Annotated in this window: 53 protein-coding genes (2 of these 53 running past the window's edge); 27 read left to right on the top strand and 26 right to left on the bottom strand. The window is 70.2% G+C overall.

The window, feature by feature from the left end:
* Together FED44_RS04200 and FED44_RS04195 are read left to right on the top strand one after the other, a co-directional pair.
* Positions 1-670: the 3' portion of a permease gene (locus FED44_RS04200; RefSeq protein WP_187405965.1), read on the top strand. 344 nt of this gene lie to the left of the window's left edge; the window shows 670 of its 1,014 coding nt (coding positions 345-1,014); the start codon falls outside the window, past its left edge; the stop codon is at positions 668-670.
* Positions 667-1,416 (top strand): TIGR03943 family putative permease subunit, encoded by a 750-nt coding sequence (locus FED44_RS04195; RefSeq protein WP_111700121.1) that lies wholly within the window; start codon positions 667-669, stop codon positions 1,414-1,416. Before FED44_RS04200 ends, FED44_RS04195 begins: the two co-directional genes overlap by 4 nt.
* A 363-nt stretch (positions 1,417-1,779) precedes the next feature.
* Here FED44_RS04195 and FED44_RS04190 read toward each other — a convergent pair whose 3' ends face one another.
* Positions 1,780-2,832 (bottom strand): NAD(P)-dependent alcohol dehydrogenase, encoded by a 1,053-nt coding sequence (locus tag FED44_RS04190; RefSeq protein WP_138459797.1) that lies wholly within the window; start codon positions 2,830-2,832, stop codon positions 1,780-1,782.
* A gap of 93 nt (positions 2,833-2,925) precedes the next feature.
* Here FED44_RS04190 and FED44_RS04185 point away from each other — a divergent pair, with 93 nt between their 5' ends.
* A complete protein-coding gene (locus FED44_RS04185; RefSeq protein ID WP_111700122.1) occupies positions 2,926-3,504 on the top strand; it encodes a TetR/AcrR family transcriptional regulator in 579 nt (192 codons plus the stop codon).
* A gap of 219 nt (positions 3,505-3,723) precedes the next feature.
* On the top strand, positions 3,724-4,941 hold the full coding sequence (locus FED44_RS04180; protein WP_138459796.1) for an ROK family transcriptional regulator: 1,218 nt from the start codon (positions 3,724-3,726) through the stop codon (positions 4,939-4,941).
* A gap of 14 nt (positions 4,942-4,955) precedes the next feature.
* Here the strand turns inward: FED44_RS04180 and FED44_RS04175 are convergent, their stop codons facing one another.
* The 6 genes from FED44_RS04175 to FED44_RS04150 form a co-directional block, all read right to left on the bottom strand.
* Positions 4,956-7,001, bottom strand: a complete 2,046-nt coding sequence (locus FED44_RS04175) for a beta-galactosidase (RefSeq protein WP_244301696.1) — start codon at positions 6,999-7,001, stop codon at positions 4,956-4,958.
* Between the two features lie 88 nt (positions 7,002-7,089).
* Positions 7,090-8,556, bottom strand: coding sequence for a cellulase family glycosylhydrolase (locus FED44_RS04170; RefSeq protein WP_244301695.1), 1,467 nt, complete (start codon positions 8,554-8,556; stop codon positions 7,090-7,092).
* A 146-nt stretch (positions 8,557-8,702) separates the two neighbouring features.
* Entirely contained in the window at positions 8,703-9,560 is an 858-nt protein-coding gene (locus FED44_RS04165; protein ID WP_138459795.1) for an ABC transporter ATP-binding protein, read from the bottom strand.
* The gene (locus FED44_RS04160; protein ID WP_138459794.1) at positions 9,557-11,320 is read right to left on the bottom strand and encodes a dipeptide/oligopeptide/nickel ABC transporter permease/ATP-binding protein; all 1,764 of its coding nucleotides are present in this window, start codon (positions 11,318-11,320) and stop codon (positions 9,557-9,559) included. Before FED44_RS04160 ends, FED44_RS04165 begins: the two co-directional genes overlap by 4 nt.
* Positions 11,317-12,312, bottom strand: coding sequence for an ABC transporter permease (locus FED44_RS04155; RefSeq protein ID WP_138459793.1), 996 nt, complete (start codon positions 12,310-12,312; stop codon positions 11,317-11,319). The genes FED44_RS04160 and FED44_RS04155 overlap by 4 nt, the downstream gene beginning before the upstream one ends.
* Positions 12,313-12,316: 4 nt before the next feature.
* On the bottom strand, positions 12,317-14,026 hold the full coding sequence (locus tag FED44_RS04150) for an ABC transporter substrate-binding protein (protein WP_138459792.1): 1,710 nt from the start codon (positions 14,024-14,026) through the stop codon (positions 12,317-12,319).
* Between the two features lie 177 nt (positions 14,027-14,203).
* Between FED44_RS04150 and FED44_RS04145 the strand changes: the two genes are divergently transcribed.
* From FED44_RS04145 to FED44_RS04125, 5 genes are all read left to right on the top strand, one after another.
* Entirely contained in the window at positions 14,204-15,493 is a 1,290-nt protein-coding gene (locus tag FED44_RS04145; RefSeq protein ID WP_138459791.1) for an ROK family transcriptional regulator, read from the top strand.
* A 65-nt stretch (positions 15,494-15,558) separates the two neighbouring features.
* Complete coding sequence (locus tag FED44_RS04140) at positions 15,559-18,006, top strand: glycoside hydrolase family 2 protein (RefSeq protein ID WP_138459790.1); 2,448 nt, start codon at positions 15,559-15,561, stop codon at positions 18,004-18,006.
* On the top strand, positions 18,003-18,842 hold the full coding sequence (locus tag FED44_RS04135) for a LacI family DNA-binding transcriptional regulator (protein ID WP_138459789.1): 840 nt from the start codon (positions 18,003-18,005) through the stop codon (positions 18,840-18,842). Before FED44_RS04140 ends, FED44_RS04135 begins: the two co-directional genes overlap by 4 nt.
* A 46-nt stretch (positions 18,843-18,888) precedes the next feature.
* Positions 18,889-20,976: an alpha-galactosidase gene (locus FED44_RS04130; RefSeq protein WP_138459788.1), complete on the top strand. Its 2,088-nt coding sequence runs from the start codon at positions 18,889-18,891 to the stop codon at positions 20,974-20,976.
* Positions 20,977-21,339: 363 nt separating this feature from the next.
* Positions 21,340-22,428, top strand: coding sequence for a lytic polysaccharide monooxygenase (locus tag FED44_RS04125; RefSeq protein ID WP_244301693.1), 1,089 nt, complete (start codon positions 21,340-21,342; stop codon positions 22,426-22,428).
* A gap of 188 nt (positions 22,429-22,616) precedes the next feature.
* Here the strand turns inward: FED44_RS04125 and FED44_RS04120 are convergent, their stop codons facing one another.
* From FED44_RS04120 to FED44_RS04100, 5 genes are all read right to left on the bottom strand, one after another.
* Positions 22,617-23,849: a sensor histidine kinase gene (locus tag FED44_RS04120; RefSeq protein ID WP_165900612.1), complete on the bottom strand. Its 1,233-nt coding sequence runs from the start codon at positions 23,847-23,849 to the stop codon at positions 22,617-22,619.
* A gap of 75 nt (positions 23,850-23,924) precedes the next feature.
* On the bottom strand, positions 23,925-24,584 hold the full coding sequence (locus FED44_RS04115) for a TetR/AcrR family transcriptional regulator (RefSeq protein ID WP_111700135.1): 660 nt from the start codon (positions 24,582-24,584) through the stop codon (positions 23,925-23,927).
* Positions 24,585-24,721: 137 nt separating this feature from the next.
* Positions 24,722-25,207, bottom strand: a complete 486-nt coding sequence (locus FED44_RS04110; RefSeq protein ID WP_138459786.1) for a copper resistance CopC family protein — start codon at positions 25,205-25,207, stop codon at positions 24,722-24,724.
* A gap of 90 nt (positions 25,208-25,297) precedes the next feature.
* Positions 25,298-25,651, bottom strand: a complete 354-nt coding sequence (locus FED44_RS04105; protein WP_138459785.1) for a copper resistance protein CopC — start codon at positions 25,649-25,651, stop codon at positions 25,298-25,300.
* Positions 25,652-25,812: 161 nt separating this feature from the next.
* Positions 25,813-26,382, bottom strand: coding sequence for an MFS transporter (locus FED44_RS04100; protein ID WP_138459784.1), 570 nt, complete (start codon positions 26,380-26,382; stop codon positions 25,813-25,815).
* A 227-nt stretch (positions 26,383-26,609) separates the two neighbouring features.
* On the opposite strand from FED44_RS04100, the gene FED44_RS04095 reads away from it, so the two are divergent.
* The 5 genes from FED44_RS04095 to FED44_RS04075 all read left to right on the top strand — a co-directional run bounded on the left by FED44_RS04095 (position 26,610) and on the right by FED44_RS04075 (position 30,806).
* On the top strand, positions 26,610-27,182 hold the full coding sequence (locus FED44_RS04095) for an MFS transporter (protein ID WP_138459783.1): 573 nt from the start codon (positions 26,610-26,612) through the stop codon (positions 27,180-27,182).
* A 141-nt stretch (positions 27,183-27,323) separates the two neighbouring features.
* Positions 27,324-27,872, top strand: coding sequence for a copper chaperone PCu(A)C (locus tag FED44_RS04090; protein ID WP_138459782.1), 549 nt, complete (start codon positions 27,324-27,326; stop codon positions 27,870-27,872).
* The gene (locus FED44_RS04085; protein ID WP_111700139.1) at positions 27,865-29,121 is read left to right on the top strand and encodes a Dyp-type peroxidase; all 1,257 of its coding nucleotides are present in this window, start codon (positions 27,865-27,867) and stop codon (positions 29,119-29,121) included. The genes FED44_RS04090 and FED44_RS04085 overlap by 8 nt, the downstream gene beginning before the upstream one ends.
* 257 nt (positions 29,122-29,378) lie before the next feature.
* Complete coding sequence (locus FED44_RS04080) at positions 29,379-29,738, top strand: hypothetical protein (protein ID WP_138459781.1); 360 nt, start codon at positions 29,379-29,381, stop codon at positions 29,736-29,738.
* A 150-nt stretch (positions 29,739-29,888) separates the two neighbouring features.
* Complete coding sequence (locus tag FED44_RS04075) at positions 29,889-30,806, top strand: Ig-like domain-containing protein (protein ID WP_138459780.1); 918 nt, start codon at positions 29,889-29,891, stop codon at positions 30,804-30,806.
* Between the two features lie 191 nt (positions 30,807-30,997).
* Here the strand turns inward: FED44_RS04075 and FED44_RS04070 are convergent, their stop codons facing one another.
* From FED44_RS04070 to FED44_RS04045, 7 genes are all read right to left on the bottom strand, one after another.
* Positions 30,998-31,891 (bottom strand): hypothetical protein, encoded by an 894-nt coding sequence (locus tag FED44_RS04070; protein WP_111700141.1) that lies wholly within the window; start codon positions 31,889-31,891, stop codon positions 30,998-31,000.
* Positions 31,892-32,290 carry a hypothetical protein gene (locus FED44_RS04065; protein WP_138459779.1) on the bottom strand — a complete coding sequence of 133 codons (399 nt, stop codon included), beginning with the start codon at positions 32,288-32,290 and terminating at the stop codon, positions 31,892-31,894.
* The gene (locus FED44_RS04060) at positions 32,290-35,823 is read right to left on the bottom strand and encodes a CHAT domain-containing protein (RefSeq protein WP_138459778.1); all 3,534 of its coding nucleotides are present in this window, start codon (positions 35,821-35,823) and stop codon (positions 32,290-32,292) included. The genes FED44_RS04065 and FED44_RS04060 overlap by 1 nt, the downstream gene beginning before the upstream one ends.
* A 376-nt stretch (positions 35,824-36,199) precedes the next feature.
* On the bottom strand, positions 36,200-36,928 hold the full coding sequence (locus FED44_RS04055; protein WP_138459777.1) for a hypothetical protein: 729 nt from the start codon (positions 36,926-36,928) through the stop codon (positions 36,200-36,202).
* 363 nt (positions 36,929-37,291) lie between these two features.
* Positions 37,292-37,765, bottom strand: coding sequence for a flavin reductase family protein (locus tag FED44_RS35640; RefSeq protein WP_165900614.1), 474 nt, complete (start codon positions 37,763-37,765; stop codon positions 37,292-37,294).
* Entirely contained in the window at positions 37,762-38,985 is a 1,224-nt protein-coding gene (locus FED44_RS04050) for a styrene monooxygenase/indole monooxygenase family protein (protein ID WP_167521385.1), read from the bottom strand. Before FED44_RS04050 ends, FED44_RS35640 begins: the two co-directional genes overlap by 4 nt.
* A gap of 135 nt (positions 38,986-39,120) precedes the next feature.
* Positions 39,121-40,095 (bottom strand): AraC family transcriptional regulator, encoded by a 975-nt coding sequence (locus FED44_RS04045; RefSeq protein ID WP_111700146.1) that lies wholly within the window; start codon positions 40,093-40,095, stop codon positions 39,121-39,123.
* Positions 40,096-40,400: 305 nt separating this feature from the next.
* Here FED44_RS04045 and FED44_RS04040 point away from each other — a divergent pair, with 305 nt between their 5' ends.
* The 10 genes from FED44_RS04040 (at position 40,401) to FED44_RS04000 (ending at position 47,987) form a co-directional block, all read left to right on the top strand.
* A complete protein-coding gene (locus FED44_RS04040) occupies positions 40,401-41,222 on the top strand; it encodes a CPBP family intramembrane glutamic endopeptidase (RefSeq protein WP_138459776.1) in 822 nt (273 codons plus the stop codon).
* Positions 41,219-42,370 (top strand): sensor histidine kinase, encoded by a 1,152-nt coding sequence (locus tag FED44_RS04035; protein ID WP_138459775.1) that lies wholly within the window; start codon positions 41,219-41,221, stop codon positions 42,368-42,370. Before FED44_RS04040 ends, FED44_RS04035 begins: the two co-directional genes overlap by 4 nt.
* A complete protein-coding gene (locus tag FED44_RS04030; RefSeq protein WP_138459774.1) occupies positions 42,367-43,026 on the top strand; it encodes a response regulator in 660 nt (219 codons plus the stop codon). The genes FED44_RS04035 and FED44_RS04030 overlap by 4 nt, the downstream gene beginning before the upstream one ends.
* Before the next feature lie 12 nt (positions 43,027-43,038).
* Entirely contained in the window at positions 43,039-43,578 is a 540-nt protein-coding gene (locus FED44_RS38380; protein WP_416360966.1) for an nSTAND1 domain-containing NTPase, read from the top strand.
* A gap of 210 nt (positions 43,579-43,788) precedes the next feature.
* On the top strand, positions 43,789-44,322 hold the full coding sequence (locus FED44_RS04025) for a toxin-antitoxin system HicB family antitoxin (protein ID WP_111700150.1): 534 nt from the start codon (positions 43,789-43,791) through the stop codon (positions 44,320-44,322).
* Complete coding sequence (locus FED44_RS04020) at positions 44,322-45,251, top strand: DUF4097 family beta strand repeat-containing protein (protein ID WP_138459773.1); 930 nt, start codon at positions 44,322-44,324, stop codon at positions 45,249-45,251. The genes FED44_RS04025 and FED44_RS04020 overlap by 1 nt, the downstream gene beginning before the upstream one ends.
* A 16-nt stretch (positions 45,252-45,267) precedes the next feature.
* Positions 45,268-46,242 (top strand): ATP-binding cassette domain-containing protein, encoded by a 975-nt coding sequence (locus tag FED44_RS04015; RefSeq protein WP_138459772.1) that lies wholly within the window; start codon positions 45,268-45,270, stop codon positions 46,240-46,242.
* Positions 46,242-47,045, top strand: a complete 804-nt coding sequence (locus tag FED44_RS04010) for an ABC transporter permease (RefSeq protein ID WP_111700153.1) — start codon at positions 46,242-46,244, stop codon at positions 47,043-47,045. Before FED44_RS04015 ends, FED44_RS04010 begins: the two co-directional genes overlap by 1 nt.
* Positions 47,046-47,053: 8 nt before the next feature.
* A complete protein-coding gene (locus FED44_RS04005) occupies positions 47,054-47,578 on the top strand; it encodes a DUF1707 SHOCT-like domain-containing protein (RefSeq protein ID WP_244301692.1) in 525 nt (174 codons plus the stop codon).
* A gap of 55 nt (positions 47,579-47,633) precedes the next feature.
* Complete coding sequence (locus FED44_RS04000) at positions 47,634-47,987, top strand: VOC family protein (protein WP_111700155.1); 354 nt, start codon at positions 47,634-47,636, stop codon at positions 47,985-47,987.
* 23 nt (positions 47,988-48,010) lie between these two features.
* Here the strand turns inward: FED44_RS04000 and FED44_RS03995 are convergent, their stop codons facing one another.
* Together FED44_RS03995 and FED44_RS03990 are read right to left on the bottom strand one after the other, a co-directional pair.
* Positions 48,011-50,047, bottom strand: coding sequence for a glycoside hydrolase family 65 protein (locus FED44_RS03995; RefSeq protein WP_138459770.1), 2,037 nt, complete (start codon positions 50,045-50,047; stop codon positions 48,011-48,013).
* A 68-nt stretch (positions 50,048-50,115) separates the two neighbouring features.
* Positions 50,116-50,490, bottom strand: a complete 375-nt coding sequence (locus FED44_RS03990; protein ID WP_111700157.1) for a CBS domain-containing protein — start codon at positions 50,488-50,490, stop codon at positions 50,116-50,118.
* Positions 50,491-50,688: 198 nt separating this feature from the next.
* Between FED44_RS03990 and FED44_RS03985 the strand changes: the two genes are divergently transcribed.
* Positions 50,689-52,182, top strand: coding sequence for a bifunctional aminoglycoside phosphotransferase/ATP-binding protein (locus tag FED44_RS03985; protein ID WP_244301691.1), 1,494 nt, complete (start codon positions 50,689-50,691; stop codon positions 52,180-52,182).
* 40 nt (positions 52,183-52,222) lie between these two features.
* On the opposite strand, the gene FED44_RS03980 is transcribed toward FED44_RS03985, so the two are convergent.
* Complete coding sequence (locus tag FED44_RS03980; protein WP_138459769.1) at positions 52,223-52,918, bottom strand: VOC family protein; 696 nt, start codon at positions 52,916-52,918, stop codon at positions 52,223-52,225.
* Positions 52,919-53,062: 144 nt separating this feature from the next.
* A complete protein-coding gene (locus FED44_RS03975) occupies positions 53,063-53,662 on the bottom strand; it encodes a TetR/AcrR family transcriptional regulator (RefSeq protein WP_208758815.1) in 600 nt (199 codons plus the stop codon).
* Positions 53,663-53,834: 172 nt separating this feature from the next.
* On the opposite strand from FED44_RS03975, the gene FED44_RS03970 reads away from it, so the two are divergent.
* The gene (locus FED44_RS03970) at positions 53,835-54,443 is read left to right on the top strand and encodes a class I SAM-dependent methyltransferase (protein ID WP_208758814.1); all 609 of its coding nucleotides are present in this window, start codon (positions 53,835-53,837) and stop codon (positions 54,441-54,443) included.
* A 74-nt stretch (positions 54,444-54,517) separates the two neighbouring features.
* A complete protein-coding gene (locus FED44_RS03965; protein ID WP_138459767.1) occupies positions 54,518-54,889 on the top strand; it encodes a helix-turn-helix domain-containing protein in 372 nt (123 codons plus the stop codon).
* A gap of 3 nt (positions 54,890-54,892) precedes the next feature.
* Here FED44_RS03965 and FED44_RS03960 read toward each other — a convergent pair whose 3' ends face one another.
* From FED44_RS03960 to FED44_RS03950, 3 genes are all read right to left on the bottom strand, one after another.
* The gene (locus tag FED44_RS03960; RefSeq protein WP_111700163.1) at positions 54,893-55,483 is read right to left on the bottom strand and encodes an ATP-dependent Clp protease proteolytic subunit; all 591 of its coding nucleotides are present in this window, start codon (positions 55,481-55,483) and stop codon (positions 54,893-54,895) included.
* Positions 55,480-56,088, bottom strand: a complete 609-nt coding sequence (locus FED44_RS03955; RefSeq protein ID WP_111700164.1) for a ClpP family protease — start codon at positions 56,086-56,088, stop codon at positions 55,480-55,482. Before FED44_RS03955 ends, FED44_RS03960 begins: the two co-directional genes overlap by 4 nt.
* Before the next feature lie 64 nt (positions 56,089-56,152).
* A protein-coding gene (locus tag FED44_RS03950; RefSeq protein WP_138459766.1) for a WD40 repeat domain-containing protein crosses the window boundary here: on the bottom strand, positions 56,153-56,676 show its 3' portion. It continues 655 nt past the right edge of the window; the window shows 524 of its 1,179 coding nt (coding positions 656-1,179); its start codon lies off the right edge, out of view; the stop codon is at positions 56,153-56,155.

The following is a 56,676-nucleotide window of genomic DNA, read 5'->3' as shown; positions in this document are numbered from 1 at the left end:
CGGCTGCGAGTGCGCCTCGGTCCCCGTGGCCTCGGGCCTGATCTCGCGCGGGGTCACCCCGGCGGCCGCGCTGGCGTTCCTGCTGTCGTCGCCCGCCATCAACCCCGTGGTCGTGGTCGCCACGGCCGTGGCGTTCCCCGGACAGCCGATGATGGCCGTGGCCCGGTTCGCCGCCTCGCTCCTGGTGGCGGTCGCGGCCGGCTGGCTGTGGCTGCGCTTCGGCCGGGCCTCGTGGCTGCGGGTGCCGTCCCGTACGGCCCCCGCCGGCTCGAAGTGGGCAGAGTTCCGCGACGCCATGCGGCACGACCTCCTCCACGCGGGCGGATTCCTGGTGATCGGCGGGATCACGGCGGCCACACTGAACGTGGTAGTGCCCCGCGCATGGCTGACCTCGGTGGCGGACGTCCCCGTGCTGTCGGCGGCCGTGCTCGCGCTTCTCGCGGTCGTCCTGTCGATCTGCTCGGAGGCCGACGCGTTCGTCGCCGCCTCACTCACCGCGTTCTCCCCTACGGCGAAGCTGGCCTTCCTGGTCGTCGGGCCGATGGTCGATCTGAAGCTCATCGCCTTGCAGGCGGGGACCTTCGGCCGGGCCTTCGCGATGCGGTTCGTTCCAATGACGTTCTTGCTCGCGGTCGTGGTCAGCTCGGCGATCGGAGGAGTCCTCCTGTGAGCCGCCTGTCCCAGAGTCTCGTGCTGACCCTGCTCGGCGGCGTCGTGCTCTGGATAACCGCCCTGACGACGTCATACCTCAACTACGTGAAACCCGGCTTCCGTCCTTTCCTGCTCGCCGCGGGGGTGGTCGTCCTCGCTCTCGGAGTCGTCGGCCTCGTCCAGGAGTGGCGGCGTCCGTACGCGAACGCTCACGACGAACACGTCCACGAAGGGACGGGGAAGCAGGCCGAGGGTCACGACCATTCACGGGCGCCGCAGGTGGGCTGGCTGCTGTCCCTGCCCGTCTTCGCGATCGTCCTGATCGCGCCCCCCGCGTTGGGTGCCTTCGCCGCTCGTGGTGAGGACGCGCCCATCCGGCCGCCGGCGACGACCGGCTCCTACGTCCCGCTCTCCGCGGAGAAGATCACTCCGATGGCGGTGGGCGAGTTCATCGGCCGGGCCTGGGACTTCCGCGAGCGCACCCTCACCGGCAAGAGGGTCCGGCTGACCGGCTTCGTCGTACGGTCGAGGAAGAAGGACCGCTGGTACGTCACCCGCATGCAGATGAGCTGCTGCGCGGCCGACGCCATCGCCCTCAAGGTGGCTGTGCGCGGCGCCGCTCCGCCGCCCGACGACACCTGGGTCGAGGTGACCGGCACCTGGGTCTCGCCAAGGTCCCGCAAGATCCCGAACGGAACCGTGCCACCGGAGATGACCGCCATCCAGGTGACGGAGATCCCAGAACCAAGCGAGCCGTACGAGTAAGCCGACACCACGCCCATGCCGAAATGCGGCCGGCCCTCATAGAGCAGCATGAGGGCCGGTCGACTTCCCCAGTGACGCAGTTCCGCGTCCGACCGAGGGTTCTCGTACCCGGTCGCGGTGACGAGCGCGTTTCGAAGGTGCCGAAGTGTGTTGTGCACGTCCTTGCCGGTGTCCTCGGGCCACAGGGCTGTGGTGAGCTGGTCGCGAGTGACTCCTGCGGGATGGAGAGCGAGGTACACGAGGGCGTTGAGCTGCAACCAGCCCAGCTCAAGGGGAGCGGACCGCCTGCGTACGTAGACGGTGGTGTGGCCGTCTCGGTGGCCGCGGGGGTGAGTCGCCGCCATGCTCTGAGGTGTCCACGGTTCATGAGTCGGCGGGCTCGTCGAGGTCGGACAGGTCGAGCACGAAGCGGTAGCGGACGTCGCCGCGGCCGAGGCGGTCGAGCGCCTCCTGGACGCGCGCCGAGGGCAGCACCTCGACGTCGGCCGTGATGGCGTGGTCGGCGCAGAAGTCCAGCAGTTCGGCGGTGTGGCGGCGGCCGCCGGTGCCCGAGGAGGTCAGCTTCTTGCGGCCCTGGACCAGGTCGAGGATCCGGACCGCCTGCTCCAGGGGGTAGCCGAGCAGGGCGAGGGTGCCGTCCAGGGCCGCCATGCGCAGCAGCGGGGACAGGTCGTGCGCGGCGGGGATGGTGTCCAGGATGAGGTCGAACCTGCCGCGTGCCCGCTGGGTCTGCTGGTCGTCGCCGATCATCAGGGTGTCGACCGCTCCGAGCTTGTGGGCGTCGCCGGCTTTGCCGGGTGTGCGGCTGAGGACGGTGACCTCGGCGCCCAGCTCGGCGGCCAGCTTCACCCCCAGGTGCCCCAGCCCGCCGAGGCCGGCCACGGCGACCCGGCTCCCGGGCCCGATCCCGGCCGTGCGCAGGGGCTCCCAGACGGTGACCCCGGCGCACATCAGCGGGGCGGCGGCGGCCTGGTCGAGCCCGTCCGGCAGGTGGTAGGCGAACCGGTCGCGCACCACGTACTCGCGGCTGTAGCCGCCCTGGGTCCTGGTGCCGTCGACGCGGTCGGTCCCGCCGTAGGTGGTGACGGGGCCCTCGTAGCAGAAGTTCTCCTGTCCGATCCGGCACATCTCGCAGACCCCGCACGAGTCGACGACGGTCCCGACCGCGACCCGGTCGCCCACCGAGAACGCGGTCACCGCGGCGCCGACGGCGGTGACCGTGCCGGTGAACTCGTGGCCGGGGACCAGAGCGCCCTCGCCGAGAAGGCCGCCGATCCGGTGCAGGTCGCTGTGGCACACGCCGCAGTAGTCGACGCGGACCGCAAGGTCGTCGTCGCGCAGGTCGCGGCGCTCGATGCGGACGCGCCGCAGCGCGGTGGTGCCCTCGGTGCTCATCCAGCCGATGGTGGTACGCATGAATCCTCGAAACAGACTATTCGGTCTGTTCTTGAGCGTAGGTCACACTCGGTCGAAAAGCAAACCAACCAGTCTGTCTGTTAAGCTGAGGTCATGCCCGAGCTGCCGACCACGCCGAAGGGCGCCGCGACCAGGCGCCGGATTCTGGACGCGGCCGCCGAGGAGTTCGCACAGCTAGGCATCGCCGGCGCCAGGATCGACCGCATCACCGCCACCGCGCGCACCAACAAAGCCCAGGTGTACGGCTACTTCGGCAGTAAGGACGGCTTGTTCGACGCGGTGATCGCCGACCACGCCGACCGGCTCATGAGCGCCGTCGCCTTCGATGCCGAGGACCTGCCCGGCTGGGCCGTGGGAATGTACGACGAGAACCTGCGGCATCCCGAACTGGTCCGCCTCATGGCCTGGCTGCGGCTGGAACGACGCCCGGCAGGACGCCTCACCGACACCCCCGACGACGAGCCGAAAGTCACCGCTATCGCCGCCGCCCAGGCCGCCGGACGGCTCCGCCAGGGTGACCCCCTCGACCTGATCGCCCTGGTCATCGCCATGGCCTGTGCCTGGTCCCCGGCCAGCGGCTTCTACACCGCCACCGCGGATGAGCCCGCCACCGACCACGACCGCCGCAGGGCCCTCCTGCGCGAGTGCGTCGCTCGCGCTATCGCCCCCTGACCGAGCATCCACCTGCCGTCCGGGACGGGCAGGCGCCGTCGGACATCGATTTCGGGGCGGTCGCCACTGTCGGTCACGTCGCCGGATACGACAACTCCATAGGACGGTGGGAAAATAGTTCATTGATTGATCAATGAACCGTTGTCGCTGAATCACGTGAGACACGTCCCCACCGAGCCTCGCACCCTGTGGTCGGTCGGTGGCTTCAAGGGAGGCCGAATGGCGACCAGCCCCATCGGGGCGGGGAGGCCGAAGACCCGCGGCATCGTGCTCAACAGGATCCGGAAGGCACGCACCATCAGCCGGGTCGAGCTCGCCGCCGACACCGGAGTCACGGCGGCGACCATCACCCAGGTCGTTCGTGAGCTCATGGACCTCGGGCTGGTCGTCGAGGTCGGGCGCGGCGCGTCGACCGGAGGCAAGCGTCCGACGCTGCTGCAGATCAACCAACACGCCCGGTACGCCGTGGGAGTGCTGTTCGAACGCAACATCTGCATCATCGTCATCGTCGATCTGACCGGCCGGCAGGTGGCCAGGACCGCGTTCCCCGGAACGGCGCTGCTGCCTCCCGAGCAGGCACTCTCGCTGGTGGCCTCGCGTGTGGACGCCCTGATCGAGACCGCCGGAGTCGATCGCGGCAAAGTGCTCGGCGTGGGGCTGGCGACCTACGGACCACAGGACCGGCAGGCGGGCGTGCTGCTGACCCACCAGCCGACCGCCGAGTGGTTCCGATATCCCGTCGCGCCGCGCCTGTCCGAACTCCTGGGCCTGCCGGTGCTGCTCGACAACGACGCGGCGGCCGCGGCGATCGGCGAGTACTGGCTGGGGGCGGTGGAGTCCGGTACATACGGGTGCCTCTACATGGCCAGTGGCCTCGGCGGGGGCGTCGTCATCGACGGCGAGGTGTACCGCGGCGTCTCTTCCAACGCCGTCGAGATCGGCCACATCACCATCGACCTCAATGGAGGACCGTGCGATTGCGGCAACTACGGCTGCCTTGGAAACTACGTGGAACCCGCCGCCGTGATAAGGCAGGCGCTGAAGGAATCAAGCCTCGGTCAACGGCTTGAACTCGACCCTGCGGATACCGACGTCATGACCGGGTTCGCCCGCATCGCGACCGCCGCCGTCGCCGGAGACCCAGCGGCACGGACCTTGATCGAGCGCTCCGCCCGCCATCTGGGTACCGCCGCCGTCACGATGACGAGCCTGTTCGACCTCGACCTGATCGTGCTCGCCGGCCCCAGTTTCACCACCGCAGCGTCGATCTACCAGTCGGTGATCGAGGAGGAGGTGCAACGGCGTACCTTCGCCCGGCGGGCGCACCCGGTCCGGGTGGTCACCTCGGTCAGCAGCTCGGACGCGGCGGCGATCGGCGGCGCCGTGCTTGTCCTGCAGGGCGAGCTGGCCCTCCTCGAGCTGGACGTACGAGCCTGACGTCCCCGGCGCCGTCACACGGCGGAGTCGGGCACACGTGTCGTCTGGATGACGGCGGCGCCGAGGGGAGCCAATGTGATCTCCTCGGTTGCCGCGGCGCCCGTCAGCAGGTCGACTCCCGAGCGGTCCAGGGGAACGGCGACGTCCACGTCGGGGCTGTGGTTGAGCAGGAAGAGGTACTCGTTCCGCCCGCCCTCCCGTACCGTGCACTCGACGTGAGCGGGCAGGCCCGGGAAGGGATCCGTGACCCCGGCCATCCGGATCTGGTCCAGAAGGACGGCATGGAAGGCGGCGTCGTCCAGGAGAGTCGAGAAGTAGACGACCCGGCCGGAGCCGTAGGCGTTCGCGACGATCGCGGCGCGCCCCGCCAGCGGCCCGTCAGCGTATCTCGCCAGCGCGGTGCCGGTTTCCAGATGAATGTCCTCCCGCCACCAGCTCGCGGTGGCGGTGCGCCCGTCGGCGAACCGGACCGCGAACCGCTCTCCGGGACGCGCCGGCCAGTACTCGTCGATCTTCGCCCCGATGAGGTGACGGAATGCCCCCGGATAGCCGTCGGGGCGGACGCGGTCGCACTCGTCCACGACGCCTGAGAAGAAGGACATGACGACGGTGCCACCGGCGCGGGCGAACTCGGTGACGGCCGCGACGCCCTCGTCGTCGATCAGGTACGCGTTGGGGATGATCAGGACCTTGTACGGCGCCAGGTCGCTTCTGGGAGACACCACGTCGATCGTGTGGTGGTGTTTCCACAGTGGCCGATGGTGGCGCAGCACGATTTCGCCATAGTCGAAGTCGTCACGGGGCAGCCATCCGGTGTCCTCCAGCCCCCACCGGCCATTCCAGTCGAACAGGATCGCGACGTCGGCGCACCGCATCGTCGTACCCGCCACCGGGGCGAGGAGGCTCAGCTCGTGTCCCAGGTCGGCGATCTCCCGGAAGGTCCGCGAGTCCGGCCCGGAGTGAGGAACCATCGCGGAGTGGAAGCGCTCCACCCCGCCCCGGGCGGCCCGCCACTGGAAGAACATCACCGAGTCGGATCCATGTGCCAGCGCCTGCAGCGAGCCGAGCCGCATTCGCCCAGGTTCCTTGGCCAGGTTGACGTCTCTCCAGTTGACGGCGCTCGCGGCCTGCTCCATGACCATCCACGGCTGACCGTTCTTCAGTGAGCGGAACATGTCGTAGTGGAATGCGGTCGATATGTGCGATTCGGAATCGCCGGGGTCGGGGTAGACGTCGAGGGCGGCGACGTCCTGTTCCGGCGCCCATCTCCAGTAGTCCGCGTGCGGGTAGAAGGACATCAGGTTGGTCATGACGGGGATGTCGTCGCGGAAGGAGCGGAGGATGTCACGCTCGGCGAGGTAGCACTCGAGCAGGGAGTCGGAGGTGAAGCGCCGGAAGTCGAGGCGGCGAGCGGGGTTCATCCAGACGCCCATGACGTTGGCCACCTCGATCTGGTTCCAGTCCGTGTAGACCTGGCCCCAGAAGCTAGTGGTCCAGGCGGCGTTGAGGGTGTCGAGGTCGCCGTACCTGCGCCGGAGCCAGCGGCGGAAGCCGTCGGCGGCGGCCTCACTGTACGACGTGGGGCCGTACTCGTTGTTGACATGCCACATCGCGAGAGCCGGGTGGAAGGAGTAGCGCTCGGCGAGCCGGGTGACGATGTTCGCGGCGTACTCACGGTAGACAGGGGAGGCATGGTCGAAGTGCTGACGGCTGCCCAAGCCGAGAGGCCGGCCGTCCTCCATGATGGGGAAGACCTCCGGGTGCAGTTGGGTGAGCCAGGCGGGCGGCACGGCGGTGGGGGTGGCCAGGTTGACGCTGACGCCGCCCTCGTGCAGGAGGTCCATGACCTCATCGAGCCAGCCGAACTCGTACTCCCCGGGCTCTGGTTCGATCGCGACCCAGGCGAAGATCCCCAGCGAGACCAGGTTCACCCCGGCCTCACGCATCAGCCGGACGTCCTCCCGCCAGGTGGCGCGGTCCCACTGCTCAGGGTTGTAGTCGCCTCCGTAGGCCAGGCCGCCCAGGCGGCTCCTGAAGGCGTGCATACGAGGGTTGGTCATGTGACGCTCCTTGGCGAGCCGTTACGGGCCCAGCCACCGCGGTCCGATGGCTGGGCCCGGCACTGTCACCTGCGGTCAGGACAGGTGATCACGCGTACGGGTTCTGGGTGAGCAGGTGCGCCTTGTAGCCCTCGCCGATGCCGGGCTCGGGCGTGCCGGCGTAGTCCTTGATGAGCACCGCGCCCGTGCTGCAGCCCCACGGGCTCCAGGTCCAGGCGAGGTACGACACGCCGTTCTTGTCCGCCCACTTCGTGAGCTGGTCCATGTAGTCGTAGCCGCAGTTGTCCGCGCCGAACTCACCGGTCACCACGGGGACCTTCGCGGCGAGCGGAGCGATCTGGCTGTCCCAGCAGGACGCCGTGGCGCAGGCGTTGAAGCTGTAGGAGTGCCAGGATGCGGCGATGTTGTTCAGCGGGTCGTTCGGCTTGTACGCCAGCCACTCCCGCATGTCGTTGGCCCACTCCAGGCCGCCCACCATGAGGAGGTTGGTCGCGCCGGTCGCCCGGACCGCGTCGACGAGGTCCTGCATGCCGGCCACCTCATAGGGAATGCCGGTGCAGGTGCCGCCGTCACGCAGGCACTGCCAGCCCAAGGTCTTGTTCCAGTCGCTGCCGACCTCCGGGTACGGCTCGTTGAACAGATCGAAGACCACCGCGTCGTTGCCCTTGAAGGTCTTCGCGACGCCGGTCCAGAACTGGGGAGCGTACTGCGCGTCCGGCATCGGCTTCTGGCACGTCGCGGTGGCGTCCTTGCAGTGCCAGTCCGGTCCGTTGCTGTAGGCGCCCGAGGTCCAGTGCAGGTCGAGGATCGGCGTGATGCCGTTGGCGACCAGCAGGTCCGCGTACTTCTTGACCTCCTGCTGGTAGGCGGCGCCGCTGGGCGAGCCGTTGAGGCCGAGCCAGCACTCCTCGTTGAGCGGGATGCGGACGGCGTGGATGTTCCAGCTCTTCATCGCGTCGACCGACGCCTGGTCCACCGGGCCGGAGTCCCACATCCCCTTGCCCTGGACGCAGGCGAACTCGCCGCTGGAACGGGAGACGCCCAGCAGCCGGTACGGCTTCCCGGCCGCCGTCACGATCTTGTTGCCGGAGACGTGCAGCTGCGGTGCGGGGCCACCGGGATCAGTGCTGGGACTCGCGCTGGGACTCGCGCTGGGACTTGAGCTGGGGCTCGCGCTGGGGCTCGCGCTGGGACTTGAGCTGGGGCTCGCGCTGGGACTTGAGCTGGGACTTGCGCTGGGGCTGGGGGACTGGCCGGTGCAGGCGACACCATTGACCTTGAACGCGGTGGGAACCGGGTTGCTCCCGCTCCATTTGCCGATGAAGCCGATCGACACCGAGGCGCCGGTGGCCACCTTGGCGTTCCAGCTCAAGCTCTTGGCGGTGACGTGGGCGCCGGTCTGCGACCAGTCGGCGCTCCAGCCGTTGTTCACACCCTGACCGGCACTGGGGAAATCGAACTCCAGCGTCCAGCTGGTCAGCGGGTCGCCCAGATTGGTGATCGAGACGTCACCCTGGAAGCCGCCCGACCACTCACCTGCGACCTTGTATTTCACTGAGCAGCCGCCGGCGGCGGCCGAGGCCGGTGCATTCACGAGCGCGGCGCCCGCGGCCACGAGGCCGACGGCCGCCGTCACTAACGCGACGCGGTGTTTCATTGGGCTTTCCTCTTTCTCCTTTGCGGATCCGGAGATCTGCCGCCTCACGACTGGATCCGATGGTCGTAGGCGGGAGCCTCGCCGGCGGCCACGACAGCCGCCGCATCGATGTCGAACGAACGGCCACGCGCCTCCGGGTCCGGCGAGGCGGCGGCCAGGAGCCGGGTATAGGGGTGCCGCGGGGCGAGGATGACCTCGTCGGCCGGGCCGCGCTCCACGACCCGGCCTCGGTAGAGCACGAGGATGTCGTCGGAGAAGTGCCGTGCGGTGGCCAGGTCGTGGGTGATGTAGAGGACGGCGAGGTTCTCCTCGCGCTGCAGGCGCGCCAGCAGGTTCAGCACGCCCAGCCGGATGGAGACGTCCAGCATGGACACGGGCTCGTCGGCCACGATCACCTTCGCCCCCGGCGCGAGCGCGCGGGCGATGGCGACCCGCTGCCGCTGGCCGCCGGACAGCTCGTGCGGGCGGCGGTGGACGATGTCGCGTGCCGGTAGGTTGACCCGTTCCAGCAGGTAACCGGCCTTCTCCCGGGCCTCGGCCCCGGTACGGGCCTGCCCGTGCAGCAGCAGCGGGCGGATCAGATGGTGCTCCACGGTGTGGAAGGGGTTCAGTGAGGAGAACGGGTCCTGGAACACCATCTGCACGTGGTCGCGGTACGCCCGATCGGACACCCGGCCGCCGTCGTCGTCCTTCAGGACGACCTGTCCGGCGGTGGGCCGTTCCAGCCGGGCGATGATCCTGGCGATCGTGGACTTGCCCGAACCCGACTCCCCGACCAGGGCGACCGTACGGCCGGGCGAAAGCGTGAACGAGACGTGGTCCACGGCCCGCAGCCGCCGTCCGCGCAGACCGGTCCGGATGCGGAAGTCCTTGACGAGGTCCTGCACGTCGAGCGTGGTCACCGTGCACCTCCGGTGGCCTCACCGGTGCGGACGAACGCGCCGCGCTCACCCGTGAGGCTGGGGAACGATTCGAGCAGGCGCCGGGTATAGGGATGGCGGGGTCTGGCGAGGATTTCCTCAGCCGCCGCGCACTCGACGATCTCCCCGCCCAGCATCACGGCGATGCGGTCGCTCACCTCGAGCAGAAGGGGAAGGTCGTGGGTGATGAGCACGATCCCGAATCCCAGCTCGTCGCGCAGGCGCAGGATCTCGCGGAGGATGCCTCGTTGCACCACCACGTCCAGGGCGCTGGTCGGCTCGTCCATGATCATGACTTGCGGGTCGAGCAGCATGGCCATCGCGATCATGACGCGCTGTCGCATGCCTCCGGACAGCTCGTGGGGGTAGGAGCGCAGCCGCGCGGGGTCCACGCCCACCAGCTCCAACGCCCTGGCGCAGCGCGCCCGGCGATCGCTCCGCGAGAGCTGGGGGCGATGCGTGGTGAGTACGTCCTCCAGTTGCGCCCGGATCGTCATGACAGGGTTCAGCGAGTTCATCGCTCCCTGGAACACCACCGACATCTGCGACCACCGGAAGGCCCGCAGCTCGCCGGACGGCAGGGCGAGCATGTCGGTGTCCCCGCCGTCCCGGTGATGAAAGGTGACCGATCCGGCGGTGACCTCCGCCGGCGGCCGGTGCAGGCGGTTGATCGCGTACGCGAGCGTCGTCTTCCCGCTGCCCGACTCGCCGGCCAGGCCCAGAATCTCGCCCCGCCGTACCTCCAGCGACACGTCCTTGACTGCCCGTACCGTGTTTCCGTAGGTCACCGACAGGTTCCGCACACTCACCACGACATCCTGCGAGGGCCGCCCGACCGGCGCCGGCTCGCGCCGCGGGCGCCGGATCCGGCGTGGTACGGCGCGCAGCTTGGGGTTGGTGATCTCGTCGATGCTGAAGTTGATCAGTGCGAGGCCGCATCCGAACAGCGCGATGATCAGGCCCGGTGGCGCGAACCACCACCACGCGCCGCGTTGCAGCGCGAAGCCGTTCTGGGCGTAGTAGAGCATCGTGCCGAGGGTGGAGGAGTTCGAAGCACCAAGCCCGAGGAACGACAGACCGGCCTCTGACAGGATCGCCGCGATCACCGAGAAGACGAACTGGGAGGCCAGCAGCGGCAGGAGGTTCGGCAGGATCTCGACGGTGATGATCCGCCATGCCGGCTCCCCCGCCACGCGGGCGGCCAGGACGTACTCCCGGTTGCGCAACGTCAGCGTCTGCGCGCGAAGCACCCGGGCCGACCCGGCCCAGCCGGTGATCGCGAGCACCACCGCGATGGTCCACGCCCCCCGCTGCTCGGGCGGTACGAACGCGGAGATGACGATGACCAGTGGGAGGCCGGGTATCACCAGCATCACGTTGGAGAACAGGGAGAACGCCTCGTCCACAACGCCGCCGGCATAGCTGCCCACGATGCCGAACAGCGCCGACAGGACCGTGGCCATCACGCCGACTAGCACGCCGATGTAAAGCGATCCCCTGGTCGCGTACGCGATCTGGGCCAGCACGTCCTGGCCCAGCTGCGTGGTGCCGAGGACGTGGCCTCCGCCGGGTGAAGTGAGTCCGATGTCGTTGATCGCGTCCGGATCGCCGGCGAAGAGCGGGCCGGTGACGCCGAACAGGATGATCGCGGTGATCAGGGCGAGCCCGGTGACCAGTTTGGGCGACGACCAGGGCAGCACGGCGCGCCGGGGCGCCGGGGAATCCGGACCGGGATCGGTCATACGTTCCCTCCCGCGCGGGTTCGGGGGTCGATGACGCCGTAGAGCAGGTCGACCACCAGATTGGCTCCGAGCACCGCCACGGTCGTGACCAGGAAGATGCCCTGCATGAGCGCGTAGTCGTTGTTCTGCACGGCCTCGAGCAGCTTGGAGCCGATGCCGGGGTAGGAGAACACCTGTTCGGTGACGATGGAGCCGGCCACCACGAACCCGAGGGAGATGGCGAACCCGGCGATCGACGGCAGTGCCGCGTTGCGTGCGGCGTACCAGATCATCACGCGCCTGTTCGGCAGCCCCTTCGCGGTGGCGGTGAGCACGTAGTCCTCGGACAACGTGGACACCATCATGTTGCGTAGTCCCAGCAGCCAGCCGCCCACCGAAGAGATCACGATCGTCAGCGCGGGCAGGATGCCGTGGTGGACGGCCGAGCCGAGGAAGTCGAGGTTCCACCCGGGGGTGAAGTCGACGTCGTAGCCGCCGATGAGCGGGAACCAGCCCAGCGCGGACCCGAAGACGGCGACGAGGACGAGCGCCAGCCAGAAGTACGGCACCGCCGCCAGCACCGTGGTCGCGGGCACCAGCGAGTCGAGCCAGGTGCCCCGCCGCCAACCCACCACCATTCCCAGCCCGGCGCCGACCAGGACCGACAGCACCGTCGCGATGCCCACCAGGACGACCGTCCAGGGCAGGGAGGTCGCGATGACCTCCGAGACGGGCACCGGGTAGGCGCTGACCGAGATTCCGAAGTCGCCGTGCAGCATGTTGCCGAGATAGGACAGATACTGCTTGGTCAACGGCTCGCCCGTGTCGGTGCCGAGCAGCAGTTCGTAGGCTCTGCGAGCCTCGGGGTTCACCGAGCCGCCCCGCTGCTGCAGCTTCGCCATCAGGATGCTCACGGGGTCGCCCGGCATCATCCGGGGGATGAAGAAGTTCAGTGTGACCGCCGCCCACAGGGCGGCCAGGTAGAAACCGAACTTGCGGAGGTAGTACCGCATCGGCTCACTTGCCCGTGGGCCTGAGCCGTAGATAGATCTCCGAGGCGTCCGGGGCCTGCCAGGCCGCCGGGAAGGCGTACAGGTCCTCCTTGGTCGGCCAGCCGGTGAACTTCCTGGCGTTGTAGATGTTGATCGTCCCCTGGGTGAGCAGCGGGACATAGGGCATCGACTGCTCGACGCGGGTCTGGATCGTGTCGAAGTACGGCTGCCGCGCCGCGGTGTCCGAGACGTTGATCTTCTTCAGTTCGGCGATGGCCCTGTCCACGTCAGGATCGGAGAAGCGGCTGATGTTCGCGCCGGGCGTCCCGCCGACCTTGTCGGTACTGTCGGTGCTGTAGAAGTAGCTGTAGACGTAGAACGGGTCGGCGGCCGGGCCCTGGTACAACGAGTCGAGCATCAGCTCGAAGTCGCCACGCCCCCGCGCGTCGGCCCATTCGTTGTACGACAGCTGTTGCACGGTCACCTTGATGCCGGCCTTCGCCAGCTGCTGACCCAGTGTGTCGGCCGCGGTGATGTAGTCGGTCCATCCTGCGACCGTCTTGAGTGTCAGCTTGACGGGCTTGCCGTCCTTGACGTAGATCCCGTCGGCGCCCTTCGCGTAGCCCGCGCTCTCGAGGATCTGCTGCGCCCTCGCCGCGTCCGGTTGCATCGGCGCGACCTTGTTCTGCAGCCGGCCGGAGATGACCGCCTGGTCCCGCTGCAGCAGGGCCATGCTCGGCGAGATCTCGGCGCTGGTGTTCTCGAAGGCCAGCGCGTTCAACTGGGTCCGGTTGACGGCATGGTAGATCGCCTGGCGGACGGCAGGGTCGGTCTGCGGGCCCTTGCACCCCAGCTCGGCATTGGCGCAGGTGTCCAGCACCATCTGGTTCACCGGAGTGGTGATCAGCTTGTACCCGGGATAGCTCTGCTCCACGTTCGCGATGTCCGGCACCGGTCCGGTCTGCCAGTCGATCTGGCCGGCCTTGAGCGCGGTGGCGCCGGACTGGTTGCCCGAAAGCGAGGGGAAACGGATCTTCTTCACGGCGGGCTCGCCACCCCAGTAGTCCGGGTTCGCCTTCAACGTGAACGCCTGGGGCTTGAGCTCATCCACCACGTAGGGCCCGGTGCCGACGGGCTCGCGCAGCTGTTCCTTCGTGGGGTCGGGAATGTCCTTCCACTTGTGCTCGGGCACGATCCAGATCCGGCCGAGCACCTGCGGGCCGTCCACGAAGGCCGGCTCGTCGAACTTGATCACAACGTGGGTGGCGTCGGTGGCGGTCGCCTTACCCTGGTAGCCCGTGCCGTTCATGGCCTTGTGCTCCGTGATCATTTTCAACGTGAACACGACATCGTCAGCGGTGAACGGCCGGCCGTCGGACCACTTGACGCCGCTGCGCAGCGAGATCGACAGCTCCGTACCGTCGTCGTTCCAGGAGAAGCTCTCGCCGAGCCGGGGCCTGGGTGCGCCCTCGCTGCGCACGGTGTTGTAGAAGAACAACGGCTCGAAGATCGTTCCCCCGCCGCCGAGGGCCCCCGGCAGGTACGGGTTGAAGATGGGCTGGATGTCACCTGATCCGCCGGTGTACACGACCAGAGGCTCGGAGGAGGCCGCCGAGCCGCCTGCCCCGGACGTCGCTCCGGCCGCCTGCCCCGGCGAGCCTCCGGACGAGGAGCATCCGGCGACCAGTATCAACGCAGCGAGTCCAGCCGCCGCGCGGGGTGTCTTGATGGACATAGCGCGAAGTCCTCTCGAACGATGCTGAGCATTGTTAATTTGCCGACTTAAGTAAGTCAACGGGTCGTGAAAATTTCAGAGCAGGCGGCTCCGGCGTAGTGTGCGGCTCTATGGGGTCTCGGAGCGGGCTTGCAGCTCGCCGCAGGCCGACGGGATTCAGGCCAAGGCGGGGTGGCAGTGAGCGCAGGAGCAAGGGCGAAGCCGCACGCGAGCAGCAAGGCCGCCGTCCTGGACGCGATCAGGGCCGCGGGCACGATCAGCCGCGTCGGGCTGGCCACCGCCACCGGCTTCACCGGGCCCACGATCTCGGCGCTGGTCCGCCGGCTCATCGAGGAGGGCCTGGTGGTGGAGACCGGCCGCGCCGAGTCGACGGGTGGCAAGCGGCGGATCCTGCTCCAGCTCAACCACACCGCCCGCTACGCGGTGGGCGTGCATCTCGACCACGGCGCCATGACGTACGTCCTGACCGATCTCGCCGGAACCGTGGTGGCCCGAATTGTGCGGCGCGGCGCCGGCGCGGAGGAGCCGGACACCGTCGTGTCGCGGACGGCCGAGGAGATCTCCAGGCTGATCGAGAGCATCGGCGTGCAGCGCGGACGCGTGCTCGGCGTCGGCCTGGTCTCTCCTGGTCCGCGCAGCTCCGCTCCTGGGGTGGGCCTCGCTCCGCCGACCATGCGGCACTGGGAGGGGTTCCCGCTGGGCGAAGCGCTGGAGCGAGCGACGGGCCTGCCGGTGGTGCTCGACAACGACGCCACCGCCGCGGCGCTGGGTGAGCACTGGTCGGGCGGCTTCGGCGGCGCCACATCGGCGGCGGTCGTCCATCTCGGTACGGGGATCGGCGCCGGCCTGGTCATCAACGGCATCACCTACCGCGGCCCTAATGGCAACGCGGGCGAATTCGGGCACATCTGCGTCGACATGGACGGCCCTGAGTGCTGGTGCGGAGCCCGGGGTTGCGCGGAGGTGATGGCCGGCACAGCCGCGGTGGTGACGGCCGTGCAGGCGGACGCCGCGCTGGCCGAGGCGGTCGGCCTGGGGACCCGCCGGAGGCGCGTCTCGACCGTCGCCGACTTCGCCGCGATCAGCCGGGCGGCCTCCAGGGGCGAGCCGGGAGCCCTGGCGCTGCTGGAGAGGTCGGCCCGCTACATCGCGGCGGCGGCCCGCAGCCTGGCCAACATCATGGACCTCGAAGTCCTCGTGCTGACCGGGCCGGGCTTCGCGATCGCGGGCTCGGTCTACCTCCCCGTCGTCCAGCAGGAGCTTCAGCGGACGGCCTTCTCGCGCGCCGCGCAGCCTGTGGACGTACGGCTCTCACGCTCGGCCGCCACCGCTTCCGCCGTCGGCGCCGCCGCGCTGGTGCTGGAGTCGGAACTGGTGCCCCTCAGCCAGGCCGCCCGTCTGCCGGAGAGGCTGGACGCCGAGCCCGTCGCGCTTCCCTATTCCCTCGTCGCTTCAGAGGTTGACTAACTTCAATAGATTAAGTAAGCAAGTACTCGCAGATGCGCTACTCGGCACCCGAGGGAAGAGGGCACATGATCCGCGAGATGTTGCACGACGGGTGGCGTCTGCGGGTGGCCGGAGGACCCGTCCCGGAGGCGGTCGCCGACTGCGACATCCCGGCGCGGGTGCCGGGCGGCTCTCACCTCGATCTCATGGCGGCGGGTCTCATCCCGGACCCGTACCTGGACCGGAACGAAGCGGAACTGGTGTGGATGCACCGCGCCGACTGGAGGTACGCGACGACCTTCCAGACGTCGGCCGCGCGGCCTGGCGAGCGAGTGGACCTGGTGTTCGACGGCATCGACACGGTCGCGATGGTGCACCTCAACGGACGGCTTCTGGGCCATACCGCGAACATGCACCGCGGATATCGCTTCGACGTGGGCGAGATCCTGCAGGACGGCGCGAACGAACTCGTGGTGACGATCCGCTCCGCCCTGAACCACGCCGAGGAGTTCGAGGAGAAACTGGGCTCGCGCATGCGCGCCTACCCTCATCCCTACAACGCCGTCCGCAAGATGGCCTGTTCATTCGGCTGGGACTGGGGCCCCGACCTGCAGACAGCCGGCATCTGGAAGCCGGTGGGGCTGGAGCGTTGGGACAGCGCCCGGCTCTCCCGCGTACGCCCGCTGGTGACTGTGGACGCCGATGGCACCGGCCGCGTCGAGGTACACGTGGAACTCGACCGCGTCCGCGACGGCCGTTACGGCATCAGGGCCGATGTGGGAGGCCGTTCCGAGCAGGTGCCCGTGTCCGGAGGCGCGGCGACAGTCACCGTGCTGGTACCGCAGGTGAGACTGTGGTGGCCGGTCGGCTACGGCGACCAGCCGTTGTACGACCTGACGGTCACGCTGCTGGAGGACGACCAGCCGGTGGACATCGCCCAGCGACGTGTCGGCTTCCGCACGATCGCCCTCGACACCGAACCCGACTCGACAGGCAGCCCGTTCACCTTCGTCGTCAACGGCAGGCCCGTCTTCGCCAAGGGCGCCAACTGGATTCCCGACGACCACTTCCTCACCCGAGTCGATCGTGAGCGGATCGCCCGGAGAGTCGACCAGGCCGTAGCCGCGAACATGAACATGCTGCGGGTCTGGGGCGGCGGCATCTACGAGAGCGACGACTTCTACGACGTCTGCGACGAGCGGGGGGTGCTCGTATGGCAGGACTTCCCCTTCGCCTGCGCCTTCTACGCCGAGGAGGAGCCGCTGCGGAGCGAGGTCGAGGCCGAGGCGCGGGAGAACGTCACCCGCCTGGTCTCCCGCCCCTCGCTGGCACTGTGGAACGGCAACAACGAGAACCTGGAGGCTTTCGCGGAGTGGCCCGGCTGGCGCGACACACTTCAGGGACGCACCTGGGGCCTCGGCTACTACACGGAACTGCTGCCGAGGATCGTGGCGGAGCTCGACCCCACCCGGCCCTACACGCCCGGTAGCCCCTACAGCCCCGGCAACTCACGGCCGAACGAGGACGACCACGGCACCCGGCACGAATGGGCCGTCTGGAACAAGGTCGACTACACCCACTACCGTGACCACATCCCGCGCTTCTGCGCCGAGTTCGGCTTCCAGGCACCGCCTACCTGGCGCACCTTGACCAGGTGGATCCACGACGAGCCGATGACGCCGAACTCACCGGGGTTCCTGCTCCATCAGAAGGCCGAGAACGGCGACGTCAAGCTCGACCGGGGGATGGAGCCGCACCTTTCCGTGCCCGCCGCCTTCGAGGACTGGCACTGGGCGGCACAGCTCAACCAGGCCCGCGCCGTCGCGTTCGGCGTCGAGCACTTCCGCTCCTGGTGGCCGCGCACGGCCGGGGCGCTGGTGTGGCAGCTCAACGACTGCTGGCCGGTCACATCCTGGGCGGCGGTGGACGGCGACGGACGGCCCAAGCCCCTCTACTACGCACTCAAGCACGCCTTCGCGCCTCGGCTGCTCACCGTTCAGCCGAGGGACGGCCGGACGGTCCTGATCGCCGTCAACGACCACGACGAGGCCTGGACGGGGACGGTTGCCGCGCTCCGGCAGACGCTCGCCGGCAACGTACTGGCCGGCGCCGACCTTACCCTCGTTGTGCCGCCCCGGTCGGTGGGTACCGTCGAACTGCCCGGCGACCTGCTCGAGCCTGCCGACGTGAAGCGGGAGGTGCTGGTGATGACCGTCGGTGACGTCCGCGTCTGTCACGTGTTCGCGGAGGATCGGGACCTGGTGTACGAGCCCGCGCCGCTCGTCACGGCCGTCAACAGGCTGCCCGGCGGCTACGAGGTCGAGGTGCGAGCCGTCTCCTTCACCCGCGACATCGCGCTGCTGGCCGACAAGGTCGCCGCCGACGCCTTGGTGGACGACATGCTGGTTTCACTGCCTGCCGGACAGTCGCACACCTTTCTCGTGCGAACCTCCGAGGTGCTGGACGACCCGTCCGCCCTGACCGCTCCCGGCGTGCTGTGCAGCGCCAACGCTCTGACGGCGGTCGCGACGTGAGCGCGGGTACCCCTGTCGGCCTGGTGCTCGCCAGGCCACCACGCCTGCTCGGTGCGGAACCGTTCTTCCTGGAGTTCATCGCGGGTATCGAGGAGTTGCTCGCCGAGCACGACCGTTCCGTGCTGTTGCATGTCGTCAACACACACGAGGCCGAGATCGCCGCGTACCGCCGGTGGGCGGACAACCGCATGGTCGACGCCGTGGTGCTGGTTAACCGTACGGCCGAGGACGTCAGACCCGCGGTCCTTCGCGAGATCGGACTGCCGGCCGTGGTGGCGGGCGAGCCGGAAGGAGACACCCCGGCCGTCCGCACGGACGACGTCGGCGCGGTGCGGGAAGCGGTCGCCCACCTCAGCAGGCTCGGGCACCGTCGCATCGCACGGGTCAGCGGTCCCACCGCCTTGATCCATACCCGGATCCGCACCCGAGCCCTGCTCGACAGCATGAGGTCGGCCAGCATCGAGCCGGTCATGCTGGAGGGGGACTACTCGGAGGAATCGGGGGCGAAACTCACCGCCAAGTTACTGGAGCGGCCCGACCCTCCCACGGCGATCATCTACGACAACGACCTCATGGGGGTCGCGGGCCTGGCCGCGGCCAAGGATCTGGGTTGTGATGTTCCCCGCGACCTCAGCCTGATCGCCTGGGACGACTCCAGCATGTGCCGCCTGGCATCGCCTCCGCTCACCACCATGAGTCTCGACGTGCACCTGTTCGGACAGTTGGTCGCCGCGTCTCTGCTGGAACTCGTCGAGGGAGGCCCGGTCGCGGAACGCCGGTGCCCGACCGCCACGCTCATCCCCCGAGGGACCACCGCACCGGCGAGCGCCGGATGAGGAGTGCGTCACCCCACCCACCTGCCGGCGCAGGTTCTCCGGGGCCATGCCCACCCGACACCCCTGGCTTGGAGCTTTGGTGATCGCTTTGTCCGCGGACGGCGTCGGCGTCGTCCTCGAACTCGCCGGACCGCGCCCGCCGCGGGTGTTGTACTGGGGTGCCTGCCCAGGACCGCTCACCGGGCTTCCGCCGGTGCCCGGCCAGGATGTGGTGCCCAGCCAAGGCGACGGCTGGTTCGGCCGACCGGTGCTGTCCGGGCGTCACGACAGCGGCTGGCGTCCGTCCCGGTTCACCTTGGCCGAGGCCGTCACCGTGGACGGAAGCCGTGTCGAGGCGCTTGCCAAGGACCCTGACTGTGGCCTCGACCTGACCTCCGAGATCGAGCTGACGCCTCAGGGTGTGCTGCGGATGCGCCACACGCTCCTCAACACCGCCACCTCGCCGTACACGCTGGACCGCCTGGCCTGCCTGATGCCGCTGCCCACGCAGGCCGGCGAGGTGCTCGACTTCGCCGGCCGCTGGGCCAGGGAGCGGTCCCCGCAGCGGGCGCCGCTGCGCCAAGGCGCCTGGTCGCGAGAGAACCGCCGTGGCCGGACCTGGTTCGACGCCGGCCCGCTCGTCGTCGGCACTCCGGGGTTCGGGTTCCGGACCGGCGAAGTGTGGGGGGTGCACATCGCCTGGAGCGGCAACCAGGTCCAGTACGTCGAGCGGCTCCCGGAGGGGGACAGCGTGCTCGCCGCCGGCGAGCTGCTCGAACCAGGCGAGGTACGGCTCGGCCAGGGGGAGTCGTACAGTACGCCGTGGGTGTACTTCGCGGCCTCCGACGCCGGTCTGGACGGGTTGAGCCGCAGGTTCCACGCCATGCTGCGCGCCCGGGCGACTCATCCCGGATCGGCGCGCCCGGTGACGATGAACACCTGGGAGGCGGTCTACTTCGACCACCGCGAGGACCGCCTGCTCGCGCTCGCCGACGCCGCGGCGGAGGTGGGCGCCGAGCGGTTCGTCGTCGACGACGGCTGGTTCCGCCACCGTAGGAGCGACGACGCGGGCCTGGGCGACTGGTACGTGGACGAGACCGTCTGGCCCGACGGCCTGCACAAACTGGTCCGGCGGGTGCGCGAGCACGGCATGCAGTTCGGGCTGTGGTTCGAACCCGAGATGGCCAACCTCGACTCCGATCTGGTTCGTGCCCACCCGGACTGGCTGCTGGCCGACCCGCAGCGGTGGCCGCTACCCCGACGCAACCAGCACGTTCTGGACCTGGCGCATCCCGAGGTGTACGCCTACCTGCTGGAACGGATCAGCAGCATGGTGGCCGAGTACGACATCGACTACATCAAGTGGGATCACAACCGTGACCTGGCCGAGCCCGTGCATGAAGGCGTGCCCGGTACTCATGCGCAGACCGAGGCCGTCTACCGGCTGCTGGACGGGCTGCGCGCCCGGTTCCCCACGCTGGAAATCGAGTCGTGCTCCTCCGGGGGCGCCCGGGCCGATCTCGGCATTCTGGAGCGCACCGACCGTGTCTGGGGCTCGGACAACATCGACCCCATCGAACGCCAGCACATCCAGCGGTGGACCAGCCTGCTGCTGCCGTACGAGCTGATCGGCTCACACGTCGGCTCCTCCCCATCCCACCTCACAGGGCGCGTCACCACGCTCGGTTTCCGGGCTGCCACCGCTTTGTTCGGACATGCCGGTATCGAGGCCGACATCACCGCATGGGCGCTCACCGAGCGGGCTGCGCTGGCCGAGTGGATCGCCCTGTACAAGGAGCTACGCCCACTGCTGCACACCGGCGAGGTGGTGCGGGCCGACCACCCCGACCCTGCCGCATGGGTCCACGGCATCGTGGCCCTCGACCGGAGCCGGGCCGTGTACTCCTATGTGCAGCTGGAGACCGGCGTCGTGGAGCGGACGGCGCCGATGCGACTACCGGGGCTCGACCCCGACGCCGAGTACGTCGTCGAGGCCATCCCCGGCGAGGTGTCCGGCCCTCTCGACCGTCATCCCGACTGGGCGTCGAGCCATGTGCGGCTCACCGGCCGCGCCCTCGCCGCCATCGGCCTTCCCGCCCCACGGTTCGCCGACAGACCAGGCACCGCCTTCCTGTTTCTCTGCCTCCGGGTCTGAGCGGCAGCAGTGAATGGCGCGAAATGAAGTACGGTCCAGCGCCATGGCTTCCAATACATAGAAAGCGTCGATAAGGCATCCGCCGATCGCTGCGGTCAACGGGCAGAAATGGGACGGCGAATGAATCTTTCACGATATTGTCGCTGTTTGCCCAGTTCGGAGTGCCTGTGCGTGACGCAATGGTGCAGTCGGTTTTTTTTCACCCGAGAATTGGCGGGACGGTAGAACTCCTGGCGATAAGAGTCGTCTCCCGGCGACCGTCGCCAGGTTCCCTTCACCTCAGTCTCGAGGGAGAAAGCGCAAATGCGGTTACCTGTGCTCGAATTTCTGCGTCGCCCGGCCACCATGTCCACTGGGGGCGGCTTGATCCGGCGTCTGTCCGTCGCCGTGGCGGCCGCGCTCCTGGTCAGCCCTGTGCTGGCGTCACCCGCCGCGGCGCACGGTGCGGTCAGCGACCCGCCCGCCCGCCAGTACGGCTGCTACACCCGTTGGGCGAGTGAATGGCAGTCGCCGCGGATGGCGACGGAGGACCCGATGTGCTACAAGGCCTGGCAGGCCGACCCCTCCGCCATGTGGAACTGGAACGGGCTGCTGCGCGACGGCGTCGGCGGCGACTACCAGACCGCCGTCCCCGACGGGCAGCTGTGCAGCGGCGGCCTGACCTTCAACGGCCGGTACGCCGCGATGGACGAACCGGGTCCGTGGAAGACGGTGGACAAGCCGAACCGGTTCACCCTCAACCTGCTGGACGGATCGTCCCACGGCGCTGACTTCATCCGTGTGTACGTGACCAAGCAGGGGTTCGACCCGCTGACTCAGCGGCTGAAGTGGAGCGACCTGGAACTGGTCACCGAGACGGGCAGGATGCCTACCGGGACCACCACGCCGGTGCAGGTGTACGCGCCCGGCCGCACCGGCCACCACATCGTCTTCACGCTCTGGCAGGCCAGTCACCTCGACCAGTCGTACTACTTCTGCAGTGACGTCAACTTCACCGGCGGTGGGAACCCCTCGCCGAGCCCGTCACCAAGCCCCAGCCCGTCGGCGTCGCCGAGCCCCAGCCCGTCGCCGTCGCCGTCGCCGTCGCCGAGCCCGTCACCAAGCTCCAGCCCGTCGCCGAGCCCCAGCCCCAGCCAGTCCCCGAGCAGTGACCCTGGGCTCGGCTGCTCGGCCACCTACCGAGTCGTCTCGCAATGGCCCGGCGGCTTCCAGGCGGAGGTGCGTGTGGTGGCCGGATCAAGGGCGATCAACGGTTGGAAGGTCGGCTGGACCTTCGCCGGAGACGAGAAGGTCAGCTCGGCGTGGAACGCCACCCTGATGACGAGCGGATCAACCGTCGACGCCCGCAACCTCGGATACAACGGCGCACTCGGCGCGGGAACCGGCACCACCTTCGGCCTCCTCGGTACCGGAACCAGCGGCACACCCACCCTCACCTGCACGGCATCCTGATCCATGCCCGGCGGTCCCCTGAGGGGGGTCGCGGCTGAACCGGGTTGGCCGTCTTCGGCGAACCTGACGCCGAGCTGCGGTTCGGCCCAGATGCCGAGCGGGTAGCGTCCGCCTCGCCCTCGGTCACCGAGGGCGAGGCGGGAACCCCAGCACCGCCCGTGCCGAGCCGGTCGGCTCCAGGGGAAGCATCACGCCCGCTGGATGAGATTCCGTTCGCCGGTCGCGTTCCGGTCGAGGAGCGGCAGCCGGAGGACGAACCGCGCGCCGCGCGGGGAGTCCTCGATGCGCAGGCTTCCCCGATGGGCGTTGGCGATGTCGCGAGAGATGGCGAGCCCCAGCCCGGTGCCGCCGGCGTCCCGGCGCCGTCCCTCGTCCAGTCGGGTGAATCGCTCGAAGACCCGCTCACGGTCAGCGGGGGCGATGCCGTTCCCGTCGTCGGTCACCGAGAGGACCGCCTGGCCGTCGGCGGATCCGACGCAGACCGTGACGCCGGTCGCCGCGTGCCGCCGCGCGTTGCTCAGCAGGTTGCCGACCAGCCGGATCAGCTGGATCCTCGAGCCGTGCGCCCACACGTCCCCGGCGGCGTAGAGCTCCACCGGCGTGCCGCCGAAGTGGGCGTCCACCTCCTCGGTGACCAGCGCCACGAGGTCGATCGGCTCGTGCGGCGCCGGCTGTCCTCCGCGTAGTCTGGCCATCGTCAGCAGGTCCTGTACGATCGCCTCCAGCCGGCCGGTGGCCGACAGTGCCCCCCGGATGGTGTCGCGGGGGTCGACGTGATCGGGGTGGAGCAGTGCTTCCTCCAGTTGCACCCGCAGCCCGGCGATCGGTGTCCTGAGCTCGTGGGAGGCGACGGAGGCGAGCTGGCGCTGCTGCTCGGCCGGGCGCAGCGCCCGGCCGATGATCCACCACATGAGGCGGCCGCCCAGCAGGATGACGAGGAGCGCGGCCCCAGCGATGAGGTATTCGAGTCGGTGCGTCGCGATAAGGGGTCGCTCGACCGTGCCGGCGTAGACGACGGGAGATTCGGGGGCCGGCGACACGCGGTTGGCCATGAGCAGGAGGCACGGCTCGCCCGGGTGGCACTCGACCCGCCGCTGGAGCCGGTTGTCGGGTGCGGGCCGGAACGTGCTCAGCCGTGGCCGCTCCGTCGCGCCCGGGCTGGCCTCCACAACCCTGCCGCGTGCGTCCACCAGTTGGACCAGGTCGACGGTGCCGGAGACGGAGTCGGGATTCGGCAGCACGCCGCCGCGCACCTGCGCGCTCCACTGGGCGGCGACCTGCTCGGCGTCAAAGAACACCTGGTCTTCGACCTTGTAGCGGATCGCCAGGTCCAGGCTCACGCCGCCCAGGACCGTGAGCAGGAGCACCAGCATCGTCGCCGTTGTCGTGTAGTACGTCTGCATCGAGTGCAGAGACGGCATCTGCCTCACCATTCTCCTGCCGCACCCGGTGGACCACCACCATGGGCAAATTGGACGATTTCGTCCACCTTGGGGTCAGTTGTCCGCTTGTGTCAAGCTGGCGACAGGGGTCTTGACCTGGGCTTTTATGTGGTCCAGTGCCATGTCGAGGGCGACGACGAGGGGTCGTTCGTCCTGCATGGTCTCGGCGAGCAGGTAGCCGCCCTGCATGGCGGCGATGAAGGCGACGGCGAGTTTCGCGGGGTCCGCGCCGGGGTCGAGCTCGCCGCTCTCCCGCATGCGGGAGAGGCCGTTCGCGAGCAGTTCCTGCCACCTGGCGAAGACGGCCGCCAGGGACTGGCGGGCGTCGTCGTAGCGGCAGGCGAGTTCGGTGGCCAGGGAGCCGATGGGGCATCTGTAGGGCACTTCGCGCTCCCAATGGCTCGTCACGATGGAGTCACGCCATCTCTCGAGATCCCGCATCGAGCGCACTTGGTCGAGTTGCGGCTTCTGAGAGGAGACCATGTGGTTCTCCCGCATCGCGATCACCTCGGTGATCAGCGCTTCCTTGTCCGGGAAGTAGTGATAGAGCTGCGACTTGCTGACGCCGCAGGCGTCCACCACCTGATCGAGGGTCGTCGCCGTCACCCCCTGCCGGAACATGAGGTTCGCGGCGGTCGTGACGATGCGCGCGCGAGTGGCCGCCCCGCGGGCGGTGAGCCGCGGAGAATCATTCCCTGGCCTTCGAACGGCCATGTGGCAACCCCACCTTCCGGCGCGCCGGCCCGCTGGAGCCATGCCGGAGGAACGGCCTTGACAATTACTGACATACCACCACAAACTAGACGAAATCGTCCAGTCCGTCGCCGGGATCGTCCGACGGTCACCCGTTGTCAGGACCACTTTCTGTGAGCGGGTCTCCTCCTCCACCACATCAGCAGTGCCCCGGCTCCGGCGAGTGCCACCCCTGCCATGGCAACCCATGTCCAGCCGGGGAGGCCGCCCTGCTCGTCCGTCTCGGCCATCGCGCTCACGGGCGTACGTGACGGTGCCGGAGCGCTGGACACGGGGGCGCTGGACACGGGGGCAGTCTGCAGTGGAGCCGTCGATGACCGCACGGTGAACGGGATCTCGCCTTCGAGGGGGCGGCCATCGGCGGAGACGACGCGCCAGACGACGGTGTAGCTGCCGGAGGGAAGCGGCTCGTCGACGTCCACGAACACCTTGGCGCCGCGAACCCGGGGTGTGCCGGACGGGAAGCGCTGCCCGGCCGCGTCGTGCAGGAGCACGACGGGATAGCGCACGTTGTTGTTGAACTCCAGCTCGACGAGGTCGAGGCCGGAGACCACGGCGTTGCTGACGGGTGTGCTCGATCGCAGGGTGTCGGTGTGCCAGCGCCGGTGCGGCGAACACTCCCAGAACGGCGCATAGAAGGCCGAGGAGCAGAAACGCTCTGGCTGGTTTCCCTGTCACTCGCCCTCACCGTTCTCGTGACCCGACGGGCGGTCCTCCGAGTTGCCCGGGAGAGGTGGCGTCGCCGGTCTCCCGCCCCGCGCCACCAGGACGGCGGCCGCTCCGAGAACCGCGACCGCGGCCACGACCGCCCAGATCCAGCCCGGTGTGCCGGTCTCCTGATCCGGGCGGTCCGCTCCGGTCGCCGGGATGGCGGGCGCAGCCCCTCGGGCCGATGCCGCCGACGAGGATCCGACGACGAACGGTATCTCCCCTTGGATCGGGTGGCCGTCGGAGGAGACCACCCGCCAGGCGCTCCAGGCATACGGGTAGGCCGTGGCCCGGCGGGTGACGGCGGGCAGTGGTGTCATCGGGGATCTCCAGTCATCGTGTGCGAACACCTGCGGGCGCGCGGGCCGTACGGACCGGCATGAGCGGTCCGCGGGGCGTCGAGGCGTGCCGCTTCCGCGGGCAGGCGTGACGCCGAGCGGGCAGGCCGCGCGCAGGAACCCTCAGAAGGGCTCGGAGAGAATCACAGGAACACGAGAACCGGCGGTCCGCGCCGGATGACGGCGTGTCGCAGGACAGCCCCGCGCCGGGGCTCTCGGTCGAGGTCGTACGACGCGAGCCGGGGGCGGGGGCGTAGGCGGGCAAAGAGCTGAAACACCGCGAGCACGGCCCGGAGCCAGCGGAGCGCTCCTGTACCGATCCTGCGCAGGATCGACCACAGCGCCGCCTCGCCCCGCGACAGCCACCACCCCGTGACCACCGCCGCGGTGACATGCGCGGTGAGCATCCCGGCGCCCACCCCCAGCCGGTGCGAGTGCGCCACGGCCGTCGTCTCCACCGACGGCGAGAGGGACGCGAGGAGTTCGTGCAGGAAGACCTGGGCTGCCAGGAGCATGCCGATGACGACCCATGGCGACCGCTCCCGGCCCGCCATCGCCGTGGCGGTGGTCATGACGGCCGCTCCGCCCACGAGAAGGGCACGGAGAGTCGGGGTGGCCCCGCCGGCGAACCAGTGCGCGCTTGCGGCGAGGAGCACGCAGACGACCGTGAAGGCGGCCGACCGCGCGAGTCGCAGGGGTAAGGCGGCGCGCATGATGAAAACGACTATCGCACAGAGGCTGGTCAGCCCCAATACCACGCCGTCTGCTCGTTCATGACGGGCTCGGGCCACTGCACGAGGGCGGAATCGCGGTGCCGGGCGACAGGCCCTTTCGTTCTCACCGGCGCTCGCGCTCTTTCAGGAAGTATTCGACCCGGTCGCGGCGTATGTCACCGTACGCACTGGGGGGCGGGGAGGCGTTGTGCGATGATTGCGGCGCCATGAGAGCCACCATGCCCTTCCGTGCCGTACGGGCCGCCGCGTTCGCCGCGGTCTCGGTGGCGCTCGGCGTCGGGGCGCATGCTGTCGGCGGCGGATCGGTCTCCGCGCTCGCCGTTCTCGTGGCCCTGCTCATCGCCTTCCTGCCCGCACACGCCCTCGCCCGGCGTGAGCGGACGCTGGCCGTGATCCTGCCGGCCCTGGCGGCCTCACAGGCGGCGCTCCACCTGCTGTTCTCGTTCGCGCACACCCTGGAGCCGGTCACCGCCGGCTCCGCGATGAGCGGGGGGCATATCCACTCCGGGCTGATGCCCGGCCTGGGCATGCTGATCATGCACGGCTGGGCGGTCGCACTGACGGCGGCGTGGCTGGCGCGTGGCGAGGCCCTGCTCTGGGCGCTGCTGCGCCGGCTGGCCGTCCGGCTGCGCATCGTGCTCGCCGTCTTCCCGGACCCGGCGTACGGCGCGGTCGTCGTCCCGGTGATCGAGCGCCGGGTGGTCGCTCGGCCGGTCGTGCTCGGCCATTCGGTGGGCCGGCGCGGCCCTCCTGGCACCGTTCGCACTGTTCCTGCCTGACCGTCACCTGGTCGGCGGGCTCTCTCTGATGTGACCGGCACCCCCCCTCAGCGGCGGGTGCGTCCGACGTGCGCTCGCGTACGCCGAAATCGTTCAGTGCAGCGGTACCAGTCACCGGCTCAGCCGGGTGAAGGGATCTTCATGTTCTCCCGTGTCATGCTCGTCGTTCTCAGCCTGGGCGCAGTGACGGCCACGGCGGCCTGCGGTTCCGAGGAGCCGTCCTCCGCCTCGGCGGCGTCGCCGTCGGTGGTGGCGGCCTCTCCGTCATCCGCCCCAGCCGCGCTCAGCATCACCGACCCCTGGGTCAAGACCGCCAAGAAGGGGATGACCGCCGCCTTCGGCACGCTGGTCAACAACTCCGATTCGGACGTCACCGTCATCGCCGGCAGCACGCCCGCGGCACCCATGGTGGAGTTGCACGAGGTCGTGGAGTCCAAGGGCAAGATGGTGATGCGGCCGAAGAAGGGCGGTTTCGTGGTCCCCGCCCACGGCTCCCACGTCCTGCAGCCCGGCGGCGACCACATCATGGTCATGGACGTGCCCTCCGAGATCAAGCCGGGGTCCGAGGTGCCGTTCACGCTGGAGCTCAAGGGGGGCGGCACCTACACCTTCACGGCTCTGGGCAAGGACTTCGCCGGCGCCAAGGAGAACTACCAGCCGGGCGCCGACATGGGCGGCATGGATGAGTGAGCGGCATGATGAGGCGGAGCGTCTCTCCCGCCCGCGCCTGAGCCGCAGGGCGCTGCTGTCCGGCGGCGCCGTAGTGGCCGCCGCCGCGACGAGCGGGGCCGTCGTGGCGCGGGCGAGCGCCGACGACACGAGTACGGCCGGCCGTACCGTCGATCCGGAGGGGAACTCGCCCCGGGCGACGGCGGTGGAGCCGTTCTACGGAGCCCACCAGGCCGGTGTCGCGACGGCGCCGCAGGCGCACGCCGCGTTCGTGGCGTTCGACCTGCGGTCGGGCTCGGACCGGGAGAGTGTGGCGCGGCTGATGCGCGTGCTCACCGACGACGCCCGGCGCATCACCCAGGGACAGCCCGCGCTCGCCGACACCGAGCCCCATCTGGCCGTGCTGCCCGCCCGGCTGACCGTCACCTTCGGCTTCGGACCGGGTCTGTTCGCGGCCACCAAGACGTCCGATCAGCGGCCGGAGTCCGTCGCTCCCCTCCCCGCGTTCGGCATCGACCGGCTGAAGGAGCGGTGGACGGGCGGTGACCTGCTCGTCCAGATCTGCGCGGACGACCCGCTCACCGTCACCCACGCGCTGCGGGTGCTCGTCAAGGACGCCCGGTCGTTCGCGAAGGTCCGCTGGACCCAGCGGGGCTTCCGGCGGGCCGCGCACTCCCAGCAGCCCCACACCACCCAGCGCAACGTGATGGGACAGCTCGACGGGACCGTCAACCCCGTCGCCGGCACACCCGACTTCGATCGGGCGGTCTGGTTCGCCGGGGAGCAGGAGTGGCTGCGGGGCGGGACCACCCTGGTCCTGCGGCGCATCCGCGCCGAGATGGAGACCTGGGACGCCGCCGACACCGTCGCCAAGGAGTTCACGATCGGCCGCCGCCTCACCGACGGCGCTCCGCTCACCGGCGCCCGCGAGCACGACGAACCGGACCTCGCGCGCCTCACCCCCGCCGGGCTGCCGGTCATCTCCGAGTACGCCCATATCCGCCGGGCGCATGTCGCGGACCCCGGCGCGCGTATCCTCCGTCGCGTCTACAACTACGACGAGGGCGTCTCCGCCGACGGCACCGCCGACACCGGGCTGTTGTTCGCCTCTTACCAGGCCGACATCGCCCGGCAGTTCATCCCGATCCAGCAGCGACTGGCCGAGGCGGACCTGCTGAACGAGTGGACGACGCCGATCGGCTCCGCCGTGTTCGCCGTTCCTCCCGGCTGCGGCCCCAAGGGATGGATCGGAGAGACCTTGCTGTCCTGACGCCGCCGGCCGCTCGCGCTCGGCCGGTGAGCGGTCACCGGCAGGGTGGATCCGGACCCGTTCCGGATCCACCCGCCCCAGGCGGCATCACGATCCCGCTGCGCGGGCGGTGACTCGGAGGCCGTGCGGCTCTGCGGGAGGAAGGGACCGCGACACGAAAGCAAGATGAAGGCACTAGGCGTGATCGTGTGATCACATTCAGTAGCATCGCCATGTATTCGATCTTGAACCTGTACCCATGACAGATCGGAAGTTCCATGGTGATCTCACAGCGGCCCAGGTCCGCGCTCGTCACGCTCGCCTGTGCCCTGACCGCGCTGCTGGCCGCATCGGGAACGGCGGCGATGGCCGGCACCGATATGCACGCCGGCACCACGACGCGGCAGGCCGCCGCCTCACCCTGCATTCGGCAGGGACAGGCGACCTACCCCGTCGAGTACTACTGGAAGAACATCATCGGCTGGAACCTGGGCACCGGGTCGGTCTCGGTCGTCACCTCCCCGTCCCTGTGGGGAGGGCAGATAGCCCCGGGTGGGACCTTCACCCTCACGCTGTCGCACCGCACGAACCGATGGCCGCCGACGGTCACCCGCTACACCACCAACTGGGACCTGTAGTCCCTGCTGGCATACGCCGACATCGTCGGCCAGTCGGGGACCGGCACCATCAACGGCACCACCCTGTCGATCACCTCACCGGGCACCAAGACCGACCCACCCGCCAAAGTCATCACCTTCCAGGTCCGCCAGGGGACGGTCGGAGGGAGCATGACCATCCGGCCTACCGGGATCAGCAGCGTCATCGCCCTGCCGGGCCAACTGGGTAACAACACACCCGCCCCGCCGATCCAGATCGTCAACGGCCAGTCGATCTCGCCCACCCAGGCCGTCAACGACACCGCCACCACCCAGGGCAAACCAGTCAGCGTGCCCGTCCTGGCCAACGACACCGCCACCGCACCGGTGATCAGCAACGTCACCGCACCCGCGAACGGCACCGCGGTCGTCTCGGGCAACACCGTCGTCTACACGCCCAAGCCCGGCTTCGTCGGCACCGACCGCTTCACCTACACCGTCACCACCGCCTGCGGAAGCGCCACCGCCACGGTGACCGTCGCCGTCCCATGCACCGACACGCCCGTCGCCTTGGCCAACGGCAGCTTCGAGGAGCCACCCATAACCGGGTTCCAGATGCTCCCCGACGCCTCGACCAACCCGAGTATCGGCTGGCGCACCACCGCCACCGACAACCTGGTGGAGTTCTGGCGTAACGGCTACGGCGGGGTTCCGGCAGCCGACGGGCAGCAGTTCGCCGAACTCAACGCCAACATGTTCTCCACGTTGTACCAGGACGTTCCCACCATTCCGGGGACCGTCATGACCTGGTCGCTGTATCACCGAGGCGTCGCGGGCACCGACACCATGCACGTGCTCATCGGCGCACCCGGCGCGACCCTGGTCCAGACCCCCGCCGGAGCCTCCTCGCCCGACATCACCGACGGCAACACCGCCTGGCGCCGCTACACCGGGACGTACGTCGTCCCGCCGGGGCAGACCGTCACCCGGTTCTCCTTCCAGTCGGTGACGACCGCGGGGGGTAACCCGGCGACCGGCAACCTTCTGGACGGCGTCGTCTTCGAGACCCCGCGCTGCCCGAGCACAGCCCAGGCAAGTGTTCGATCATGAGGCCGAGGATGCGCGCGATCTGCTCCGCCTGACGGCGTGGTCTACCCACAGACCCGGCGGAAGCTCGCAGTGAGGTCTCCGGTGCGGGGTTCATCCACCAGGAAGAACCTGAACACCGGAGACCTCGTCGGCCACCAAGGCCTTGACGCACGTCCAGGGAATCCCTCGGTATGGGTGCGCGGCCACGTGCCCTAATCCAGGGAAAGCGGAACCGCCTCGTCGGAACCACGCCACAGATACGCCGTCAGCCGGCGGCCGGTGGAGTGCTCGGCGGCGGCGTCCTCCGGCGGGGACCAGCGCAGCTGGCGGTAGAGGGCGGTCCGATGCAGGTCGAAGGCCGCCTCCTGCAGGTCGCCGAGCTCGATCACACATCGGACGGCGCCCCGATACGAGAGCCAGGCCGCCAGCACGCCGGCCGGGGCCGCCCACCACGCCATCGGTGTCCAGGCGACGAACGCCACACTCCAGAGCCAGGCGGTGACCTGGGCCTCCAGCCGCCCACGCGCCCTGGCCAGCTCCTGCCGGGTGTCTTCGGGCATCACCAGCCACAGCCGGGACCAGCATCGCACCGGGTCCAACCCGTATTTCTCCCTGGGCCATCGCTCCGCGGCGGCCAGCGCGTTGCCCAGGCGGGTCGGCAGGCACCGCTGTGGGTCGATCGGCATGGTGCGCAGCCACGCGTCCAACGTCACGAACTCCTGCTCCTCCGCCCAGGCGCGGCTACAAGAGGCGAGCACCTGCCAGCGCGCCTCGCGCCGGGCGACGCGACGGGCCCACCTGCGCGCCATCGGGCGCGTCACCCAGCCCAGTCGGGGAAGCCACCGGCCGGAGAGAAGGGTGAGCGCCGGATCCGTCAGGCGTCTGGCCAGCAGCCCTGACAGCAGCACCACCACCAGGACGGACGCAGTCCACCACGGAGTCGTGTGCTGCGTGATCCATCGCTCGGCCGCCTGGGGTCCCCAACCGTTGTGGAAAAGCCAGACCAGCCCGCTTCCCAGCCAGAACAGCGCCGCCGGCAGGAGGACGACGTTCGCCCACCGCTCCGCGATCCTGTCCGTCAGGCCCTTCCACAGACCGTCCACCACCTATGTCTCCGAATCCGGCGTACGGACGAGAGGCTTGCCGTGTTCCGGGCACGCGGGAACGGCCTGCCCCACGGCTCGGCGGCGCCATCGATGATCGCAATCCGGGCAGACGTAGGTCTCGGAGTGCACAACGCCCCCGGTGCCGGTCAGCGGGTAGTACGCGGCACCGGGATCGCGCAGGCCGCCGTCGTGTGTCTGCCCCAGGTAGGAATACGCCCACTCGCGGGTGGCGGGCCACCGCTGCAGCAGGGTCAGGATCTCCTGCTCGACCTCCGTGCTCCGAGCGAGCAACCGGCCGAGGGCGGTGTCCACCTCCTCGGCCTCCGCACCGAGCAGCGCCGGCAGTTCCGGCCTGATGGCCTTCGCCAGGTCGACGACCGAGCGCGCGTGGCCGGCCATCACGCGCCCATGTAGGTGAAGGCGGCCCAGTACGCGGGGTGGGCGAAGTCTCGCCCGGTCCCCCACACTTCCCGCAGCGGCTCCGGAATCGGGGCGTACCTGTCCATGATCTCGGGATAGGCCGACCGCAGCTCGCGGTTGGTGGCGTCGCGCAGCCAGCGCTGTGCCGTACGCAGCGCCTCGGCCGGATGGGCCCCGTCCCGCCACAGAATGTAGAACCGGCTGAGCAGCAGCGCGGTGCTGACATCCGGCACTCGCCACATCGACCCGATGACCCCGGCGGCGCCGCCCTGCAGGAAGCCGGTGGCGATACCGACCACCTCGTCGGCGAGTTCCACGTGCGGCAGCGACGTCTCACACGCGGACAGGACCACGAGCCGGCGTGTCCCGGCCGGCCTGGCGAGCAGGTCGCGCAGGGTCAGGCGCTCATCGTGGGCGAGCAACAGGTAGCTGTCCAGGACCTGCCCCCAGTCCGCGTAGCCGTGGCAGGCGAAGTGCTGCACCGTGTGGCCGTCCAGCGCGGCCAGCACCGCCTCCCGGGAGGCCTCCTCCCCCGTCAGGCGACTGCCCTCCGGAAATCTCGCGCAGCCGGCGTCGATCTCGTACCGCGAGTAACGCAGCGGGGCGGCGGCCACCGGTTGCGGGTCCTCGACGGCGAGAAGTGCGGCAGGCGCCGAGACGGCCGTCGAAGCGGCTCGGTCCGCGGCGGCACGGGCCTTGGCGCTCGGGGCGAAGACGAGGGGCAGGTGGTCGAGCGCGAAACGGCGGCCGGTCGCCGTGCCGGCGTCGGGGGTCCAGGCGACGTGCAGCGGCAGCGAGGCGATCATCCCCGTCGGGATCAGCGTCAGTTCGGCGCAGTCGGGCACGAGGTCGAGCAGCGGCTCCATGATCGCTTCCCACATCCAGGCGGTGGTGTCGTCGAGGGCCCTGTGCCAGCGGTGAAGGTCGGTGGCCGCACGTTCGTAATCCTGGAAGTACCGTGTCATGCGCGGGCGGAGCTCAGCCCAGGTCAGCGCGGGCAGGGCATGAACGCGCACGGATTCGCCGATCACCAGCAACGCGAAGCCGGCCTCGACGCCGGGAACCACGTACAGCAACGGGCCGAGCCGTGCCGCGTTCGAGACGTCCCGGCCGGCGTCGGGCAGGCGGAAGCGCTCGAATCCGGGCATGGATCTGATGCGCAGCAGCACCTCCTCGCGTTGCCGCCTCGCCTCGGCGAACGCGTGCGCCGGCGGCCGGTTGTCCCCGGGCATGGGCTCCAGGCTCAGGCTCTGCATTCCGCGCAGCGTCGCGGCCGCCGAGCGGTACGCCTCCGCGAGTGCCGGGTGTGCCCGCGCGAGCCGGTCGGTTTCCGCGGCATCCTCACCGAGGGCGTCGGCGAGCAGCCGGGTTCTGCCGCGTTCCAGTGCGACGACGGCACTCCACGGGTCACCGGCGCGCACATGCGCTGCGGCCGCCGCGGCGGCCAGCCCTTCGGCCTGCCTCAGCCATTGCTGCTTGTGCTCCCGCACGGAACTCTCGTCGACGAGCCGGTCCAGCGCGTCGAGGGCGTAGCCGTACGTCTCCGCCGCTTCGTCCCAGCGACCCCGATGGGACGACTGGTCCCCCCAGCCCCGCGCCAGACGCATGACGGCGAGCGGATACTGGTCGACGCCCGCGGCACTGGCCTCCCGCAGCAGCCCGAGTCCGCGGGCCAGGGCGGCGGGATCCGCGGTGAGTTCGTAGAGTTTGGCGTAACCCATGGCGAGGTTGATCCGGTATGCCGCGCCGTTGGCGGCCTCGACCGGGCACAGCGCGCACGCCTCCTCCATGAGTCCCACAAGCCGGCGCATGCCGGGTTCGGACTTCTCGTGGCCGGAGCGCTGCATGATGCACTGGGCGAGGTTGACCAGATGACGGGCCCTGTCGAGACCCTTGCTCCGGCTGACCGCCTCTGCCAGGAGTCGCTCGGCGCGGTCGAGGAGATCCTCGCCGTGTGTCTCCGGTTCGTGTACGTGCCGCAGGATCAGGGCTGCCGCGAGGTTTCCGAGCCGGACCTCGCGGTCAGGGGAGTTCTCCGGCGTGTGCGCCAGCAGTTCCTCCAGGATCCGGATCGCCTCCGCACCGACCGCAGAGTCGCCGAAAGCCTGATATTTGTCCATGAGGCACGAACCCAGGGTGAACAGCGCCGTGTCATTCCCGGTGGACGACCGTCGCCCCGCGGTGGCCTCACGCAGGAGGTCGATCGCCTCCTCCAGCGTCGCGACGTCCCCCGTGCTCATGTACAACTGCCGCAGGTCGATGCCGAGGTTGCAGACCATCGACACCCGCCCCGGGCCGGTCTCGTACGCCAGGCCCTCGCGGTGCAGCGCCACGGCCTGGCGGAGGTCGCCGATGCGACCCTTCGCCTGGTACAGCACGCGAAGGGTGTGGCCATACCCTTCCAGTGCGGTCGGGTAGATGGGATCGCCGGGCCGGACCAGCTCCAGCATCTCCTCGTGGGCTCGCGAGCAGAGGGTGAGATCCTCAGGGGTGTCGCGCGCGGCGTACCGCCGGCGCAGGGCCACGCCGAGACCATGCAGGTGGTAAGGGCGGATCTCGGCGTCCGGCGCCACCCGGTCGAGGGCATCCCGGTGTATGTCGATCGCCCGATCGAGGTCCGCGGGGTCACCGACCTCGTCGTAGCGAACGCGCAGGCACACGGCCAGCCCGTTGCGCCTCGACCCCCACTCCGCCGACTCCGTGGGCACTTGCGCGGATTCGGCCATGGAAACGGCCTTGGACAAGTCGTCCGGGTCGCGAGAGAGCCGATGCCGGTTGCGGAGAATCTGGACCATCGCGCTCGCCGCGCCGCCAGGCTCTTCCGGATCCGGGTAGACCCCCTCGTGCAGCAGCCGAAAAGCGGTGAGGCTCAGGTCGATCGCTTCCAGGGACGACTCGATCTCGCCCACTTCGTGGGCGCTGACCCCGACATCGTGCAGCGCCGCGCCCCCCAGCGCGGCGGTGCCGGGGTCCGCCCGCACCGCCTCCGCCACCAGCGCCACGGCCTCCCGCAGCCCGGCCAGGTCATGCTCCGGGGCCAGCGCCTGGGCCAGACCGATCATGAACGCCGACCGGTACGCCGAGGAGGCGGGCAGGAGCCGGATGGCGGTCCGGATCACGGCGGCAGCCCTCGCCGCCTGGCCGGGCATGCGCCTCAAGGCACCGCCCATGTTGTACTGAGCCACCGCGCGCAACAGAAGGTGGTCTCGGCGGACCGCCGGGTCCTCCGCGACCCTCGCCCACAGGGCGACCAGTTCTTCCAGGGCCGTATGGTCACCCGCCGAGTACCGCTGCTCCAGTTCAGCCGCCCGCCGTACGAGGGGCTGCATCGATTCGGGGGCGGTGACCAGGGTGCCGCCTGCGGCCTCGACCGCGTTGACGATGCCGAATTCTCTGCATATCTGCAGGAAATCACGCCACAGCGGTAACTTTTTCGCGAATTCGTGATAGCCCATCGACTCCGAGTGCTTGATCAACTCGGCGAACCATATATCGACTTCTGGGTCATACAAGATGTGATTCTTCTGAACGGTCGCCGCGGCTTCGTCCCAGCCACGACTGGACACAAGCTGGGTGATCGTCTCGATCAGGCGCTCTTGCTCCTCGGGTTCCTGCAGACGGCCGACGTTCTCGGGAGCCACGAAACCTCCACGGTGACCGGGCCGCGCTTGCCGATACCGGGCGCAGGCCTGATGGCATTATGGGCGCTGCGGACCCGGTCAGGGAAGGCTCGTTTCCCGGCCGCTTTATACCTTATGTCCCACTTAATCGCCGGTCGCCGCTCGCCTGCGCACGGTGTGAAATCCGGCGCGGCGGAGCGGGCACGGCACCGTGGAAGGTGCCATGCCCGCCTGTACGCGCTGGTCGTGCTCGTGATGTCGCGCGGGCTCAGCCGCAGTGGAGGAACGCGGTCGTGGTGCCCGCGGTGGTGACGAGGCCCGCCTTCACGTCGAGGACCACGATGGTTGCCGGCCCCGTCTGGTAGCTGCGGCACCAGACGTCCGCGACGTACTGCCATCCCGGCAGGTTGCCGGAGGCGTCGGCGGTCCGCGTACCCAGTGAGTACGGCCCGGTCGTGCCGATCCCGACCGCGTAGAACCATATTGTGCCGTTGGGCGTGAGCCCGCTGCCGTTGGCGTACAGGCGGCCACCGGTCTGGTTGAGCGAGGTGGAGATGGTGACCCCGCCGTGCGGCGTCCCGCCCGGGTCCGCCAGTCGCAGGACGGCGTTGGAGTTGTCGCTGTAGGCCTGGTCGCGGCTCGCCGGCGGCACGCAGACGTGGTCCGAGGGCCGCGTCTCACGCCAGACGTAGCCCTGCTTGCAGGTGTCGGGCCCGTAGGGGCCGCCGTTCGGCTCCCGGCGGGACGGGCCCAGTGCGTTCTCCGTCGCGGTCTGGGTGCGGATCGCCGGCGTCACGCAGACCTGGTCGCCCGCGTAGGCCTCCCGCCACACGTACCCGCTCGCACAGGTGTACGGCCCGTACGGCTGGCCGGCCGCCGCCGGTGAACTGGTCACCACCAGGCTGGTCAGCAGTGCGACCACGGCGGTCAGCCACGCCGGCACGCGCCACAGGGCGCCGGAGCCGGCTTTCCCGGTGACCCTTCTTTCGTCACGCATCTTTCCTCCTCGGTTATCCGGGTCGAAACGGCCGGCCAAAACGGCCGCGACGCCTCGGAAAGTGACGCGAATCAACGCCATCGTGGTCCGAGTTCGGCAGGGAGATTTGCGCCCTTCCTGTGTTCCACATACAGGTATCTCGCAGTGAATATGCGTGTCAAAGGCGGCGTATTGCGAGTAATGCGATACGTGGCAAGGTGATTCGTGAGAGGACTGAGTCGCCGTGGTAGCGCGCAGGTTCCGTGCCGGAGTGGGTCGCGTCCCGGTCCGATCCGACGCTGAAATTTCAGACCGGCACCCCGGCCGCCACAGGGCCGGGGCGCCGGCTCTCGTGGGAGGCGGAAGGAACGCGTCCGTTCCTCGTCATCCCGGGGAGGAGGCGAGCGCGCGGTAGCGGCCGGAGTGGAAGAGCAGCGGCTCCCCTCCTGACCGCTGGTGGTGCTCCACCTCGCCGACGAAGATGTGGTGGTCGCCGCCGGCGTGGACGGACACCGTACGGCAGGAGAAGGTGGCCAGGGTCCCGGCGAGCATGGGCAGCCCGGTGGGGGTGGCGAGCACGTCCACGCCGGCGAACTTGTCCGGCGCCGGTGTCGCGAACCGCCGCGACAGCTCGTCCTGGCCGGCGGCCAGGATGTTGACCGCGAAACGCCCCGCGCGCAGGAAGACGGGCGCGCTGGGAGCGCGGTCCGACAGGCACCACAGCACCAGCGGCGGATCGAGCGAGACCGAGCTGAAGGAGTTCACCGTCACCCCTGCCCGTTCCCCGCTCGGGGTCGCGGTGGTGACCACCGCGACCCCGGTGGCGAACTGCCCCAAGGCATCGCGCAGCGATCTCATGACGCGACCCGGTCGAGATAGGCCTGTGCCTTGTCGGCGTCCATGAACCACTCGGCGTAGTCGGCGGGGTCGTCGAAGCCGTTGACGAAGCGGGAGGCGATCTCCGGCACCTGGCCGGCGGCGCCCAGGAGCGCCAGGTGGTGCGGTTCGGCCGGGGCCAGCAGCGCGTTGGTCCAGCGGGTGACGTGCTGGGCCTGCGCCCAGAAGCGATCGAACGTCTGCCGCATCCAGGCCGCGTCGAACGGCTGCTCGCCGCGCTCCAGGATGGCCTGGAGGTAGGCGGCGGCGCACTTGGCGGCGTTGTTGCTGCCCTGCCCGGTGATCGGGTCGTTGAGCACCACCACGTCGGCGACCCCGAGCACCGGGGCGCCCGACGGCAGGACGGCGACCGGGCGGCGCACGGTGGGACTGAAGCGCCCGGTCAGCACCCCGTTGGCGTCGGTGAGCTCGATCCCGGAGCAGCGTGCCGCCTCCCAGGGGAAGAAGGTCTCCAGGATCTCGCGGCTGCGCGCCAGGTGCTCGGCGGGGCCGCGCACATCGCCCCAGCAGTCCATCGGCCCGCCCGGCACACCCTCGAACACCATGATGTCGCACGGGCCGCCGTGCGTCAGAGCGGGGAAGACGAAGTACTCGCCGACGCCGGGGAGCAGGTTGAAGCAGACCGCGGAGTGCTCGGGCCGGGGGGTGAGACCGTTGACGTAGGTGACCGCCAGCGCCCGCTGCGGGGTGCTGTACGTCGAGCGCTCCGCGTCCCGCTCGAACAGGGAGGCGATCTCCCCCTTCCCCGCGGCGACCAGGACCAGGTCGTACTGGGCCGCGTAGGTCTCCAGATCCTCCGGAGTGGCGTCGTGGACGACGAGCTTGCCGCCGAGCCGTTCGACCTCGTCCAGCCAGGCCGGCATCTTCACCCGCTGGTCGACCGAGAGGGCGGGAGTCCTCAGCCGGGACGCCCAGCCGAGAGCCTTGCCACCCGCGGGGCTCGGGACGGATAACTCGATGCCCTCGATGGGCGGGCAGACGTCCGCCCACCAGTCCAGGCCGAGCGCGCGCTCATGTGCCCGGGCGGTGCCGAACATGCACTGGCCCGACATCACCCGGCCGTCGCGGATCGACTCCGGGGTGCGGTTGGAGACCACGGTGACGTCGTAGCCGTTCTGCAGCAGGCCGATGGCCAGGTGCAGACCCGCCTGACCGGCACCGACGACGAGGATTCTGCGCATGAGGGTGTTTCCTTCCGCTGAAAGTAGGGGTTTCAGCAGAAACTACGGGCGAGGCGGCCCGGCGAACCATCCACTCAGCGCGGATTCCGTCCAGCCGGCGCGGAGTTCGCCTCAGCCCCGTCCTCAGCCCCGTCCTCAGCCCCGTCTCAGGGTCTCCGACGGGTGCCGGCCGTACTTCTGGCGATAGAGCGCGGCGAACCGGCCCTGGTGGAGGAATCCCCAGCGGGCGGCGACGCTCGTGACGGTGTGGCGGGCCGGATCCCCGGCGGCCAGCTCCTCGTGCACCTTGGTCAGCCGTACCTCTCTGAGCTGCGCCATCGGAGTGCGGCCCACGTGGACGCGGAAGCCCTCCTGGAGCGAGCGGCCGCTGACCGCCACCGCCCGCGCGACGTCCTCGGTGGTGATCGGGAGGTGGGCGTGCTGCTCGATGAACTCCAGCGCCCGGCGCACCACCTTGGGAAGCACGGGCGGCCGAGGCGCCGCCAGCCGTTCCCGGTAGTTGGAGGGCTGCATCGTGAGCAGGGAGGTGAGCAGCGCGTTCTCCAGGTGGGCGACGGCCAGCGGCTGCGTGGTCAGCCCGTCGTCGTGCTCGGCCTCGTGGACGATCAGGTCGGCCATCGCCCGCCAGGCGCGCGTCCATCCCGCGGTCAGGTCCATGCCCAGGTCGAAGACGACCGGCCGGTCGAGCGGCTCGCCGAGCATCTGCTCCAGCGAACGCTCGACCGCCGTGCGCTCGAACTTGACGATCAGCTTGGGGGTGCCCGCCGCCCACCGCATGTCGAGATGCTGCGTCGGAGAGGGGAGGGCGGCCGTCGCCGGGGTCGAGACGACTTCCTGGCTCCCGCTGCGGATCAGGCTGCGCCCGGCCAGCGGGATCAGCACCAGGAAGAAGGTGCCGAGGTCGCCGGGTTCGATGCGGACGTCGGCCCCGTAGTCGAGGTAACTGATCCGGACCGAGCCGAGCCGGATGGAGTTGAACCGCGCCGACAGCAGGGACGCCGCGCCGGTCAGGTCCAGCCGATGCGGGCAGAAGATCCTCGCCACCTCGTCACGGACCTCGTCGAGATCGGTGCTGGCGAAGACGGGCCTGTTGCCGAGCAGCACTTCCATCGATCCCCCACTCCGACGACCTGTCAATCGGATAATCGCGGGAAGCTTGTCGGCGTTCCAGGCAAAAGGACGCAGTCCACAGGATTGTCCCTATTAAGACCAGGGGGCGTACCTTTTTCGGTCGCGCTTTTTCGTTCGCTCGGCGGGACCGGCTTCGCGGGGGAGTACTGCTTGCGCCTGTCCCCCGTGCGAGCTACCCGCGAGTGTCCACTGCGCGGGGACGATTCCCGGCCGTCGAATCCCTAGCGTTTCCCGACGTAGCGGCGGCTCTCCGTCGCGGAGTCCCCCCACTTCAGGGAGTCGTCATGCGGTTGTTGAAACAGCTCGTGCCCGTCGCGTTGGTCGCGTTCGCCGGCGGCGCGATCGTGGGCGCGGTGCAGGGGAGCCCGTTCCTCGTCCTGGTTCTCGGTGTCGCGACAGCCGCGCTCGCGGTGTTCGTGTACGCCCGGGTGGTGCGGTGGTCCGAGCGCCGCGCGCCGGTGGAGGTGGCTGGGGAAGGTGCCGTCGCCGCCGTCGGCCGGGGGCTGCTGATCGGGGTCGGGATGTTCGCGGCAGTCATCGTGAACATCGCCTTCCTGGGTGGGTACCGGGTCGACGGCCTCGGCTCGGTGACGGGCGCGGTCGGGCAGGTCGGATTCATGGCCGCCGCCGCCGTGACGGAGGAGCTGATCTTTCGCGGCATCCTGTTCCGGATCGTCGAGGGGCGGACCGGCACCTGGATCGCGCTGGTGCTGACCGGCCTGGTGTTCGGCCTGATGCACCTGACGAACGAGCACGCCAGCCTGTGGGGCGCGATCGCCATCGCGATCGAGGCGGGCGGCATGCTCGCCGCCGCCTACGCCGCCACCCGCACCCTGTGGGTGCCGATCGGCGTGCACTTCGGCTGGAACTTCGCCGCGGCCGGCATCTTCGGCACCGAGGTCTCGGGCAACGGCGCGACGCAGGGGCTGTTGCACGGCGTGACGTCGGGCCCCGCCCTGCTCACGGGCGGCGACTTCGGGCCGGAGGCGAGCCCGTACGCGGTGGTGTTCGGCCTGCTGCTGACGCTCGTGTTCATGTGGCTGGCCCACCGCCGCGGCAACGTGGTCCCGCTCCGGCGCGGCGCGACCGCTACGCTCGCCCAGTGATCGATCTACGGCGGGTCACGGATCTGTGGCGGCGGTGCGACGTCGTGGTCCGGGATCTGCCGTTCGGGCTGCTGCTGGCCGTCGCGTCGTTCCTGCCGGCGCTTCACGGCAAGGGGACGCAGGTCGGCGACCTGCCGACCCGTCCCTTCGACGCGCTGGCGTACGTGGTGATCGCCCTGGAGTGCCTTCCGCTCGCCGTGCGCCGGCGTTGGCCGGCGGTGTGCCTGGCTCTGGTGTCGCTCGGCTTCGTCCTGGACCAGATCCGCGCCTACCACGTGCTCGCGAGCAACGCGATGCCCATCGTGCTCATCAGCACGGGCATCCATCTGCAGCGCCACCGGCGCGTCGCCGTGGTCCTCCTCTCCGCGGCGTACGTGCCCCTGGCGTACGCGCTCGGGCGGATCGGCGCGACCGAGAAGGTGGAGGGTTACGCGGTGTTCTACCTGGCGCTGGCCCTCGCGTGGGGCAGCGGGGCCTGGCTGCGCTCCGCCCGGGCCGCCGAGGAGGAACGCCGCCGCCATGTCGCCGAGACCACCCGTGCCGCGGAGCGCACCCGGATCGCCCGCGAGCTGCACGACGTCGTGACCCACCATGTGACGGCGATGGTCGTGCAGGCCGAGGCCGCGCGTTACCTGACCGCGGCGCCCGATCGCCTCGACGCGGCGCTGAGCGCGGTCACCGATACGGGCCGGCGGGCCATCGCCGACCTGCGGCACCTGCTCGATCTGCTCAACCCCGACCACACCGACGTCAGGATGCCGTCCGTCGGCGAGCTCCACACGCTGGTGGAGCAGACGCGCCGGGCCGGGCAGCCGGTGGAGTTCGCCGAGGACGGCAGGCGGGCGGAGTCGGCCGGCAGCGCCGAGTTCGTGGCTTACAGGGTCGTGCAGGAGTCCCTGACGAACGCACTCAAGCACGCCCACGGCAGCCCCACGGCGGTCCGCGTGCGCTATGGCGAGGAGGAGATTCTCGTGGAGGTCAGTACCGGCGGTTCCGCCTCCCGGGCCGGCTCGCCCGGCGGAAGCGGGCGGGGCCTGGCCGGGCTCCGCGAGCGGGTCGACGCCCTGGGCGGCGAGTTCAGCGCCGGTCGGCGGACGGACGGCGGCTTCGTCGTGCGGGCGCGAATCCCCGCGGGGAGCCCGTCGTGACCGCGCCGATCCGGGTCCTGGTCTGCGACGACCAGGCGCTGATCCGCACCGGGTTCGCGACGATCATCGATGCCCAGCCCGACCTGGAGGTGGTGGGCGAGTGCGGCGACGGTCGCGCCGCGGTCGATCTGGCTCGCCGGCTGAGCCCGGACATCGTGGTGATGGACGTACGGATGCCGGTGCTCGACGGCATCGGGGCGACCCGCCTGCTCGCCGGCGCCGGGGTGGCGGACCCCGTCAAGGTGCTCGTGGTGACGACGTTCAACCTGGACGAGTACGTCTACGAGGCGCTGCGCGCGGGGGCGAGCGGCTTCCTGCTCAAGGACGCCCCGCCGGCGCAGCTCCTGCACGGCATCCGCACCGTCGCGACCGGTGCCGCGCTGCTGGCTCCCGAGGTGACGCGTCAGCTCGTCGGCAGATACGCGGCGCGCATCCGTCCCGCCGCGGGCACACCGGACGACGTCGCGCTGACCCCGCGTGAGCTGGAGGTGCTGCGCCTCATCGCGGACGGCCGGTCCAACAGTGAGATCGCCGCGGCACTGGTGATCAGCCAGGAGACCGTCAAGACGTACGTGTCCCGCATTCTCACCAAGCTCGACCTGCGCGACCGCGTGCAGGCGGTGGTCTACGCCTACCGCAGAGGCCTGGTGACCTGAACCGGACGGGCACTGGCCGGGGACGGTCCGACCGTCCACCGGGTCCGGGGCCGGCGGGCGCGCGGCCCACTGGAGGTCGTCCTGGGCGTCCGGGCCGACTACCTGGGCCACTGCACCCGCTACCCGGAGCTCGTCGGGGCGATCGAGCGGCCGGTGGTGGTCACGCCGATGACGCGCGACGACCTGCTGCGGGTCATCAGGGGTCCGGCGCGACTGGCCGGCCTGACCCTTGAGGAGGGCCTGGCCGAGCTGCTGCTCGAGGATCTGTACAGCGACCGCGACTTGCCGATGCCGTCGGAGTGCTGCCACTGCTGTCGCACGTGCTGCGCCAGACGTGGACGCACCGGCACCCGCCGCCGAGCACGGTGTGAACAGCGCGAACGAGGGCGCCGCCCCATAGCCGTCCGGTCCTTCTGGCCGGACGGGCGGAAGGGCTCGCACTGTGGGCATCGACCCCAGACTCTCCCTGTCGTGACGGCGGCGAGGGCCACCGCGCACGCAAGAGTCGTGGTGATCAGGCGAGCGGGCATGAACGCCTCCGGAGTGAAGTAGAACGAACAGCTCGACACCGTGCAGCCGCTCCACCGGGCCGCGGCGGAGGCGGCGGTCGCGGATGCGGTGCGGGCGGGCGCTCCTTCTGCCGGTGATCGTCATCAGGGGCACTGTCACCGGGCCACCGCCACGCATGTGGCGTCGGTGGTGACGCTACTTTTCGGGATCTTCGGGCTTGTTATGGCGTCAATGTGATGTCATGATGACGTCATGGACCTTGCACCTTATGTCGATCACCTGCGGCGTGAGCTAGCGATGGTCGCCGGGGCGGGCGGCGAGGACGTCCGTGCGCTCGCCGAGCGCCTCGCCGCGACGCTCGAATCGGCCACCCGGCTCGCGCTGCTGGAGGCTCTGTCGGCCGCCGCCGACGAGATCACCCAGGACCTCGCGCCGGGCTCGGTCGAGGTGCGGCTACGCGGGCGCGACCCCGGTTTCGTCGTGACGCCACCACCGCAGAGCCCTCGCCCGTACGAGGGAGGAGGCGAGACCGGGCAGGCCGAGAGGCCGCCCGCACCGCCGCCCCCCTCGGACGCCGACGAGGGCGGGACGTCCCGGATCTCGCTCCGGGTCCCCGAGCACCTCAAGCCGCGCATCGAGGAGGCGGCCGCACGAGAGGGGCTGTCGGTCAACGCCTGGCTGGTCCGCGCCGTCGCCGCCGCGCTCGACCCCGGCACCGCCGACCGCCGCTCCGGCCGAAGCCAGGCGCAACGGACCGGCAACCGCTACAGCGGCTGGGTGCGCTGATGAGCGCCGACAAGAAGGCCGGGACGCGGACCTTCGACACCCCGCAGCCCGTCCTCGCCGTCCTCGACATCGCGACAGCCACCGTCCGGATCAACGCGAGCGGCCGCACCGACACCGTCGTCGACGTCCGCCCGAGCGACGAACTCAACGACGCCGACGTGCAGGCCGCCCGGCACATCCAGGTGGACTACGCCGACGGCAGGCTCCTGGTGCGGACCGACAGGGAGCACGCGGGCTCCGCCTCCGGCCGGGGGCTCTCGCTCGGCAGGCTCGTCGAGTCGCCCGCGAGCTGGGCACGCTCGCTGCTGCTCGGCCCGGGCTCGGCCGACGTGACGATCGACCTGCCGGCCGGCTCCCGCGTCGACGCCAAGACGGCGGGGACCATCCTGTGCCGTGGGCCGCTCGGTGAGGTGACGCTCACCACCTCCTACGGCGACATCCGGGTCGAACAGGCCGGTCGGCTCCGGGTGAAGAGCACCCACGGCGACATCTCGGTCGTCCGCGCCTCCGGGCACGCCGAGGTCACCACGACCCACGGCGGCATCCACATCGGCGAGGTCGACGGCACCGCCGCGGTCAGGACCTCCCACGGCGCCGTCCGCATCCGCGAGGTGACCGGCGAACTGCGGCTGAACAGCGCCCACGGCGACATCGCCGTCGACCGCGCCCTGGCCGGCGTCGCCGCCAAGACCGCGTACGCCAGTCTGCGGATCGGCGAGGCGGTGTCCGGCTCCATCGCCATGGAGACCACCGGCGGCGGCCTGGACGTCGGGATCCGGGAGGGCACCGCCGCCTGGCTGGACGTGGCCTCCACGTACGGCACCGTGGACGTCTCCCTCGACCCCGGCGACGATCCCGGACGGACAGACCGGATCGTCGAGGTGCGGACCCACACCACCTACGGCGACATCGTCGTCCACCGTTCCTGACACCAGGGAGATTCTCATGCCAGACGCGATCGTGGCCGAGGGCTTGGTCAAGAGGTACGGCGACGTCGCCGCCCTCGACGGGATGGGGCTGACCGTCCCCGAGGGGACGGTGTTCGGGCTGCTCGGCCCGAACGGCGCCGGCAAGACCACCACGGTGCGAATCCTCACCACACTGCTCAAACCGGACGCGGGCCACGCCACGGTGGCCGGGTTCGACGTCGTCCGTGACGCCGACCGGCTGCGTGCGCGCATCGGCGTCTCCGGCCAGTACGCCGCCGTGGACGACCACCTCACCGGCGCCGAGAACCTGGAGATGGTCGGCCGCCTCCACCACCTGGGCACCAGGCGCAGCAGGGAGCGCGCCCGCGAGCTGCTGGACCGCTTCGACCTGACCGGCGCGGCCGACCGCCCCGTGCACGGCTACTCCGGCGGCATGCGGCGCAGGCTCGACCTGGCCGGCGCGCTGGTCGCCGAACCGCCCGTGCTGTTCCTCGACGAGCCCACCACCGGCCTGGACCCCCGGGCCAGGATCGGGCTGTGGGAGGTCATCGCCGAGCTCGTCGCGGGAGGCACGACGGTGCTGCTCACCACGCAGTACCTGGAGGAGGCCGACCGGCTCGCCGACCGCATCGCGGTGGTCGACCACGGCCGCGTGATCGCGCTCGGCACGGCCGACGAGCTCAAGGACCAGGTCGGCGGCGACCGGATCCAGCTCTCGGTGACGAGCACGGCGAATCTGGAGAGCGCCGCCAGGACGCTGGCGCCGCTGGCCGTCGGGGATGTGCTGATCGACACCGCGGCCCTGCGGGTGACGATCCCGGTGACCGGCGGCGCGGCCACCCTGACCGAGGCGCTCGGCCACCTGGCCGCCGAGCGGATCACCGTACGCGATGCCGGTCTGCGCCGCCCGACCCTGGACGACGTGTTCCTGAGCCTCACGGGCCGCCAGGCCGACGAGAAAGCTGACGAGAAGAGCAAGGAGACCGCGTGATGAACACCCTGCGGCTGGCCGTCGCCGACGGCGTGACGATCACCAAGCGCAACGCCCTGAAGATCCGGCGCGCTCCCGACCTGCTGGGCGGCGTGGTCATGCTCCCGATCGTGTTCGTGCTGCTGTTCACCTACGTCTTCGGCAGCATGATCAGCCTGCCCGGCATGTCGTACGGGGAGTACCTGCTGCCCGGGATCTTCGTCATGGCCATCGTCACCAGCGCCCAGATCACCGGATACACGCTGACCCAGGACCTGCAGAAGGGCATCTTCGACCGGTTCCGCACACTGCCGATGTCGCCCTCCGCGGTGCTGACCGGTCAGACCCTCAGCGACCTGATCATGAACGTCACCAGCATCGCCACGATGGCCGTCGTCGGGCTGCTCGTCGGATGGCGCGTCCACGGCTCGCCGTTCGAGGCCGCCCTCGGGTTCCTGATGCTGCTGCTGTTCGCGTACGCCTTCTCCTGGGTGACGGCCACGGTCGCGCTGGCCCTGCGTACGCCGGAGGTCTTCAACAACATCGCCACCATCATGTCGTTCCCGCTGGTCTTCCTGTCCAACGCCTTCGTCGACAGCGCCCGGCTGCCCGGGCCGCTGAGGCCGATCGCCGAATGGAACCCGGTCTCGACGCTCGTCCAGGCCGCACGCGAACTGTTCGGCAACACCAGCCCGGCCCTCCCGGTGCCCGGCGCCTGGCCGCTGCGGCACGCGGTGCCGGTGTCGCTGCTGTGGACGGCCGTGCTCCTGGTCGTGTTCGTGCCGCTGGCCACGCGGCTGTACAAGAGAGCCGTCAGCCGATGAGCCACGCGATGGGACACGTCCCCGACCGGGAGCGGGACAGGGCCGTGGAGCTGGTCCAGCAGGCGTACGCGGACGGCCGGCTCGGCCCCGCCGAGCTGGAACGGCGGCTGGAACTGGCGCTCACCGCCACCGCCTCGGGCGAGCTGGAGCCGGTGGTCGCCGGCCTGGCCGACGACGAAGACGAAGACGACGAAGTGGTGCGCATCGCCTCCACCGGGGGACTGATCAAGCGAGTGGGCGACTGGCACGTCCCGCGCCGGCTGCGCATCGACTCCGAGTACGGCAGGGTGAAGCTCGACCTGTCCCAGGCGCACATCCCGTACCCCCGAATCGACATCGAGCTCCGGCTCGCGTACGGCGGCGCCACGATCACCCTGCCCGCGGGCGCGAGCGCGAACGCCGACGGGGTGCGCATCGGCTGGGGCAGGGTGACGTCCAAGGCGGCGGGCCGCCGGTGTCCGGGCCGGCTGCACGTCCAGATCGCCGGTGACCTGCCCTACGGCAGCATCACCATCCGCACCGCGCGGAGATGACGCGGCCATGGCGAGGGGTGTGGCGGGTGATCGCCGTCCTGGCAGGATGAGCGACATGGAACGTGTGCTTGGAATCGGCGGATACTTCCTGCGGGCCGCCGACCCGGCGGCCCTGGGTGCGTGGTACCGCGAGTGCCTGGGCCTGGACGCCGACGAGAACGGCATGTGGCGGCAGGAAGCCGGGGTGACGGTCTTCGCGACCTTCGAGTCCGAGACCGAGTACTTCGGCTCCCGGGACCAGCGGACGATGCTCAACTTCCGGGTCCGCGACCTGGACGCGATGCTCGCGCAGCTCCGCGCCAAGGGCGCGGACGTGGCCAAGGAGACCGAGGAGATGGAGGGCGTCGGCCGGTTCGGCTGGGTCACCGATCCCGAGGGCAACCGCATCGAGCTGTGGCAGCCCAGCTGACGGTGTCCCCACGCGGCCTCCGATCACCCGTCGCGCTTCGGCTCCGGCAGGGGGAACGTACGGCTGTCGCCGCGCCGTAGCCGGGCGTGGTGGCCGTGCACCACGAGGTCCAGGGCGGTGGGGCCGTCGTCGGCCCGGGCGATCCGTACGCGGGCCGGATCGGCGTCGACGACGAGTTCCGCGCCCCGGTAGCGGAGGCACAGCGACAGCGTGGTCAGCTGTTCGGGGAGCACCGGGTTCAGGTGCAGGCCGTCGGGCCGGGCCTCGAGATCGAGGTAGCAGCGCTGCACCAGGTCCAGCGTCCCGGCCATGGCGCCCAGGTGGACGCCCTCGGCGGTGGTCCCTCCCTGAACGTCGGTGATGTCGCCCGTCAGCGTCTCCGTGAAGAACCGCCATGAGCCGGTGCGGTCCGAGCGCGCCAGCACCCAGGCGTGGACGACGGCGCTCAGCGTCGAGCCGTGGCAGGTGCGGGAGAGGTAGTAGCGGATGGTGCGGCGGGTCAGGCCCGGCGCCGCCGGATAGCCCAGCCGATCGAGGATCTGCCGCACCTCCCGGGCCGTGAGCAGGTAGAACAGCATGAGCACATCGGCCTGATACTCGTCCGGACCCATCACACCCTTGATCTCGTAGCGGCCCGACAGGGGGTCGAGCCGCGCCACCGAGGCGAAGAAGCGGGCGATCTCGACCAGGAGGTGGGCGCCGGTCCCGGCGAGGAACTCCACGTCGCCGGTGATCGCGTAGTGCTGCCAGGCGTTGTAGGCGACCGCCAGCCCGACGTGCCGCTGAAGGTGGGTGTGGTCGGGCGTCCACTGCCCGGAGCGGGGGTTGAGGTGGAACCGCTGGGTCTCGTCGCGTCCGTCGCTGCCGCTCTGCCAGGGGAACATCGCCCCCCGCAGGCCTGCCGCACGGGCGGCGGCCCGGGCTTCCGGCAGCCGCCGCAGGCGATAGCGCAGCGCCCCGCGGGCGGTCTCCGGGAAACGCAGGGTCAGCCAGGGCAGCACGAACAGCTCGTCCCAGAACACGTGTCCCCGGTAGGCCTCGCCGTGCAGGCCGCGTGCGGGCACGCCCACGTCGAGGTCGGCGGTGTGCGGTGACAGGGTCTGCAGCACGTGGAAGGTGCTCAGGCGGATGTCCCGCTGGGTGTTCGGGCCCGTCACCTCCAGCCGGGCCCGTTCCCACAGGTCACGCCAGGCGATCTCGTGCTGTTCCAGGAGTTCGCCGAAGCCGGGCGCGAGTCCGGCCCGACGCAGCGCGGCCGACGTCGCGTCGGAGACCGCGAGGTCGCGCGACGTGGTGAGCGCCACCGTCTTGACGACCGCGACGGCGTGGCCACGGTCCAGCGGCAGCACGCGTGTCTCCAGGACGTGGTCGTCGTGCCGCTCGGCCTCGGGCCCGCCTCCGCCGCCGGAGGAGACGTCGACCCGCGAGGCCAGGGCGACCTCGATGCCGGAGGAGCGGGTCCGCGCGCGGAGCCACGTCAGGGGCTCCCGGATCCCCGTCGCGTGCCCTGTCAGGTGGTCGCCCCGCAGGTCGCGGTACCGCGCCACTCCCGTGTTGGCCACCCGGCCGTCGAGCCCGGAGCGTACGCGGAGAGGCCCCGACCAGTTCTCGGCCGTGAAGGTCGTCTCCAGCGCGGCCAGGTAGGGGTCGGCCATCGAGACCAGGCGGCGCTGCCGTACGGACGTGACGCGGCCCTCGGCGTCCCGGAACCGGATCAGCCGGTGCAGGACGGCGTGGCGCATGTCCAGGTCCTGCCGGTACCCGAGCAGGTCCGCCGTGCCGGGGGAGAACCACGGGCAGCCGGGCGTCGCGAAGGTCAGCGGCAGCCAGTTCGGCAGGTTGACCATGTCCTCGTTGGTCAGCCGATGACCTGCGATGTCCGAGGTGAGCCGGTCGTAGCATCCGGCGACGTAGGTCCCCGGGTAGTGGACGGCGCCGGCCTCGGCCTCCGGTGCCGCGCCTCGCGTGGCGAACCGGCCGTTGCCCAGCGTGCACAGCGCCTCGCGCAGCCCCTCGTGACCGGGATCGAACCCTTCGTAAGTCAGCGACCACGGATTCAACGCGGCTCCTCCTGAACCGGCCCCCGGTCGATCCGATCGGCGCGGATCGCCGGCGTCGAGAGGGCGGGTCAAGGCGTGAGCGTCTCCAGCGCGAGAAGATCGCGCATCGACACCATGCCGATCAGGCGCCCGTCCTGGTCCACCGGGATGTGGCGGATGCCGTGGTCGAGCATGCGCCGGGCCACCTCGCGCGTGTCCTCGTCCAGAGTGGCGGTCTTGATGTCCGACGACGCGCACATCCCCGCGCTCAGGGCGGCGGGGTCGGCGGATGTGGCAAGCGCCGTCACGAGGTCCCGTTCTGTGATCACTCCCGTGACCCGGTCCGCTTCGAGCACGGCGAGTGCGCCGATGTTCTTCTCCGTCATCCGGCGGGCCACCTCGGGCAGTTTCGCGGTCGCCGGGCACCCGAACACCAGGGGACGGTAAACGTTGGCGATACGCATGCGTCCTCCCCTCCTCACCAGCACTTCCAGCCAACCACACCGCCACAGGACGCCCGTCGGCCGCTGGGCGTTACGGGAAGGCCGAACCTGCGGGGGGAGGAGTCCGCGCGCGGGAATGTCTCCAGGAAGCGGACGTGGAGACGGTGTCCGGCGGCTCCTTGCCGCCGCATGGCACCGACGGGGGACGGGGGCACCTCGATGAGGCCGTGGGCGCAGGTCAGGGAGACGCACGCCGGGGTGGTGATCCTCCTCGGAGATCACGCCTTCAAGCTGAAGAAGCCCGTCGATCTGGGCTTCCTGGACTTCACGACGCTGGAGGCCCGGCGGGCGATGTGCCACAAGGAGGTCGAGCTCAACCGCCGGCTGGCACCGGACGTCTACGAAGGAGTGGCCGACGTGTCCGGCCCGGACGGACGGGTCCGGGAGCACCTCGTGGTGATGCGGCGGATGCCGGACGAACGCCGGTTGTCCGCGCTGGTCCAGTCGGGAGCACCGGTGGAGGACGCCCTGTGCCGGGTCGCGCGGGTGGTCGCGGGCATGCACGCCCGATCCCCGCACAGCCCGCGCATCGACGAACAGGGGAGCGGGCAGGCGCTGCGATCCCGCTGGACCGCGAGCTTCCGTGAGGTGCGGGCGCTGCCCGAGGCGGTCCTCGACACCGAGATCCTCGGCGACGTCGAACGGCTCACGCTGCGCTATCTCGACGGCCGGGAACCGCTCTTCGCGGTCCGGATCGCGGAAGGCCGGATCGTGGACGGCCACGGCGATCTGCTCGCCGACGACATCTTCTGCCTGGACGACGGGCCCCGGATCCTGGACTGCCTGGAGTTCGACGACCGGCTCCGCTTCGTCGACGGCCTGGACGACGCCGCCTTCCTGGCCATGGACCTGGAGCGACTGGGCGCTCCTCGCCTGGCGGAGCTCTTCCTGTGCTGGTACGCCGAGTTCTCCGGCGACCCCTCACCGCCCTCGCTGTGGCATCACTACGTCGCCTACCGGGCCTTCGTCCGCGCCAAGGTCGCCTGCCTGCGCCATGGACAGGGGGACGCCGCGGCGGCGTGGGAGGCCCGGAGCCTGGCCGAGCTCACGCTGGGCCACCTTCAGGCGGGTGCGGTCACCCTGGTCCTCGTCGGCGGGCTCCCGGGGACCGGAAAGTCGACCCTGGCCGCCGCCGTCGCCGACCGGCTCGGCTGCACGTTGCTGACCAGCGACCGTCTCCGTAAGGAACTCGCCGGCATATCGCCGCACCAGCCCGCGGCCGCCCCCTTCGGCGAGGGCATCTACTGTGCGGAGTCCACTGAACGGACCTACGCCGAGCTGTTGTCCAGGGCCGAGCGGCTGCTCGGTCTCGGCGAGCCGGTCGTCGTGGACGCGTCCTGGACGGACACCGCGCACCGCGCCGCCGCGGCGTCCCTGGCCCGCCGTACCTCCACCCATCTCACAGCACTGCACTGCGTCGCCCCGCCGCGGGTCACCGCCGAACGCCTCGCACGCCGCACCGGCGGGATATCGGACGCGGACCGGGCGATCGCCGCCGCGATGACGGCGACGACGACCCCCTGGCCCGGCGCGACCGAGATCGACACCGACGCGCCCCCGGAACGGACACTGGAGCGGGCGATGACGGCGATCCACGCCCGCTGGTCCGGCGTGCCACGGCGGTTCCGGCGTCCCCGGATGGCACCGGGCTGAACCACGGCCGCGGGTACCCGGGCGCGACGGCGGACGACTCCTACCGGGTGCGCGGGTCGGGCCCGATCCAGCCGGCCGCGCCCACGCACGCCTCGTTGCCTTCGGGGTCGGCCAGCACCCAGTGCGACGGCGCGTACGCGTCGGAGACCAGGCGGCCGCCGGCGGCGACCGCCGCCGCTATCCGCGCCTCGGCCTGGTCGTACGGCACCCAGACGTCGACGTGGACCCGGTTGCGCTGCGGACGCGGCTCGTCCATCTGCTGGAAGTAGAACGCCGCGCCGCGGCGGTGCGGGTCGATCAGGTCTTCCGGGCTGTTCGCCCGGTCCTCGTAGCCGAGCAGGGCCCGCCAGAACGCCACCACCTCGGCACCGGAGAGGGCGTCGACGGTGACCTGGACGCTCTGCACGGCCGAGGGATCGGCGGGGACGCCGAGCGCGCGGGCCACCGCCGAGATCCGCCGGGCCAGTTCGGCGTCCCGATCCGTCAGCCCGTAGAAGTCCGCGATGGTGATCAGCCGTACCGTGACGCCCTCGTGGCGCAGGTCGACGTCGGGGTGACCGCTGCCCACGCCGGGCAGTTCGCTGATCGCCTGCACGAGCGCGGCCCCGGCCGCGAACGACCCGGTACGGAAGTAGGCACACGCCCCCTCACCCAGCACCCGCCAGTCCTCCAGGCCGCCGATCTCGTGGAACTGCTGCGGCCTGATCCGTTCGATCTTCTCCGTGGCGTCGCTCATCCGGTCAGCGTATCGACCACATCCGACAAGCCACCCGCCCGGTCACGCGCCTTCGGCGGTGACGAGCCTGGCAGCGCTGGGGACGGTGGTGCGCTGGGGACGGTGGTGCGCTGGGGACGGTGGTGCGCTGGGGACGGTGGTGCGCTACGGCCGGCCGGCGCCTGCCGCGAGGGCGGTCTCCACGCCCGGCGTCACCACGGCGCGGAACGCCGCGTCCATCTCGGCGGGGGTGGCGTTGATCTCGCCGTCCGCCCACTTCCGCAGCAGCGCCATGAACGCCCCCACGACGCAGGTCACCATCAGGTCGAGCGAGGGCGGCGGCGTGCTTCGCGGAGGGAGGGCCGCCAGCAGTTCGTCGCGTACGACCGTGGCCAGGATCTGCTCTCCGCGCGCGATCACGGCGCTGCCCCCTCGACGCCCGAGCAGCGCACGCGCGAGCCGGCGCTGCTCGTGAAGGTGCTCGAACATCGGCAGGCTGAAGGCGAACAACGTGCCCGGCCTGGCCGCGGGGGCGAGGCGAAGGAGGCCGTGGAGCTCGTCGAGGTTGCTGAACAGCACGTCCTGCTTGTCGGCGAAGTGCGCGTAGAAGGTCGAGCGGCCGACGTCGGCGCGGTTGATCAGATCAGTGACCGTCACCGCCTCGTAGCCCTTCTCCAGGACCAGCTCTATCAACGCCTGCTGAACGGCCTTCCGGGTGCGCCGTACCCGGCGGTCGGTGCTCTCCCGCCGCTGGTTTCCGAACACGTTTCCCCTTCTGTCCAGTACGGCACAGCCTGATCGATTTGCTTGTTGACCGCTCCGGGCCGGTGAATCGATCATTTATAACCGAACAGGTTGTTCCGAAACAAGAAGGGGGAGGCCTGTGGCCAGGGGAAAGCTCATGCACCGTCACTCGGAAAACGATGACGGGGGTGGCGTGATCAATTATCCGCGGGGTTATGAGATTCTGGCCGAAATCGGGTTCGCCGGGCGTCGCCGCAGCGTTTTCGCCCGTCTGGCCGCGTTGTCCGGGGCGGGGCCGGGCGATCGGATTCTGGACGTCGGCTGCGGCACCGGCTACTGGAGCCGGATGCTGGCTCCTCTCGTGGGCCCCGAAGGGCGGGTGATCGGTGTCGACCCGTCGCCGCCGATGCTCGAACACGCGCGCCGGCGCTCACCCGGCAACTGCTCCTACAAGGTGGGCGAGGGGCAGGCGCTGCCCTTCCCGGACGTCTCGTTCGACATCGTGGTCTCCAGCTTCGCGGTGCACCACATGCCGGGCTCGGCCCGAGGCGCAGCCGTGCGGGAGATGTTCCGCGTCCTGCGGCCGGGCGGACGGCTGCTGATCGCCGAGTTCCGCCCGCCGGTCAACCCACTCGCCGCCCGCTTGGCCGAGATGGTGGCGGGTCCGGCGGTACGGCCCACCATGCCGGAACTGCTCGCCACCCTGGTGCCCGGCGCCGGTCTCCGCGTCGAGAGCACGGGCACCGTGGGGCCGGTGCTCTACTACGTGAACGCCGTCCGCCCTCCCGCCACCCACTCCTGAATTCCAGAGGAGGCCGCTCCTCTCTGCGCGAACAGGCGTGCCGCCGGAGATCCGGCCGTGTCAGACTTCCAGGCATGGCAGCTTCCGGCCGACCAGTCGTCGTCGACATCCGGACGCGCCGGGCAGGCGAGAAGCGCGGCCCGGAGATCCCCGACGGCCCCGACCCGTTGCTGCGCAGCGTGTACGGCGAGATCCTCCGCGACGAGCGGCTGGACCAGGACCGCACGCTCGACGACGTGGCGCGTGCGGTCGGGATGTCCAAGCAGTATCTGTCGGAGGTCGAGCGCGGCCGCAAGGAGCCGTCGTCGGAGATGCTGCACTCGGTGTGCGACGCGCTCGGGCTGCCGATCGAGCACCTGCTCACCCGCGCCGTACGGCGGATCACGGCGTCGCGCCGGATCGCCGGGCGCGGGGCGTCCGGCACGACGCTGCTGCTGGCGGCGTGAGCGTTACCCGCGCGTCGCGATCAGTTCGTCGGCCAGGCCGTACTCGATGGCCTCGCGGGCGCTGAAGATCCGGTCCCGGTCGGTGTCCCTGCGCAGCCGCTCGACGTCCACCCCCGTGTGGCGGCTGAGGATCTCCTCGGTCTGCACGCGCATCCGCATCACCTCGGCCGCCTGCAACGCCAGGTCGGAGATGGTGCCCTGCCCCTGGGTGGACGGCTGGTGCAGCAGCACGCGGGAGTGCGACAGCACGAACCGCCGTCCGGGGGCTCCGGCGGCGAACAGCACCGCGGCGGCCGAGGCCGCCTGGCCCATGCAGTACGTCGCGACCTTGGCCCGGATGAACTGCATGGTGTCGTAGATCGCGAGCATCGCGGTCGACGACCCGCCGGGGGAGTTGATGTACAGGTTGATCTCCTGGTCCGGGCTGTCCGCCTCCAGGTGGAGCAACTGTGCCATCACCACGTTCGCGACGCCGTCGTCGATCTCGGTGCCGAGGAAGATGATCCGCTCGTTGAGCAGGCGGCTGAAGATGTCGAACGACCGCTCCCCGACCGGCGTCTTCTCGATCACGTACGGGATCGTGTACTGGCTCATGAGGAGAACCCCGTCCGGTTGGGCGCGGCGTACGGCGCGAGGATGTGGAAGGAGCCGACGATCTCGTCGATCATCCCGTAGTCGCGGGCCTGCTCCGGGGTGAACCAGCGGTCCCGGTCGCTGTCGGCGGCGATCTCCTCGACGCTCCGGCCCGTCTCGGCGGCGAGGATCTCCTCGGACTGCCGCTTCATGTACCTGAGGTTCTCGGACTGGATGGCGATGTCGATCGCCGTGCCGCCGATCCCGGCCGACGGCTGGTGCATCATGATCCGGCTGTGCGCGAGGCTGATCCGCTTGCCGTGCGTGCCGGACGCCAGCAGCACCTGCCCCATGCTCGCCGCCATCCCGAGTGCGACGGTGACCACGTCGTTCGGGACCAGCTTCATCGTGTCGTAGATCGCGAGGCCGGCCAGCACCGACCCGCCGGGTGAGTTGATGTACAGGATGATGTCGCGTTCGGGGTCCGCCGAGGCCAGCAGCACCATCTCGGCGCACACCCGCTCGGCCATCTCGTCGTCGACCTCTCCGGTCAACAGCAGTGTCCGTTGCTGGAACAGCTTCTCGTTCAACCGATCCCGGTAACTCGTGCTCGCTGAAACAGGCATGCCGCCTTTGTATCCGCCCCACCCCCGCGAACCGCCGATATGTCTGCTGACAGCAGATGCGCACTCATGAGTGTGAGAGCCGGACGGCCTGGACCCCCGCGTCGGTACGGACGACGGCGATGCCGGGCGTGGGCACGGCGATCTGACGTATCGGGGAGCCGAACTGTACGACATGTTCGGGATGGTCCTGTCCCCGCCACACCAGCAGCCGGCCGTCGCCCGTGCCCGCGGCGAGGAGCGAGCCGTCCTCCAGAGCGGCCACCGCCGTGACTTCGCTCTCCGGTGGGGCGTCGAGGTTCGTGGAGGCCTCGGGGTCGTCCAGGTTCTCCACCCGCACTGAGTGTCCGTATCCGAAGACCAGTGCCCGCCCGTTCTCGTGCAGGATCGAGACGGCGTTCGTCTGGGGGAGGAGCAGGTGCCCGGTGATCCGGTGTCCCTGGGCGGAGAGGTGGTGGACGAGCGCCACACCACCGACGAACACCTCGTGGCCCTGTGAACCGGCCACCGGCGTCATCCACTGCACGGCGTTGCTCGTGCCGACCGCGAGGGGGTGCACGCCGGGTACCGGGAGCGGGGCGCCGTCCCACC

It is taken from the genome of Microbispora triticiradicis, from assembly GCF_005864065.1.
Classification (GTDB): Bacteria; Actinomycetota; Actinomycetes; order Streptosporangiales; family Streptosporangiaceae; genus Microbispora; species Microbispora triticiradicis.
This window is presented reverse-complemented; position numbering and strand designations above follow the sequence as displayed.

What these genes read in the sequence shown, in the direction of transcription:
- FED44_RS04065 (WP_138459779.1), bottom strand. Translation starts at nt 32,290, where the DNA reads ATGGCCGGCCACGCGCGCTCGGTCGTCGACCTGGCGAAGGCCATCAGG.
- FED44_RS04185 (WP_111700122.1), top strand. Translation starts at nt 2,926, where the DNA reads ATGCCCGAGCTGCCGACCACGCCGAAGGGCGCCGCGACCAGGCGCCGG.
- FED44_RS04075 (WP_138459780.1), top strand. Translation starts at nt 29,889, where the DNA reads ATGACCATCCGGCCTACCGGGATCAGCAGCGTCATCGCCCTGCCGGGC.
- FED44_RS04105 (WP_138459785.1), bottom strand. Translation starts at nt 25,651, where the DNA reads ATGACACCACTGCCCGCCGTCACCCGCCGGGCCACGGCCTACCCGTAT.
- FED44_RS04055 (WP_138459777.1), bottom strand. Translation starts at nt 36,928, where the DNA reads ATGCGTGACGAAAGAAGGGTCACCGGGAAAGCCGGCTCCGGCGCCCTG.
- FED44_RS04010 (WP_111700153.1), top strand. Translation starts at nt 46,242, where the DNA reads ATGAACACCCTGCGGCTGGCCGTCGCCGACGGCGTGACGATCACCAAG.
- FED44_RS04190 (WP_138459797.1), bottom strand. Translation starts at nt 2,832, where the DNA reads ATGCGTACCACCATCGGCTGGATGAGCACCGAGGGCACCACCGCGCTG.
- FED44_RS03955 (WP_111700164.1), bottom strand. Translation starts at nt 56,088, where the DNA reads ATGCCTGTTTCAGCGAGCACGAGTTACCGGGATCGGTTGAACGAGAAG.
- FED44_RS04115 (WP_111700135.1), bottom strand. Translation starts at nt 24,584, where the DNA reads ATGGCCGTTCGAAGGCCAGGGAATGATTCTCCGCGGCTCACCGCCCGC.
- FED44_RS03960 (WP_111700163.1), bottom strand. Translation starts at nt 55,483, where the DNA reads ATGAGCCAGTACACGATCCCGTACGTGATCGAGAAGACGCCGGTCGGG.
- FED44_RS03985 (WP_244301691.1), top strand. Translation starts at nt 50,689, where the DNA reads ATGAGGCCGTGGGCGCAGGTCAGGGAGACGCACGCCGGGGTGGTGATC.
- FED44_RS03990 (WP_111700157.1), bottom strand. Translation starts at nt 50,490, where the DNA reads ATGCGTATCGCCAACGTTTACCGTCCCCTGGTGTTCGGGTGCCCGGCG.
- FED44_RS04180 (WP_138459796.1), top strand. Translation starts at nt 3,724, where the DNA reads ATGGCGACCAGCCCCATCGGGGCGGGGAGGCCGAAGACCCGCGGCATC.
- FED44_RS35640 (WP_165900614.1), bottom strand. Translation starts at nt 37,765, where the DNA reads ATGAGATCGCTGCGCGATGCCTTGGGGCAGTTCGCCACCGGGGTCGCG.
- FED44_RS04045 (WP_111700146.1), bottom strand. Translation starts at nt 40,095, where the DNA reads ATGGAAGTGCTGCTCGGCAACAGGCCCGTCTTCGCCAGCACCGATCTC.
- FED44_RS04150 (WP_138459792.1), bottom strand. Translation starts at nt 14,026, where the DNA reads ATGTCCATCAAGACACCCCGCGCGGCGGCTGGACTCGCTGCGTTGATA.
- FED44_RS04015 (WP_138459772.1), top strand. Translation starts at nt 45,268, where the DNA reads ATGCCAGACGCGATCGTGGCCGAGGGCTTGGTCAAGAGGTACGGCGAC.
- FED44_RS04130 (WP_138459788.1), top strand. Translation starts at nt 18,889, where the DNA reads ATGCCCACCCGACACCCCTGGCTTGGAGCTTTGGTGATCGCTTTGTCC.
- FED44_RS03980 (WP_138459769.1), bottom strand. Translation starts at nt 52,918, where the DNA reads ATGAGCGACGCCACGGAGAAGATCGAACGGATCAGGCCGCAGCAGTTC.
- FED44_RS04085 (WP_111700139.1), top strand. Translation starts at nt 27,865, where the DNA reads ATGAGTGAGCGGCATGATGAGGCGGAGCGTCTCTCCCGCCCGCGCCTG.
- FED44_RS04020 (WP_138459773.1), top strand. Translation starts at nt 44,322, where the DNA reads ATGAGCGCCGACAAGAAGGCCGGGACGCGGACCTTCGACACCCCGCAG.
- FED44_RS04160 (WP_138459794.1), bottom strand. Translation starts at nt 11,320, where the DNA reads ATGACCGATCCCGGTCCGGATTCCCCGGCGCCCCGGCGCGCCGTGCTG.
- FED44_RS03965 (WP_138459767.1), top strand. Translation starts at nt 54,518, where the DNA reads ATGGCAGCTTCCGGCCGACCAGTCGTCGTCGACATCCGGACGCGCCGG.
- FED44_RS04000 (WP_111700155.1), top strand. Translation starts at nt 47,634, where the DNA reads ATGGAACGTGTGCTTGGAATCGGCGGATACTTCCTGCGGGCCGCCGAC.
- FED44_RS04025 (WP_111700150.1), top strand. Translation starts at nt 43,789, where the DNA reads ATGGACCTTGCACCTTATGTCGATCACCTGCGGCGTGAGCTAGCGATG.
- FED44_RS04005 (WP_244301692.1), top strand. Translation starts at nt 47,054, where the DNA reads ATGGGACACGTCCCCGACCGGGAGCGGGACAGGGCCGTGGAGCTGGTC.
- FED44_RS04040 (WP_138459776.1), top strand. Translation starts at nt 40,401, where the DNA reads ATGCGGTTGTTGAAACAGCTCGTGCCCGTCGCGTTGGTCGCGTTCGCC.
- FED44_RS04175 (WP_244301696.1), bottom strand. Translation starts at nt 7,001, where the DNA reads ATGACCAACCCTCGTATGCACGCCTTCAGGAGCCGCCTGGGCGGCCTG.
- FED44_RS04120 (WP_165900612.1), bottom strand. Translation starts at nt 23,849, where the DNA reads ATGCCGTCTCTGCACTCGATGCAGACGTACTACACGACAACGGCGACG.
- FED44_RS04155 (WP_138459793.1), bottom strand. Translation starts at nt 12,312, where the DNA reads ATGCGGTACTACCTCCGCAAGTTCGGTTTCTACCTGGCCGCCCTGTGG.
- FED44_RS04095 (WP_138459783.1), top strand. Translation starts at nt 26,610, where the DNA reads ATGAGAGCCACCATGCCCTTCCGTGCCGTACGGGCCGCCGCGTTCGCC.
- FED44_RS04100 (WP_138459784.1), bottom strand. Translation starts at nt 26,382, where the DNA reads ATGCGCGCCGCCTTACCCCTGCGACTCGCGCGGTCGGCCGCCTTCACG.
- FED44_RS04050 (WP_167521385.1), bottom strand. Translation starts at nt 38,985, where the DNA reads ATGCGCAGAATCCTCGTCGTCGGTGCCGGTCAGGCGGGTCTGCACCTG.
- FED44_RS04090 (WP_138459782.1), top strand. Translation starts at nt 27,324, where the DNA reads ATGTTCTCCCGTGTCATGCTCGTCGTTCTCAGCCTGGGCGCAGTGACG.
- FED44_RS04140 (WP_138459790.1), top strand. Translation starts at nt 15,559, where the DNA reads ATGATCCGCGAGATGTTGCACGACGGGTGGCGTCTGCGGGTGGCCGGA.
- FED44_RS04080 (WP_138459781.1), top strand. Translation starts at nt 29,379, where the DNA reads ATGGTGATCTCACAGCGGCCCAGGTCCGCGCTCGTCACGCTCGCCTGT.